At 37.3% G+C, this 57,671-nt stretch carries 58 protein-coding genes and 2 pseudogenes (2 of these 60 cut by a window edge); 19 read left to right on the forward strand and 41 right to left on the reverse strand.

Annotated elements, in window-relative coordinates:
- The 6 genes from ACSYTE_RS00490 to purB form a co-directional block, all read right to left on the reverse strand.
- Positions 1 to 331: the 5' portion of a glycoside hydrolase family 68 protein gene (locus ACSYTE_RS00490; RefSeq protein WP_491716777.1), read on the reverse strand. The gene continues 1,685 nt to the left of window position 1, outside the view; the window shows 331 of its 2,016 coding nt (coding positions 1–331); it begins with the start codon at positions 329 to 331; its stop codon lies beyond the left edge, outside the window.
- Positions 332 to 437: 106 nt separating this feature from the next.
- Entirely contained in the window at positions 438 to 797 is a 360-nt protein-coding gene (locus tag ACSYTE_RS00495) for a nuclear transport factor 2 family protein (RefSeq protein ID WP_491716778.1), read from the reverse strand.
- A 21-nt stretch (positions 798 to 818) separates the two neighbouring features.
- On the reverse strand, positions 819 to 1,601 hold the full coding sequence (locus ACSYTE_RS00500; RefSeq protein ID WP_491716779.1) for an ABC-2 family transporter protein: 783 nt from the start codon (positions 1,599 to 1,601) through the stop codon (positions 819 to 821).
- On the reverse strand, positions 1,598 to 2,368 hold the full coding sequence (locus ACSYTE_RS00505) for an ABC-2 family transporter protein (protein WP_491716780.1): 771 nt from the start codon (positions 2,366 to 2,368) through the stop codon (positions 1,598 to 1,600). The genes ACSYTE_RS00500 and ACSYTE_RS00505 overlap by 4 nt, the downstream gene beginning before the upstream one ends.
- Positions 2,352 to 3,332, reverse strand: coding sequence for an ABC transporter ATP-binding protein (locus ACSYTE_RS00510; RefSeq protein WP_491716781.1), 981 nt, complete (start codon positions 3,330 to 3,332; stop codon positions 2,352 to 2,354). The genes ACSYTE_RS00505 and ACSYTE_RS00510 overlap by 17 nt, the downstream gene beginning before the upstream one ends.
- A 114-nt stretch (positions 3,333 to 3,446) precedes the next feature.
- On the reverse strand, positions 3,447 to 4,745 hold the full coding sequence (gene purB / locus ACSYTE_RS00515) for an adenylosuccinate lyase (protein ID WP_491716782.1): 1,299 nt from the start codon (positions 4,743 to 4,745) through the stop codon (positions 3,447 to 3,449).
- Positions 4,746 to 4,977: 232 nt separating this feature from the next.
- Here purB and ACSYTE_RS00520 point away from each other — a divergent pair, with 232 nt between their 5' ends.
- Both ACSYTE_RS00520 and ACSYTE_RS00525 read left to right on the forward strand, forming a co-directional pair.
- The gene (locus tag ACSYTE_RS00520) at positions 4,978 to 6,273 is read left to right on the forward strand and encodes an adenylosuccinate synthase (protein ID WP_491716783.1); all 1,296 of its coding nucleotides are present in this window, start codon (positions 4,978 to 4,980) and stop codon (positions 6,271 to 6,273) included.
- Positions 6,274 to 6,317: 44 nt separating this feature from the next.
- Positions 6,318 to 7,277, forward strand: a complete 960-nt coding sequence (locus tag ACSYTE_RS00525; RefSeq protein ID WP_491716784.1) for a GMP reductase — start codon at positions 6,318 to 6,320, stop codon at positions 7,275 to 7,277.
- Positions 7,278 to 7,421: 144 nt separating this feature from the next.
- Here the strand turns inward: ACSYTE_RS00525 and ACSYTE_RS00530 are convergent.
- A pseudogene (locus ACSYTE_RS00530) lies at positions 7,422 to 7,571 on the reverse strand (ATP-binding cassette domain-containing protein); the annotation flags it as partial.
- Positions 7,572 to 7,672: 101 nt separating this feature from the next.
- Here ACSYTE_RS00530 and ACSYTE_RS00535 point away from each other — a divergent pair.
- Positions 7,673 to 7,948 (forward strand): annotated as a pseudogene (locus tag ACSYTE_RS00535) (transposase); the annotation flags it as partial.
- Between the two features lie 125 nt (positions 7,949 to 8,073).
- Here ACSYTE_RS00535 and ACSYTE_RS00540 read toward each other — a convergent pair.
- The 12 genes from ACSYTE_RS00540 to ACSYTE_RS00595 form a co-directional block, all read right to left on the reverse strand.
- Positions 8,074 to 9,297, reverse strand: coding sequence for an MFS transporter (locus tag ACSYTE_RS00540; RefSeq protein ID WP_491716785.1), 1,224 nt, complete (start codon positions 9,295 to 9,297; stop codon positions 8,074 to 8,076).
- 306 nt (positions 9,298 to 9,603) lie between these two features.
- Positions 9,604 to 9,825 carry a Txe/YoeB family addiction module toxin gene (locus ACSYTE_RS00545; protein ID WP_491716786.1) on the reverse strand — a complete coding sequence of 74 codons (222 nt, stop codon included), beginning with the start codon at positions 9,823 to 9,825 and terminating at the stop codon, positions 9,604 to 9,606.
- Positions 9,826 to 9,902: 77 nt separating this feature from the next.
- Positions 9,903 to 10,139: a type II toxin-antitoxin system Phd/YefM family antitoxin gene (locus tag ACSYTE_RS00550; protein WP_491716787.1), complete on the reverse strand. Its 237-nt coding sequence runs from the start codon at positions 10,137 to 10,139 to the stop codon at positions 9,903 to 9,905.
- Positions 10,140 to 10,376: 237 nt separating this feature from the next.
- Positions 10,377 to 11,015 carry an ABC transporter ATP-binding protein gene (locus tag ACSYTE_RS00555; protein WP_491716788.1) on the reverse strand — a complete coding sequence of 213 codons (639 nt, stop codon included), beginning with the start codon at positions 11,013 to 11,015 and terminating at the stop codon, positions 10,377 to 10,379.
- 10 nt (positions 11,016 to 11,025) lie between these two features.
- Positions 11,026 to 11,826, reverse strand: coding sequence for a hypothetical protein (locus ACSYTE_RS00560; protein WP_491716789.1), 801 nt, complete (start codon positions 11,824 to 11,826; stop codon positions 11,026 to 11,028).
- A complete protein-coding gene (locus ACSYTE_RS00565) occupies positions 11,819 to 12,565 on the reverse strand; it encodes a hypothetical protein (protein ID WP_491716790.1) in 747 nt (248 codons plus the stop codon). Before ACSYTE_RS00565 ends, ACSYTE_RS00560 begins: the two co-directional genes overlap by 8 nt.
- A gap of 184 nt (positions 12,566 to 12,749) precedes the next feature.
- Entirely contained in the window at positions 12,750 to 13,604 is an 855-nt protein-coding gene (locus ACSYTE_RS00570) for an SDR family oxidoreductase (RefSeq protein WP_491716791.1), read from the reverse strand.
- Between the two features lie 141 nt (positions 13,605 to 13,745).
- Entirely contained in the window at positions 13,746 to 14,414 is a 669-nt protein-coding gene (gene apf, locus ACSYTE_RS00575; RefSeq protein ID WP_491716792.1) for an aggregation-promoting factor, read from the reverse strand.
- 442 nt (positions 14,415 to 14,856) lie between these two features.
- Entirely contained in the window at positions 14,857 to 16,245 is a 1,389-nt protein-coding gene (gene nhaC / locus ACSYTE_RS00580) for a Na+/H+ antiporter NhaC (protein ID WP_491716793.1), read from the reverse strand.
- 324 nt (positions 16,246 to 16,569) lie between these two features.
- Entirely contained in the window at positions 16,570 to 16,893 is a 324-nt protein-coding gene (trxA, locus tag ACSYTE_RS00585) for a thioredoxin (RefSeq protein WP_491716794.1), read from the reverse strand.
- Positions 16,883 to 17,644: a TerC family protein gene (locus ACSYTE_RS00590; RefSeq protein WP_491717263.1), complete on the reverse strand. Its 762-nt coding sequence runs from the start codon at positions 17,642 to 17,644 to the stop codon at positions 16,883 to 16,885. Before ACSYTE_RS00590 ends, trxA begins: the two co-directional genes overlap by 11 nt.
- Positions 17,645 to 17,736: 92 nt before the next feature.
- Positions 17,737 to 18,453, reverse strand: a complete 717-nt coding sequence (locus tag ACSYTE_RS00595; RefSeq protein ID WP_491716795.1) for a glycoside hydrolase family 73 protein — start codon at positions 18,451 to 18,453, stop codon at positions 17,737 to 17,739.
- Between the two features lie 188 nt (positions 18,454 to 18,641).
- Here ACSYTE_RS00595 and ACSYTE_RS00600 point away from each other — a divergent pair, with 188 nt between their 5' ends.
- Together ACSYTE_RS00600 and ACSYTE_RS00605 are read left to right on the forward strand one after the other, a co-directional pair.
- Positions 18,642 to 19,535: a magnesium transporter CorA family protein gene (locus tag ACSYTE_RS00600; protein ID WP_491716796.1), complete on the forward strand. Its 894-nt coding sequence runs from the start codon at positions 18,642 to 18,644 to the stop codon at positions 19,533 to 19,535.
- A gap of 20 nt (positions 19,536 to 19,555) precedes the next feature.
- Positions 19,556 to 22,255, forward strand: coding sequence for an MMPL family transporter (locus tag ACSYTE_RS00605; RefSeq protein ID WP_491716797.1), 2,700 nt, complete (start codon positions 19,556 to 19,558; stop codon positions 22,253 to 22,255).
- A gap of 55 nt (positions 22,256 to 22,310) precedes the next feature.
- On the opposite strand, the gene ACSYTE_RS00610 is transcribed toward ACSYTE_RS00605, so the two are convergent.
- The gene (locus tag ACSYTE_RS00610; protein ID WP_491716798.1) at positions 22,311 to 22,754 is read right to left on the reverse strand and encodes a MerR family transcriptional regulator; all 444 of its coding nucleotides are present in this window, start codon (positions 22,752 to 22,754) and stop codon (positions 22,311 to 22,313) included.
- A 230-nt stretch (positions 22,755 to 22,984) separates the two neighbouring features.
- Here ACSYTE_RS00610 and ACSYTE_RS00615 point away from each other — a divergent pair, with 230 nt between their 5' ends.
- The gene (locus ACSYTE_RS00615) at positions 22,985 to 23,455 is read left to right on the forward strand and encodes a C40 family peptidase (RefSeq protein WP_491716799.1); all 471 of its coding nucleotides are present in this window, start codon (positions 22,985 to 22,987) and stop codon (positions 23,453 to 23,455) included.
- 50 nt (positions 23,456 to 23,505) lie between these two features.
- Here ACSYTE_RS00615 and ACSYTE_RS00620 read toward each other — a convergent pair whose 3' ends face one another.
- Both ACSYTE_RS00620 and ACSYTE_RS00625 read right to left on the reverse strand, forming a co-directional pair.
- The gene (locus ACSYTE_RS00620) at positions 23,506 to 24,162 is read right to left on the reverse strand and encodes a histidine phosphatase family protein (RefSeq protein ID WP_491716800.1); all 657 of its coding nucleotides are present in this window, start codon (positions 24,160 to 24,162) and stop codon (positions 23,506 to 23,508) included.
- A 30-nt stretch (positions 24,163 to 24,192) separates the two neighbouring features.
- Positions 24,193 to 24,477, reverse strand: a complete 285-nt coding sequence (locus tag ACSYTE_RS00625) for a hypothetical protein (protein WP_491716801.1) — start codon at positions 24,475 to 24,477, stop codon at positions 24,193 to 24,195.
- 184 nt (positions 24,478 to 24,661) lie between these two features.
- Between ACSYTE_RS00625 and ACSYTE_RS00630 the strand changes: the two genes are divergently transcribed.
- A complete protein-coding gene (locus ACSYTE_RS00630) occupies positions 24,662 to 26,797 on the forward strand; it encodes an LTA synthase family protein (RefSeq protein ID WP_491716802.1) in 2,136 nt (711 codons plus the stop codon).
- A 74-nt stretch (positions 26,798 to 26,871) separates the two neighbouring features.
- A complete protein-coding gene (locus ACSYTE_RS00635; protein WP_491717264.1) occupies positions 26,872 to 27,618 on the forward strand; it encodes a potassium channel family protein in 747 nt (248 codons plus the stop codon).
- Here the strand turns inward: ACSYTE_RS00635 and ACSYTE_RS00640 are convergent.
- Positions 27,615 to 28,604 carry an NAD(P)/FAD-dependent oxidoreductase gene (locus ACSYTE_RS00640; RefSeq protein ID WP_491716803.1) on the reverse strand — a complete coding sequence of 330 codons (990 nt, stop codon included), beginning with the start codon at positions 28,602 to 28,604 and terminating at the stop codon, positions 27,615 to 27,617. The genes ACSYTE_RS00635 and ACSYTE_RS00640 overlap by 4 nt on opposite strands.
- Positions 28,605 to 28,702: 98 nt before the next feature.
- Between ACSYTE_RS00640 and ACSYTE_RS00645 the strand changes: the two genes are divergently transcribed.
- Positions 28,703 to 29,497: an alpha/beta fold hydrolase gene (locus tag ACSYTE_RS00645; protein WP_491716804.1), complete on the forward strand. Its 795-nt coding sequence runs from the start codon at positions 28,703 to 28,705 to the stop codon at positions 29,495 to 29,497.
- Between the two features lie 50 nt (positions 29,498 to 29,547).
- Here the strand turns inward: ACSYTE_RS00645 and ACSYTE_RS00650 are convergent, their stop codons facing one another.
- Both ACSYTE_RS00650 and ACSYTE_RS00655 read right to left on the reverse strand, forming a co-directional pair.
- Positions 29,548 to 30,201, reverse strand: coding sequence for a helix-turn-helix domain-containing protein (locus tag ACSYTE_RS00650; protein ID WP_491716805.1), 654 nt, complete (start codon positions 30,199 to 30,201; stop codon positions 29,548 to 29,550).
- An 89-nt stretch (positions 30,202 to 30,290) separates the two neighbouring features.
- On the reverse strand, positions 30,291 to 31,325 hold the full coding sequence (locus tag ACSYTE_RS00655) for a PrsW family intramembrane metalloprotease (protein WP_491716806.1): 1,035 nt from the start codon (positions 31,323 to 31,325) through the stop codon (positions 30,291 to 30,293).
- 147 nt (positions 31,326 to 31,472) lie between these two features.
- Between ACSYTE_RS00655 and ACSYTE_RS00660 the strand changes: the two genes are divergently transcribed.
- Positions 31,473 to 32,435 carry a nucleoside hydrolase gene (locus tag ACSYTE_RS00660; protein ID WP_491716807.1) on the forward strand — a complete coding sequence of 321 codons (963 nt, stop codon included), beginning with the start codon at positions 31,473 to 31,475 and terminating at the stop codon, positions 32,433 to 32,435.
- A 27-nt stretch (positions 32,436 to 32,462) separates the two neighbouring features.
- Here ACSYTE_RS00660 and ACSYTE_RS00665 read toward each other — a convergent pair whose 3' ends face one another.
- Positions 32,463 to 33,266, reverse strand: a complete 804-nt coding sequence (locus ACSYTE_RS00665) for a Cof-type HAD-IIB family hydrolase (protein WP_491716808.1) — start codon at positions 33,264 to 33,266, stop codon at positions 32,463 to 32,465.
- 75 nt (positions 33,267 to 33,341) lie between these two features.
- Positions 33,342 to 33,740: a transcriptional regulator Spx gene (gene spx, locus ACSYTE_RS00670; protein ID WP_260116952.1), complete on the reverse strand. Its 399-nt coding sequence runs from the start codon at positions 33,738 to 33,740 to the stop codon at positions 33,342 to 33,344.
- Between the two features lie 246 nt (positions 33,741 to 33,986).
- Between spx and ACSYTE_RS00675 the strand changes: the two genes are divergently transcribed.
- A complete protein-coding gene (locus tag ACSYTE_RS00675; protein WP_491716809.1) occupies positions 33,987 to 35,540 on the forward strand; it encodes a bifunctional metallophosphatase/5'-nucleotidase in 1,554 nt (517 codons plus the stop codon).
- A gap of 40 nt (positions 35,541 to 35,580) precedes the next feature.
- On the opposite strand, the gene rny is transcribed toward ACSYTE_RS00675, so the two are convergent.
- The gene (gene rny, locus ACSYTE_RS00680; protein ID WP_491716810.1) at positions 35,581 to 37,182 is read right to left on the reverse strand and encodes a ribonuclease Y; all 1,602 of its coding nucleotides are present in this window, start codon (positions 37,180 to 37,182) and stop codon (positions 35,581 to 35,583) included.
- 51 nt (positions 37,183 to 37,233) lie between these two features.
- Positions 37,234 to 37,917, reverse strand: coding sequence for a type 1 glutamine amidotransferase (locus tag ACSYTE_RS00685; RefSeq protein ID WP_491716811.1), 684 nt, complete (start codon positions 37,915 to 37,917; stop codon positions 37,234 to 37,236).
- A gap of 133 nt (positions 37,918 to 38,050) precedes the next feature.
- Between ACSYTE_RS00685 and ACSYTE_RS00690 the strand changes: the two genes are divergently transcribed.
- Together ACSYTE_RS00690 and ACSYTE_RS00695 are read left to right on the forward strand one after the other, a co-directional pair.
- Positions 38,051 to 38,488, forward strand: a complete 438-nt coding sequence (locus ACSYTE_RS00690) for a helix-turn-helix domain-containing protein (protein ID WP_491716812.1) — start codon at positions 38,051 to 38,053, stop codon at positions 38,486 to 38,488.
- Entirely contained in the window at positions 38,466 to 39,344 is an 879-nt protein-coding gene (locus ACSYTE_RS00695; protein ID WP_491716813.1) for an SAM-dependent methyltransferase, read from the forward strand. Before ACSYTE_RS00690 ends, ACSYTE_RS00695 begins: the two co-directional genes overlap by 23 nt.
- 34 nt (positions 39,345 to 39,378) lie before the next feature.
- Here the strand turns inward: ACSYTE_RS00695 and ACSYTE_RS00700 are convergent, their stop codons facing one another.
- Positions 39,379 to 39,855, reverse strand: coding sequence for a hypothetical protein (locus ACSYTE_RS00700; RefSeq protein WP_491716814.1), 477 nt, complete (start codon positions 39,853 to 39,855; stop codon positions 39,379 to 39,381).
- Between the two features lie 24 nt (positions 39,856 to 39,879).
- Positions 39,880 to 40,275 carry a hypothetical protein gene (locus tag ACSYTE_RS00705; RefSeq protein WP_491716815.1) on the reverse strand — a complete coding sequence of 132 codons (396 nt, stop codon included), beginning with the start codon at positions 40,273 to 40,275 and terminating at the stop codon, positions 39,880 to 39,882.
- A gap of 101 nt (positions 40,276 to 40,376) precedes the next feature.
- Between ACSYTE_RS00705 and ACSYTE_RS00710 the strand changes: the two genes are divergently transcribed.
- Positions 40,377 to 41,243 carry an RluA family pseudouridine synthase gene (locus ACSYTE_RS00710; protein ID WP_491716816.1) on the forward strand — a complete coding sequence of 289 codons (867 nt, stop codon included), beginning with the start codon at positions 40,377 to 40,379 and terminating at the stop codon, positions 41,241 to 41,243.
- Between the two features lie 66 nt (positions 41,244 to 41,309).
- Here the strand turns inward: ACSYTE_RS00710 and ACSYTE_RS00715 are convergent, their stop codons facing one another.
- Both ACSYTE_RS00715 and ACSYTE_RS00720 read right to left on the reverse strand, forming a co-directional pair.
- Positions 41,310 to 43,709 (reverse strand): phosphoketolase family protein, encoded by a 2,400-nt coding sequence (locus tag ACSYTE_RS00715; protein WP_491716817.1) that lies wholly within the window; start codon positions 43,707 to 43,709, stop codon positions 41,310 to 41,312.
- 228 nt (positions 43,710 to 43,937) lie between these two features.
- Positions 43,938 to 44,660 carry a GntR family transcriptional regulator gene (locus tag ACSYTE_RS00720; protein ID WP_491716818.1) on the reverse strand — a complete coding sequence of 241 codons (723 nt, stop codon included), beginning with the start codon at positions 44,658 to 44,660 and terminating at the stop codon, positions 43,938 to 43,940.
- An 87-nt stretch (positions 44,661 to 44,747) separates the two neighbouring features.
- On the opposite strand from ACSYTE_RS00720, the gene ybaK reads away from it, so the two are divergent.
- Together ybaK and ACSYTE_RS00730 are read left to right on the forward strand one after the other, a co-directional pair.
- Positions 44,748 to 45,284 (forward strand): Cys-tRNA(Pro) deacylase, encoded by a 537-nt coding sequence (gene ybaK / locus ACSYTE_RS00725; protein WP_491716819.1) that lies wholly within the window; start codon positions 44,748 to 44,750, stop codon positions 45,282 to 45,284.
- Between the two features lies 1 nt (position 45,285).
- Positions 45,286 to 46,035: a hypothetical protein gene (locus ACSYTE_RS00730; RefSeq protein WP_491716820.1), complete on the forward strand. Its 750-nt coding sequence runs from the start codon at positions 45,286 to 45,288 to the stop codon at positions 46,033 to 46,035.
- On the opposite strand, the gene ACSYTE_RS00735 is transcribed toward ACSYTE_RS00730, so the two are convergent.
- Both ACSYTE_RS00735 and ACSYTE_RS00740 read right to left on the reverse strand, forming a co-directional pair.
- Positions 46,032 to 46,670 (reverse strand): HD domain-containing protein, encoded by a 639-nt coding sequence (locus ACSYTE_RS00735; protein WP_491716821.1) that lies wholly within the window; start codon positions 46,668 to 46,670, stop codon positions 46,032 to 46,034. The two genes, ACSYTE_RS00730 and ACSYTE_RS00735, sit on opposite strands and share 4 nt — an antisense overlap.
- 155 nt (positions 46,671 to 46,825) lie before the next feature.
- Positions 46,826 to 49,174 (reverse strand): HAD-IC family P-type ATPase, encoded by a 2,349-nt coding sequence (locus ACSYTE_RS00740; RefSeq protein WP_491716822.1) that lies wholly within the window; start codon positions 49,172 to 49,174, stop codon positions 46,826 to 46,828.
- A gap of 133 nt (positions 49,175 to 49,307) precedes the next feature.
- Here ACSYTE_RS00740 and ACSYTE_RS00745 point away from each other — a divergent pair, with 133 nt between their 5' ends.
- Positions 49,308 to 50,156 (forward strand): aldo/keto reductase, encoded by an 849-nt coding sequence (locus ACSYTE_RS00745; RefSeq protein WP_491716823.1) that lies wholly within the window; start codon positions 49,308 to 49,310, stop codon positions 50,154 to 50,156.
- Between the two features lie 47 nt (positions 50,157 to 50,203).
- Here the strand turns inward: ACSYTE_RS00745 and ACSYTE_RS00750 are convergent, their stop codons facing one another.
- The 4 genes from ACSYTE_RS00750 to ACSYTE_RS00765 form a co-directional block, all read right to left on the reverse strand.
- A complete protein-coding gene (locus ACSYTE_RS00750; RefSeq protein ID WP_491716824.1) occupies positions 50,204 to 51,004 on the reverse strand; it encodes a CPBP family intramembrane glutamic endopeptidase in 801 nt (266 codons plus the stop codon).
- 114 nt (positions 51,005 to 51,118) lie between these two features.
- Positions 51,119 to 51,433, reverse strand: a complete 315-nt coding sequence (locus tag ACSYTE_RS00755) for a hypothetical protein (protein WP_491716825.1) — start codon at positions 51,431 to 51,433, stop codon at positions 51,119 to 51,121.
- Positions 51,434 to 51,519: 86 nt separating this feature from the next.
- Positions 51,520 to 52,749 carry an ammonium transporter gene (locus tag ACSYTE_RS00760; protein ID WP_491716826.1) on the reverse strand — a complete coding sequence of 410 codons (1,230 nt, stop codon included), beginning with the start codon at positions 52,747 to 52,749 and terminating at the stop codon, positions 51,520 to 51,522.
- 172 nt (positions 52,750 to 52,921) lie between these two features.
- Positions 52,922 to 53,344, reverse strand: coding sequence for an Hsp20/alpha crystallin family protein (locus ACSYTE_RS00765; RefSeq protein WP_491716827.1), 423 nt, complete (start codon positions 53,342 to 53,344; stop codon positions 52,922 to 52,924).
- A 217-nt stretch (positions 53,345 to 53,561) separates the two neighbouring features.
- Between ACSYTE_RS00765 and ACSYTE_RS00770 the strand changes: the two genes are divergently transcribed.
- Both ACSYTE_RS00770 and nrdI read left to right on the forward strand, forming a co-directional pair.
- Positions 53,562 to 54,977 (forward strand): hemolysin family protein, encoded by a 1,416-nt coding sequence (locus tag ACSYTE_RS00770; RefSeq protein ID WP_491716828.1) that lies wholly within the window; start codon positions 53,562 to 53,564, stop codon positions 54,975 to 54,977.
- A 90-nt stretch (positions 54,978 to 55,067) separates the two neighbouring features.
- Positions 55,068 to 55,535, forward strand: a complete 468-nt coding sequence (gene nrdI / locus ACSYTE_RS00775; protein ID WP_491716829.1) for a class Ib ribonucleoside-diphosphate reductase assembly flavoprotein NrdI — start codon at positions 55,068 to 55,070, stop codon at positions 55,533 to 55,535.
- A gap of 45 nt (positions 55,536 to 55,580) precedes the next feature.
- Here nrdI and ACSYTE_RS00780 read toward each other — a convergent pair whose 3' ends face one another.
- A complete protein-coding gene (locus ACSYTE_RS00780; RefSeq protein ID WP_491716830.1) occupies positions 55,581 to 56,822 on the reverse strand; it encodes a zinc ribbon domain-containing protein in 1,242 nt (413 codons plus the stop codon).
- 49 nt (positions 56,823 to 56,871) lie between these two features.
- Positions 56,872 to 57,671 carry the 3' portion of an MDR family MFS transporter gene (locus ACSYTE_RS00785; RefSeq protein ID WP_491716831.1) on the reverse strand. The gene runs 376 nt beyond the window's last position, so the window shows 800 of its 1,176 coding nt (coding positions 377–1,176); its start codon lies beyond the right edge, outside the window; the stop codon is at positions 56,872 to 56,874.

Genomic DNA, 57,671 nt, shown 5'->3' on the forward strand with positions numbered 1-57,671 from the left:
TAAAACCAACCTTAGATAATTTAGTTCCTTGGATGTAACCGTGCTTCGTTCCATATGAATTTTTATAAGTTACTTTCATCCATTTAGAAAAGCCACGCCCCTTGCGCGTCACCTTAGAATTACGCCCTAAATATGACAAAGGAGTGCTGTTAGCATCAGCCTTAGTATATAAAATTGCAGAACTATTGACGTAATAAGTATTCGTAGAGTACTTTAATTCATGATAACCATAAAAACCACCAGCAACTAAGATTGCCACTAGTGCAACCGCGGCGCCACTAATCCAATATTTCCAATGGCCCCGACGGTCCTGTTGACTTCTTTTTTGCAACTTGTTCATCTCCGTTAATTAAACTTTTTAACTAACCTATATTAACATATAAAAAGTACTGCTTCCCAGTATATATCCAAAAGCTAATAATCTTAATAATTATGCACTAGTAGCTGCTCGTAACTGCTGATTTGATTAACCATTCACCATCTACTTGTTTAAATCGGATTCGCATTTGAAGACTGAAATCCCCCCGCATGCCATAAATTTTTGCACTAACCACGTTGCGACAAGTTAAAGTCCCCTGATCATCGATCCGCACGCTTTCTTCTTGATGGGAATAATAGGTCATTGAATGGTCTTCAATTGCTGCTATCCATTCCGGTTTCGTTTGTTTAATTCCGGTCATATGGGTCAATACAAAATCATCAGCTAAAATTTGCTTTAACAATAGGATGTTGCTAGTTACCATTGCTTGGTATAGTTCGCGGTACTTGGTAATAATGGCGGTGGTGATATCGTTCATAGTGATGCCTCCTTAAAAATATTAATTAGCTGAGAAATAACGTTTAACGCCCCTTTTCCATAAATAATATGAAAAATATAATAATATAATTGTAATTATAATCAACGGGGCAAATAGTGATGCTAAGTGAGCAAGCGTCATATTATTCTGATTTAAATAAATAATTCCGTTGGATAATGGTAATACTGGAATTAAGTTGGTTAAAATCATTCTGATGGGCTTGGGATAAATTGCTGCTGGTCGATTAGCAGCATCAATTAGATATTCTGGAACCCCGTTCAATGCGGTCATATTATCCTTCCAAAATGCAACTTCAACTACGATTTGGTTGATAGCAAAAACAAATAAAACACTAACTACGTAGAACAATAATATCAAAAGATAACTAGACTGGGGTTCAAACCTAATTAGTAGGTAAATCGTCAGGGGTAAATAAACCATTAAATTGATCAAACTGGGGAAATCTAGTTTCCTTAGGGTGTAATAAAAGTATGAATTCGTCGGGTAGAGCAACGGATAATCTAAATTGCCCTCAATAATATCTTCAGACAGCGATTCATGGGCGCCAATAAATAAAAATTGGTAAGTGTATGTAATCGCACTCAAGCTAATAATCAAAAGTTGATACTGAAGATAACTCAACCCGCCGATCGATTCAGTCAGTCCATAATAAATTTTGCCGGCTAACAACTCAATAATGGTAAACAAAAATCCGAATAACACAACTAGAACAGAGGTCGTTCGATAAACTATAAACTCCTTGAAGCTTTGTCGTGCTAATGAAAGGTAAAGCTTAACCGTCATAACCCCACCCCCTCAAACGTTGCGAGTCCGCTTTTAAACAGCCGCATGGAAAAGAATTTAAAGATGCCAAACCAAAATAGTGAAACAATGCCATATTCTATTAGCATTCCTACATTTGAATTTACCATGATCAACGCCTGAATATAGTCACTAGAAACTAACGCAATCGGGGAAAAACGAAAAAGCTGGTATAGGGTCTCTGGTAAAACCGTTAACGGAAAGAGTAGCCCGCCAAAAAACAAATAAAAAGCATTAATCATTGGTCGTAATGGCCACATTTGAATTACCCAAAATGACAGCGTCCCTACGATAAACATCATTTCATGCCAAAGCAGTAATGAGATGATTAGGTACCCAATTAGTAATCCGAACGTTAATAAGTTTAGTTCTGAAAAGATTAACATTATGAATAAAAAGGAACTAATGAAAATAACTTTGGAACCAACAAAGTCAGAAAGGCTTTCCAAATTAATGCTAATTGGCCTTAAAAGAAGGACGCTTAAGTTCCCAGATTTTACCTTAGCGGATAGTTTAAAAACTGGTTCAAAGGTAAAAATAAGTGATAGTATTCCCGTAAGGAGTAAGTATTTAAACATTTCTGATTTATTATAGCCGTTTATGGTCCCGTTACTTGTGCTATAAATGGCGTTCCACATAAAAAAAGATAGCGAAAGTTGAATAATCCTGGATAACAAAGAAATGATAAAGTTAGAACGATAAATGATTGAATTTAAGAAACTAGCCTTAGCACTAGTTAGATACTTCACTTTCACCACCCCTAAACATTTGATAAATTGAATCCTCTAGCGAAGGCTGTTTAATGTTAACGTTATCGATCTGATCCAGGTTAAGCGTAATGGAGCCCCCATTAGAATAGTTAGTTACAACATAATTACCATCAACATCGGTCTTAACTTGAGCATCTTCATAACTAGTAATTGGGTTGACACCCTTTGCCCTAACCACGATTTGTGGATCAATTTGTTTTTGGAGACTCTTCAAATTATCAATGGACCCGTTAAATTTAATCTGGCCATCCAATAAAACCATGATTCGATCTGTAATTGCTTTAATATCTTGCATTTGATGACTAATTATTAGCACCGTTGTACCATTAGATTCATTTAATTGGTTTATAAAGTCATAAAGTGCATACTGACTAACGATGTCCATTCCCAATGTCGGCTCATCCAATATTAAAATCTCTGGGCCGTGTAATAAAGAAGCAATTATCTCTAGCTTGGTTCGTTCACCTAAGGAAAGTTTTCTAACCGGTGTGGAGGCTACGCTTTGCAAATTAAACATCTTTAAGTATTGATTCAATCGCTGGTCGTATACATCATCAGCAATTTTATAAATCGATTTAATTACCCGAAATGTATCAAGCGCTGGCAAATTCCAATTTAATTGACCCTTTTGTCCCATCACGACCCCAATTTTTTGCAAAAAGGAATTATTATTAGTATCTGGAATGGTACCAGCCACCTTGATCATCCCATTTTGGGTTTGAATGATTCCAGTCATTAACTTAATTAGCGTTGATTTTCCCGCACCGTTCGGCCCCAATAAACCGACTTTTTCACCCTTTGCAATTTGAAATGAAATTCCCTTTAAAACTGATTTCAAAGTATACTTACGTGAAAAGAAGTCCCTTAGATTATTTTTTAGCCCCACCTTTTTATTAAAGATTTTATACTGGTAGCTAAGATCACTAATCTGTACATACGACATATCCGGCCCTCCCTTCTAATAATTAGCTTATAATATTATAACTTAATTTTAATTTTTTCAACACAAAAACGGCAAGCATAACCGAATATGCTTGCCGTTTTAAGTTAATCATGATTATTTTAATAAGCCCACGCGCTTAAGAACTTCATCTGCCCGGCGGATGTGGTAGTGGTAATCAAAAGCATCTTCAATATCTTCCTTTGAAAGGTGACTAGTGATTTCCTTGTTGTTTTCAACTAATTCCTTGAATGGTAAGCTTTCGTCCCATGACTTGGCAGTCAATGGTTGTACCAAGTCGTAGGCAGCTTCTCGTGCCATCCCACTATCGATCAACTTAAGCATTACCCGTTGGCTGTAAATCAAGCCGTGGGTAATTTGCATGTTAGCCTTCATCCGTTCTGGGAAGACGGTTAGGTCTCTCAAGATGCCAGTGAAACGGTGTAACATGTAATCCAATAGGATGGTGGTATCTGGCATGATGATTCGTTCAGCGGATGAATGGGAAATGTCCCGTTCGTGCCATAGTGGAACATCTTCGTAAGCAGTAACCATGTGGCCACGAACGACCCGTGCTAAACCACAGATGTTTTCTGAACCAACTGGGTTACGCTTATGTGGCATTGCGGAAGATCCCTTTTGCCCAGCATTGAAGTGTTCTTCAACTTCGTGGACTTCTGAACGTTGGAGCCCCCGAATTTCAGTCGCAAATTCTTCCAAACTAGTGGCGATCAAAGCGAGCGTGCCAACGTAATCAGCATGTAAGTCCCGAGGTAAGATTTGGCTCGAAATTTCTTGGGCGCGGATACCAAGCTTGTCACAAACGTATTCTTCCACAAATGGAGGAATGTTTGCAAAAGTTCCAACGGCACCAGAAATCTTACCAGCTTCAACTTCACGGGAAGTTTCTTCGAAACGCTTTTGGTTCCGCTTCATTTCTGAGTACCAACGCGCAATCTTAAGCCCAAAGGTGGTTGGTTCAGCTTGCACCCCATGGGTCCGCCCAATCATAACCGTGTCCTTGTACTTAACTGCTTGTTTAGCAATCACGTCAATTAATTCTTGAATATCTTTTCTTAAAATTTCGTTTGCTTGTTTGAAACGAAGTCCATATGAGGTATCAACAACGTCAGTACTGGTAACCCCAAAGTGAACCCACTTCTTTTCAGGTCCTAATGATTCTGATACATTTCTAGTAAATGCAACGACATCATGATGGGTCACGGCTTCAATTTCTGAAATCCGCTTTTCATCAAATTTGGCGTTCTTTCTAATCTTTTCTACATCTTCAGCAGGAATGTGGCCTAATTTTGACCAAGCTTCATCAATCGCAACTTCAACTTCTAACCAAGCTTTGAACTGGTTGTGCTTAGACCAGATTTGGCCCATTTCACTTCGTGTATATCGATCTATCATTAGTTTAATCACCTTTTATTTAAATTTCGATTTCCGCCATTATTATACCACATTAATCGCTAATTTTCGGAAAAAAGTGAATATTATTCTTGAAAATGTTTAATATTAAATTAAATCCGAACTTTATTTTTTAAAAAAGGGGCATTGTTCTTGATTTTTATTTTTTTAATGGTAAAATCTTATAGGTTGCTTAAATTTAATAGCAACCCAAAAAATTCTACGAGGTGTTTATATGTCATCAATTGTTATCGTTGGAAGCCAATGGGGAGACGAAGGAAAGGGAAAGATTACTGACTTTTTAAGTCAGCGCGCTGACATGATCGTTCGCTACTCCGGTGGTGACAATGCCGGTCACACTATCGTTATCGACGGGAAAGAACTCCACCTTTCCTTAATTCCTTCTGGAATCTTCTTCAATGATAAGTTGAGCGTAATTGGGAACGGGGTCGTTGTGAACCCGAAATCCTTGCTCAGCGAATTGAAATATCTTAATGATAATGGAATTGATACTGATAACCTTCGCATCTCCAGTAGAAGTCATGTAATTATGCCTTATCACATTTTATTCGACGGCTTGCAAGAAAAGCTCAAAGACGAAAAAATTGGCACTACTAATAAAGGAATCGGTCCGGCCTACATGGATAAGGTCGAACGAATCGGAATTAGAGTGGCGGACTTAATTGATAAGGATACTTTTGCTGAAAAATTACACCAAGCCCTCAAGATTAAAAACCAATTCTTGACCAAGTTATTCGACGAAGAACCATTGAAGTTCGATGATATCTTCGATGAATACTACGAATATGGTCAAAAAATTAAGAAATACGTTGTTGATACTTCATTATTAATCAACGATGCCTTAGACGCAGGCAAACACGTTTTATTCGAAGGTGCGCAAGGGGTAATGTTAGATGTCGATCATGGGACCTACCCATTTGTTACATCATCCAATCCAATTGCTGGTGGTGCTGCAGTCGGTGCTGGTGTGGGGCCTAGTCGGATCAACGAAGTCATCGGGGTTTGTAAAGCCTACACTTCCCGAGTTGGTGATGGTCCATTCCCAACCGAACTTCATGATGAAGTTGCCGATCGGATTCGTGAAATTGCTCATGAATACGGTGTCGTTACTAAACGGCCCCGTCGGATCGGTTGGTTAGACGCCGTTGTTTTACGTCATGCTAAACGGGTTTCTGGATTGACTTATCTTTCCTTGAACTGTTTAGACGTGCTTTCTGGTTTAAAGACCGTCAAAATTGCTACCAAGTACAAGGTTGACGGCGAAGTGATTGAAAACTACCCTGCTAATAATTCCGTTCTTGAACGCTGTGAACCAGTGTATGAAGAACTTCCCGGATGGGACGAAGACATCACCAAGTGTAAGACGGTCGATGAACTCCCAGTAAATGCTCAGAATTATTTAAAGCGGGTCAGTGAACTTGTCGGCATCAAACTTGATACTTTTGCCGTGGGTCCCGACCGTGATGCGACTAACATCATGATCAATGCATGGGATACTGCTGACAAGTAATCATTATTGTTGCAATTGTTTTTTAGAATTATGGAGGCGTTCAAATGAGAGTATTTGACTATGAAGACATCCAATTAATCCCTAGTAAATGTATTATTAAAAGTCGGCACGATGCCGATACGACCGTTAAATTCGGTCCTAAGACTTTTAAATTACCAGTCGTTCCTGCCAACATGCAAACTGTAATCAACGAAGAATTAGCAGAATGGTTAGCATCTAACGACTACTTCTACGTAATGCACAGATTCCAACCTGAAAAGCGGGCTCAATTCATCAAGGATATGCAAGCCAAGGGACTTTTCGCATCAATCAGTGTTGGAATTAAGGACAGCGAATACGACTTTATCGATGAATTAGTGAACGAAGGCCTAAAGCCTGAATACATCACCATCGACGTTGCGCATGGTCACTCTGATTATGTAATTAAGATGATCAAGTACATCAAGGAAAAGATTCCATCAACCTTCTTGATTGCCGGGAACTTAGGAACTCCCGATGCCGTTCGTGAAATCGAAAACGCCGGCGCTGACGCAACTAAGATCGGAATCGGACCTGGGAAAGCTTGTATCACTAAGCTAAAGACTGGTTTCGGAACTGGTGGTTGGCAATTATCCGCCCTCAAGTGGTGTTCCAAGGCCGCTAGAAAGCCAATCATTGCTGATGGTGGTTTAAGAACCAACGGTGACATTGCCAAGTCAATTCGCTTTGGTGCTACCATGACCATGATTGGTTCCCTCTTTGCGGGTCACGAACAATCACCTGGTAGTGTTATTACCATTGATGGTAAGCAATACAAGCAATACTGGGGTTCTGCTTCTGACACCCAAAAGGGTGAATACAAGAACGTTGAAGGCCGTCAAATGTTGATCCCTTACCGAGGCGACATTAAGGACACCCTTCGCGAAATGCAAGAAGATTTACAATCATCAATTTCATACGCTGGTGGCAAGGATATTTCTGCGATCAAGACTGTGAACTACGTGGTTTTAGACTCAGATGATTAAGATATGAAAAAGCTCACCAATGCCGAATGGCGTTGGTGAGCTTTTTTGTGGATAAAACGATAATTTATAATGTTTTAATATCGATGACAACGTCTGATAATTGAAAAACCAATGGATCATGGCTAGAGATAATCATTATATTATTCAAATCTCTAATTCGGTATAAAACATGTTCCAAATATCCCTTGAGTTATCAGTATCTAAGGCAGCTGTTGGTTCATCAATCAATAATACCTTTGGGTTTTTCATAATCATTCTAGCGATGGCAACCCTTTGCTGTTCACCACCGGATAATTCATATACTTTCCTTTAGCTATTGGAATTAAACCCAATGACAATAAAGAAGTGATTGGTTATGATATTGCTCCAACTGAATCAGCATTAATCTGGGATAATATGCTAAATTGATGAATAGTTTAAGGAATAATCAGCGCTTATTAACATGGCTTGAATTTCCACCTTCAATTAGAGCTAGTATTTACAGCACAAATCTAATCGAAAGCTTCAATAAGAAATTAAAACGCCATATTAAAAAGCGTGAGCAATTTCCAAATGAAGAATCCTTAGAAAGATCCTTAGTAATAGTAATCGTAGATTACAATGCCAAGTTTAGTTTAAGGATTCATAATGGATTTAGTTTGGTTCAAGATACACTGGAATCCATGTTTTAGAATTCGGGAAGGACATTTTCATTTACACAAGATATTTGACACTCTCAATACTATTTTTGAATATCTTTTTGAATAACTATAAAAATTAAAAACTCCTACACTATTTAGTATAAGAGCAACATATTTTACAAATTACTTTTAATGAATTTTTTCATAATTAATAATAATAATAGAGAAAATACAACTGTAATAATTCCAACAATTTTCCAAAGTTCCAAAGTGTTTATCTTAATCCATGCTGCAAACAGTCCAACTACAGAAAAAAGAGCAAACGTACTAGTAGTAAGAGCATGCATTGATGATACATCACCAACGTTATATGATCTATACATTAATTTTTCAAAAACATTTCCTGACATTCCCATAACAATCCCCGCTAATAATAATAATAATAACCGAATTATGTTAGGAATACTGAAAGATATTAAATAAATACAAAAGCCTGATAATAAGTAATCTAAGATAAAAAAACTAGATGCTTTAATTTTTATAAATGGTGCAAGGAAACCACCTATAAAGTCTCCTAATTTTTGAACTGATGTAACTATAGCAAATAAAGCTACGGGTGCTCCAACTTCTTTCATTGTTAATGGCATTAAATTCATTAATAAACCACTAAGTCCACCTAAAATTGCTTCAAATAAAATAATAATGAAAGCTGGCATTGTACTTATAAATTGGTGAATTTTTTTAATTATTTTGTTGAAGTATGAAAAATTTATTTTTTCATTACTATTTGATATAACATAATTTTCTTTGTGATTAATGCTTAAGTAGCATACAATTCCTAATGGAGCTGAAATAAAGCTAAATATCAACAAATTGAAGCTACCAATTTTTAATAAAGTTAACGAAGTAATTACACTTATAAGGACAGTTAACCCAGATCCTAAAAAATATTGTAAATCAACTGAATGCTCAATTTCATTTTCATCTTGATCAAATATCATAGGAATAAAACTAATTTCTATTGACGTGGAAACCGTTGTTGCAATGATAATGATAAAATAAAAAAATCCAATGAAATAAATATAGTAATGAAATAATAAAAACATTCCAGCGATTACAATGCTAACACTAGAAATAACTTGCAAAAAAATCAATTTAATTTTAATGTGTGTAAGGTTATCTAACATTGGTGCGCCAATTGCAATTAGAGATGGTGGTAATGCAGCAATAATACCAAATGATCCTAAAGTTATAGAATTAGCGTTATAGTTTTGTTCTAATAAATAAAACAAAACTATATTAAAAATGCTAAAGCTAGTTAATAAAAATGCTTGACCTAATAGTAATTTAAATAAGTTATTTCTTTGCTTTTTTTTAATGTTGCTTTTTTTTAATGTCATATTGGAGACCCCCAATCCATTTAAATTATCATTAATAATAAATGTATTTCAAATCAAAATAAAATATTTTTTTAATTTAATTTTAATTTTTAACGTTTTATTATCATAATAAATCAATTTTAAATAATCTTGTTTAAATAAAATCCATGTTATTAAAAAAAGAAATGTTTAATTAACCCCTAAGTTGAAGTGCCCTATAATTGTTAGACAAAATCTAACAATTATAGGGCACTTCAATGGCGTTAGTGAGCTTTTTTGGTTGGAATTATTTATTATTTCCTTCAAATCGAAATTTAGTAATGAATCCTAGTGATTGCCATAATGGTTTCTACAAGCAATAATAATAATTTCACGTTCTGTAACCGTGTAAATAATTCGATCTTGATTGTTAACGCGGCGGGACCAGTACCCAGTCATTTCACCATGAAGTGGTTCTGGCTTCTCAATCCCACCAAATGGAGTCCTGGCGATATTACTAATCAGTTTATTTAAACGTTTTAAATCGGGGTTACTATTTTTTGTATCCATAAATAATCTTCCCAACCACTATCTGTAAAACATTTAATCATCATCAGGTAAATCTCTCTTAATGAATTGGCCCTTCTCTATCTGTGACTTCCCCTTTTAAGCCACTTTAAATTAGCAGGATTCCCAAGAACGAATTGATTTTCTAACATGTTATTATATTCAGCTTCAGAAATTAATACAGAGTTTTTATTATCTTTACGTGTAATTGTGATTGGTTCAAAACTATCGGTTGCCTTATCCATATACATCTTTAATTGTTTCCTAAAGTTAGAATAGTTGTGGTTTCCATTACTAATCCCCCTATTCGTTTGCATTTTACCATATTTTGTACAAATAAAATTCAAAAATTACTAAATACCCAATTATAATATTCCAATCATCAATGAAAGCATAATAATAAAGTTAAGTTCAAGTTATTTCACTGTTAAAGCAATTTCAAAGAGTTAAATCATTAGCTAAGGATGATGATTTAATGCTAATATAGCCAGTCGTTGTTTGAAAAAGGCCCTTCAATGATGAATGTCATTGAAGGGTCTTTTTTGAATTAATATTTAATTGATTCGTTGAACATCATGATTTTCCACTTTATAAACAACATCACATAGATCATTAATATCCGATTGATTATGACTAGCAATTAAGATGGTTGCCCCCTGATTGTGAGCAAGATCTTTAATAATTGATTTAATCTTGAATACACTCTCGCTGTCCAGTGCGTTCATTGGTTCGTCTAAAATAATAACATGTGGATTTTCCATAATTGCTTGAGCAATGCCTAGTTTTTTCTTCATCCCCAGTGAATAAAATTTAGTTTTTTTATTTCGGCTATCCCATAGCCCCACTAATTTTAAAACTGCCTCAATTTCAGAATCGCCAATAACATTATTGATTGAAGCTAACATTTGTAAGTTATCATATCCAGACAACCGATCAATAAATCCAGGATCTTCAATCATTACACCCAGGGAATGAGGAAAAGAGTTATTATCTAATTTGATCCCATTAACAATGATTTCTCCCGACTGTGGGAATAACAATCCTGCAATTAGTTTAAAAAAGACGCTCTTGCCCACCCCATTGGGGCCAGTAATCCCCATAATTTCTCCCTGCTCAACAGATAAAGAAACCTGATTAAATATTAATTGATGCTTAAAGCTAAAGCTTAAATTATTAATTTCAATTCTTTTCATTTATTTTCCCCTAGCTAAACTGTTTGTGACGATATATTAATTTAAAAACATAAAAAACAATTCCGATTAAAATAACCCAATAAACTAGATCAACTATAAATTCCAAATAAAGAGATTGGCTCATTTGGAAATCAAGTGAATAAATCAACAAATGATTCCCTGGTGATACATTAATTAACCATTTGGGGAATCCAGGAATCGAAGTCATCTTCCCTTGTAACATAATAAAAAAAATAGTTATTAATGTGGGAATAACTCGATTTTTAAAAGTACTAACTAAAACCTGATTAATACTTCCCCAGAAAATTAGTGACATTAGTAATAAAATCATCGAAATAAAAATTTGAATCAATGGATTAACGGTGTAAGGTTCAATTCCATCAAACGATCTAGTAAATGATTTAATCATTTGATAATTCCAAGTAAGTTGGAAATTACCAATTAAGATCGAAATTATTAAAGTAACAATTAAAACACTAAACACAAAGAAGAATGCATTTAAAATCAATGTTTTTGCTTTTACATTAACAATCCGTTCCCTACTCCCAAGTCTGATTAAAATAAACCGATTTGAATCAAGGATTGATATTAAAAAATTATTTAAAACGATAAAGATAATTGGAATTATAAAAACACTAGTAAACTTTTGACTAAAAGAATAAAGTACCCAGTTCATTGCAAAAAAGTGATTATGATAACTCAAGTAGCCCAATAAATTAGCTATTATAAAAAGCGATAATACTATCAAGACAGTTAAGTATATAATTTTATGTTTTATAATATTATAGATGATTATGTTTTTTCTATTCATACAATATTTCCTTGAATTTAAAATACCCAACTAGTGTTTCAACAAGTAAGATTAATGCAAACGTAGAATAAATTGAAGCCGGTGTTGTTAAAGAGTTATCTGAATAATTAAAGAGATTTGTAAACCCTAACCAGTTTAAATTTATGATTCCAAAAAATGGTTCTGAGATTAAATAAATAACAAAGGTTATGATTGATGGAGCATAACTATTCTTCCAAAAAAGGGTCGTTACCAATCCCAAAATTGAAAAAACAAAGCTAAATACAAAACTGTTAAAAATGAATATAAGTGAGTATAAGACCTTATTATTAGGATATAATTCTTTGAAAGCACCCACAGTAAAATTATTCAAAATATGATCAGGAAGCGGACTATAAAATAAAGATACTAATAAAAAAAGCATTAAAATGATGCTTACCAATAATCCATTGATAATTCCAACTGATAATAGTTTGTAGATATAATACTTTTTAAAATTCATCCTGGTTAAAATAAATTGTAAAAAGCCATGATTCATATCTTCGTATAATGATAACGATGCAGGTAAAACAACAACGAAAATAATTGCAAAACTGGGGATTCCTACCCCAGTTACTCCATGGATAAATAATAGAACGTTGTTATTAGTAGTGTTAGAAGTTAATACGTTCAGAGCAATACTGGCAACTAAAATTAGTGCTGCAAATATTATATTAATAAAATTTGCTTTCTTGAAAGTTTCTAAAACAAAGTATTTCATTCTCCAGCTCCCTACTGTTGAGTGTATTTATTTTTGGCCCCTAGGCTTTTGAAGCTACTTTAAATAATTATAAATTACTAATCAGAACTATATCATATTTATTAAAAATAATACAAGAGTCTAATTATACCAAAAAAGCCCAAATCCACTTCGGATCGGGCTTTTTCAGATTTAAATTTAAAATCTATTTCAATAACTTTGCAATTCCTTCAGGTAGTGCTTCCAACTTACCATCTAAAACATCATTCAAGTCATTTGATGGTACGTCTAGTTCACCAGCCTTAATGAGGTCTTGAACCCCGATTACAAAGCCAGCAGTTTGTTCATCCAAACCGCTCTTCAGCAATTCTTGCTTGTAAACATCATCGGTCAATGGCACTGGTGAAATTTCTTGGCCAGTCCCATCGGTCAAGAAGTCAACTAATTGTGGGTATGAAATTGGCTTACCACCGAATTCATAAACCGCCTTTGGATCATCTAATGTTAATACCTTGGCAGCCCCAGCAGCGTAATTTTCTTCGCGGGTCCAACCAACCTTGCCGTCTTCAGCAGAATATGGGAAATTACCCGTTTTAAGGGCCATTTGGATGGTCCCTAAATCATTTTGTAGGTACCAGTTATTACGCAAGAAAGCATGCTTAATGCCCGATTCCTTGATCCATTGTTCAGTCTTCTTGTGGTCTGCAGCCAAAAATGATTCAGCATGGTCCGCATCTGGGAAACTAGTGTAGGCAATGAATTGAACCCCAGCTTGCTTAGCAGCGTTGACCACGTTATGATGTTGTTCGTCCCGAGGCATTCCAGGGCCTGGTTGGGAAGAAACGAATAGCAACTTGTCGATTCCCTTAAATGATTCATTCAATTGCTCTGGCTTAGTGTAATCGGCTGGCCGAATTTCGGTCCCCGCTGGAAAAATATCCTTAGCCTTATCAACGTTTCTGACCAACGCAACGATGTCTGATGCGTCAACTAATTCTGCTAATGATTTGAATGCGGCTTGGCCAAAATGACCAGTTGCTGCGGTAATTCCATATTTCATAGTTAGTGGCTCCTTATTAATATAATTGATGTCTTTATACTAACTTACTTTTTGTAAGCCTGCAAGCATTTTAGCCAAAAAAAAGCGTCGGATCAGATCCGACGCTCATAATGAATTTAAATTTTAGATTAGTCCTAAATCTTAGTACCAACCGTGGCTTTGCCAGAATGCCTTAGCAGCAGCCCATGAACCGTAACGAGAAGCTACGTATGAATCAGCAACCTTTTCTTGGTTAGCAGCTGAGTAGTCACCGTTAAGGTATGATGAAGATAATTGATACTTACCAACGTATTGACCGTTAGTAGCAGTGTATGAACCACCAGATTCACGGTTAGCGATCCATGCCTTAGCGGATGCATCGTCACTTGAAGTAGTGGTAGTAGCAGCAGTGTTGTTGCTAGTAGTAGCAGCTGCAGTATTAGCACTGTAGCTTGAACTAGTAGTAACAGTATTTGCTTGGGTGTTAGCGTAACTACTTTGAGTAGCACCACTAGTTTGTGGAGTAGTTGCACTTTGTGTTGCAGTAGCAGTTGTGTTTCCGTTATCTGGTAAGTTCAATCTTTGACCAACGTAAATGATTGAGTTGTCATTTAAATCGTTAGCTTGTTCTAGGGCTGTTAAGTCAACGTTATATTGACGAGCAATACCCCAAAGAGTATCTCCTGATTGAACAGTAACCTTAGTAGAAGCATCGGCATTAACAGCACCGACACCAGCGACAAATAATCCAGCAGCAACAGTAGTTGAAGCTAAAACCTTCTTTAAATTCTTATTCCGTAAGATAAAAATCTCTCCTTCTATATAAAACATAATCTGGATATCGTTTCCTTGATATCGTTTTCTGGATCGTTTACATGAAAACAGCTAATCTGATTTGATTAACTGTGAGTATTCTACCTACCAGGTGTTACACCAAAATATCGTGAATATTAAATAAACGGGGTGTTTTTGTAATATTGTAACAGTTTTGTAACAATTAGTTGTTTTTTCATTGTCATTGCTGACTATAAATCAGCCTAAAATATACATTTTATTTATGCATTTTTGCATATTTTGTAATATTTCTACTTTTTAAATTTATTAAAATCCTTATTTAATCAGTTTTTAATAAAAACACTTAATCAAAAACTGTATATTTTACGTAAATAGTATGTAAAATATCATTATCGAGAGAATGAAAAACGATAGCATGCTAAGTATTAACAACATGCTATCGCTCAAAAGGAATATTTAGTTAATAAATCATTTGAATTTATTTTTGAACGGGTTTTAAATGCTTGATTCCAATCCCAGTATAAGCTGAAATAATGGAAAAAACGGGTGATAATAAACTAACAAATACAAATGGTAGGTAGTGAATCGTAGGAACCCCTAATGCATTAGTAGCAAATGCTCCAGCGACCCCCCATGGAATTAAATAGTTAATAACCGTTCCCCCATCTTCAAGAGCCCGACTTAATGCCACTGGTGCTAAGTTATTTTCAGCAAACGTCTTTTTAAAAGCGTTCGCAGGTAAAATAATCGATAGGTATTGTTCACCAATAAAGATATTGACCCCGATACAAGTAGCGATCACAGTCGTGATTAAATTACCTTCTGTTTCAAGTTTGTCAGTTAATGGTTTGATTACGGCATCTACAATCCCAAGATGCATTAAAATCCCACCAAGGGCTAGGGCCACAAAAATCAATGACATTGTTCCCATCATTCCTGAAATGCCACCGCGGGTCAATAATACATCAACCTGTGGATTGCGTGTATGCGCAATGTAGCCGCTTTGAATTACGTTATTCAGTTTGACTAGGTTCAACCCAGGAGTTTGAACCATCCCAATAATAGAAGAAACAATAATGTTAATAAATAAAGTGGGGATGGTTGGAATCTTGGACCATGAACAAATAAAAAGCAGTAGGACCGGGATTGCTGCCCAAAATGAAATGGTAAAGTTTTGATGAAGTGTTAACACGGTATCTTGGATACGGCCCAAGTTAGCATCTCCATTTCCATGACTCATAAAAGCATAAATAAAGAATGCCACAATACTAGCTGGTAAGGTTGACCACATAATGTTTTTAATGTGGGTAATCAAGTCCGCATCAGAGACTGCGGCGGAAAGGTTATTCGTTGCAGATAGTGGTGACGATTTATCACCAAATACGGCACCAGAGAGGACCGCTCCAGCAACCATCGCTGGATTGATCCCCATCGTTAGGCCAATTCCCATGAACGCAATCCCTAAAGTAGAAATAATGGTAAATGCACTTCCAATGATCGAACCCACCAGTGCACACACCACGAATACTGATGGTAAGAACCACCGAATGCTAATTAATTTGAAACCAAAAACCATTAAACTTGGGATGATTCCAGTAGCAATCCAAACCCCAATCAATGAGCCAATTAATAGAAAGATAAATAATGGTACAATCCCATTTTTAATTCCAATCACGAAGCTTTCATGAATATCATCCCATGAAAAGCCTCGTAATTTAGCCCAAAAAATTAATAGCATAATCCCCATTAAAATCGGCACTTCAGGACTAATCTTTAATCCGATGATTCCGAAAGCCATAATTGATAATAGTACAAATAATACTAAGATGCCCTCTTTCAATCCAATGGTTGGTCGTTTCTTTTCCATAACAATAACAAATCCCTTCTATATTTAAACAAACAAAAAGTCCCAATTACAAATTAATGTAATTGGGACGACTTTTATACCGTGGTACCACCCGATTTAATAGCCACAACAAAGTAGCTATTCACTCATTAGATGGTAACGGATCTAATTCCGATTAATAACGACGCTTAATTCCGGTATTTCGAATTCATTATCCTGATCGGTTCGCAGCAACCACCGACTTCCTGACCCCCAGACAATGCTCTACTTAAATGGAATTTAAATTATTCTTAATTGATTTATTAAAAATATTAGCATTTCTTAATCTGGATGTCAATTTAATTTTTAGCTGATCTCTGCAATCTTTTTTTCAATGAATTTGGCTAACATGGGTTCAGGAAAAATACCAGAGACCTTTTCAACACCCTTACCATCCTTAAAGACAACTAGGGTCGGAATGCTAAAGACCTTATATTTTTCAGCGATATCTTGGTTATCATCGACGTTAAACTTGGCGAATTGAACGCGGTCACCATATTCGGCTGCTAAGTTTTTGATAATTCGATCCATGATCTTACAGGGCCCACACCATGGTGCCCAAAAATCAATGATCGTTAATGGTGCAGCGACGCCTTCTGAAAAATTATCACGGGTTAGTTTATTGATCATTATTAACAGGCCCCCGTTTCTTTCTAACAACATGAATAATCATCGTAATGATTACCGTTAATAATACAATTCCACTAAAAAGTAGTGGTGGAATTTCAATATCGATTGCAGGAATTGAAATAAATAGCTTAATTGCAATGATTCCAATCAAGACATAGGCCATTGACTTTAGTTCTGGAATCTTCTTCATTAATATCATAATTACTTCAGCTACCCCACGCATCGATAAGATTCCAATCATCCCACCAATCAATACAATCACTGGGTTCGGTGAAACTGCTAATGAAGCTAGTACTGAATCAACTGAAAAGACGATGTCCATCATTTCAATTTGAATTACTACCATCCAAAATAACTTTCGATGATTCTTTGGATCAGTCGAATGTGTCTTTTGCGTCCGTTGTTTCTTTTTGCCATGGCTTGAGAAATGTTTGTAAACCAGATAAACCAAGTACAAACTTCCAATTACCTTGATTTCCCAAAGATGAATCAAGAACGTTCCCAATCCAATCACTAAGAACCGAAAGATGTAAGAACCCCAAATTCCATAAAATAGTGACTCTTCTTGGAGTTTCTTAGTTGGTAACGACTGCGTCTGTGCAGCTAATACCACCGCATTATCAACAGATAATAAACACTCTATCAAAACCAACGAAAGTATAACGAGCCAATCGCTCCCCGATGTAATAACTGAAGTCCAGTTATGGGGGTCAAAGAATGGCCCATACATTTTAGACAATATATCCAGCATTGATCTTCCCTTCATTTTTAATTAATAACAAAATATACAAAATACTAAATAAATTATATTACAAGTAATCCCTAAATAGCTAGTCTAATAGTTTAATTATTATTCAAAGCTTGCAGATCATAACGACTCAAATCATATTGTTTAATGACACTAATTAACTTTTTAGCATACTGTGGATCAGTAGCATAAGTATTCTTTTGTAATAAATTAGCAGCCTTAACATAACTAGTAACGTTTTCTTCTTTTATGAAATGAGTCTTAATTGATTTATCATGATCCTTAATCGCAGCCTCTAAGGTTGGATATTTTCTAAATTGAGCAGCAACCGTAATTTTTTTACCATTCACGTACTCAGTCGTGTCATATGAAATCGATTGCCCATTGTATGTTCCCTTGATTCCAAATGGATTTTTAGCAACCTGGTACAGTTTGGAATTACCCCAGTCGGATTCCAAAATGGCCTGAGCAATTACAATACTAGGTAGCACATGAAAGTTATTTTGATAAACCTTTATTGCTGGTTCCGCAATTGTCTTTGCAAACGTTCTACGCTGCTTAATCTGTTGAATCTGCTCTGAGGTCAATACGTTGCTTGACTGTGATTGTAGTTGTTGTTTATTTTCTAACTTATTACTAATCTTTCTAACTGCAAATCCGAATACAAGGACAGCTAAAATTACGATAATGATCAAAATCGCAATCATCCCCCTGCCTCGCTTCTTACTATGCTTAGCATCACTGAGTTGACCCTTTTTTTGCTTTAACGGATTAGTTCTTGGTGTAAACTTTTTATCATTTCTATTATTCACTTATTTTCCCCTCTATCAATCGTGCTTTTAAACAGCAACCTTTATTATAGTAATAAATTAGCTAAACGGAAACAAAATTTTACTTTTTTTCAACTTTTTTATAAAAATCACACCAAAACCATACTTTGATAAACTATAATAATAGGTAATTATAAGATAAAGGAAAGATGATTTTGATAACAACCCAGATGGTCAATAATAAGTTCAACTGGATAAGAGTGGAAAATCCGGATGAAAAAGATCGTGCTAAGCTCCGTGATACCTATCAAATTAGACATGATATCTTAGATTATGCGATGGATATTCATGAGCGACCCCGTGTTGAGTTCGATGAGGAAAATAACTACCGTTTATTTATCTACGATTCGCCAATCCAACCTCGATTTAAGGGTGACATTAGCATTGAACCCGTTGGTTTATTAATTAGCGACCATATGTTGTTTACTTTCACCAGAAAAAGAACTGCGTACGTGGTCCCACTAATTACTTCAATTATTAATAACCCTAATATTAAGGATCCGAACTTCATTTTTGATCTTATTTTAGAAACCATGTTTCAAATTACGATTAAATTTTTTGATTATATTAATGCTGCCAATCGAGATCGTACTAACATTCAAACCCATTTAACGCACCAAGCTAATCGGGATTCAATCAATCAGTTGTTAGGACTGCAGACCAAAACGGTTTATTTTCTTACGGCGCTCACTTCAAATCAGGAAATGCTTTCAACGGTCCAAAGAACCCTAAAGGGTCAATTGACAGAATTTCAAAGTGATCGATTAGAAGATATTGTCATTGAAGCGAACCAGGGACTTTCAATGGCCCAGGTCTCAAGCAGTGTTACCCGTGAAGTTGCAGATGCATATTCTAACCTACTCGATAGTAACCTAAATGCTACGATGAAGTTCTTAACAATCTTTTCATTAATTTTATCGGTTCCCAATATCGTGTTTGCGTTTTATGGAATGAACGTTAAGCTTCCATTTGCAGAATCACCAATTGGGTGGATCATTTCAATTTTAATTTCCGTCATTATCTGTGTTCTCATTTGGATTATGTACCACAAACATTTTTCATAAAACAAAAAGGAGTCTTTTAAGTGCAATTACTAAAAAGAATTAATAAAAATTGGCTAATTGTAATTGTTTTGTGGCTAGTAGCTGTTTTTTTCGCCCTAGCTAAATTACCAAACGTTACAGATTTAATTACTAACTATGGTCAACCAAAATTTAACCAATCATCACGGGTTATGAAGGCTGAACGATTACAAAATTCATGGGGCCATGGATTAGCAAACTCAACAACCTTAGATGTTGTTTACAATAATCCTAACGGTAAGATCAATAGTAACCAACAGGATCGAATCGATACGGTCACTCACAAATTGCAAAATAATCGCAGCCTTGGCATTAAACAAATTAGCTCCATTAATAATAGTCCTAATGGTAAATTACAATTATTTTCTAACGATCAAACCACTCAGATCGTGAAGGTAACTGTTGATAAAGCTTATTTAACATCCAATGATTTGGTTAGTAAGTTACAAGAACAAATGAATGTTTCAGGATTAAATACATACGTTACTAATCCTGCCTTAATTGAAAATGCCAACGCTCAAAAATTAGCTAGTGCATCTAAAACATTCATGTTGATTGCGTTTGTAATTGCAATCGTATTAATGATGATTTTCTTCCGTTCAATCATCGCACCAGTCATTTCAGCAGTGACCCTGTTAATCACAGAGCTAACTGCACTTAGCTTGATTGGTAATTTAACCATTCATAAAAACTTCTTGTTTTCAGAATTAACCCCATTGCTAATTACTTTGATCACCATCATTTTAGGCAGTATTTTTAATTTTATGATCATTAAGGCAGTCAGTGAGGAAAACAGCAGCCATCGGGATTCATTCAACGCCACTTCAAGTGGATTGGGACGGGTCGCTCCTTCGATTATCACAGTAAGTTTAGTCTTAGCAATTGGGTTTGCTGGTCTTTACTTCGTTCCATTCTACCCATTAAAGGCTCTAGCATCCCTATCAATCGTATTCTTGATTCTACTGGTCGCTGTCTTTACGATCAACCCAATCTTCACTAGTTTGATGGGGCCTGAATTGATTTGGCCACGCCATAACCCAATCAATGTTGAAAATCACCGTTTCTGGCATCAATTAATGCGCCTATCGTTATGGCAACCATTCGTAGGAATCATTCTTGTTGCTTACATTGTAGGACCATTTGCATATTCTTATCGGAATAACGTTACCTATAGTGATTTAGATAATGCTAAAAGTAGTCAACAAGCTGCAGTCGGGGCACGCATCCTCCAAGCTCACTTTAGCCAAGGAAAGGCCACTCCGATCACTATCTATATCCATAATAATCAAGCGTTGAATCAACAGGATAATCTTGAAAAAATCGATTCACTAACGACTAAATTAAAGTCAGTTGATAACGTCAATGCTGTTTATTCCGTTACCCAACCTAGTGGGGTACCAATCAATAAATATTATGTACAAAGCCAACTCAATAGTATTACCAGAAAGATTGACCAAGCTCAGGTTAGCTTAAATCAAACCATCAAGCAGGCAAATGAGGGCCAAAAGGATATCGATCCGGATGGATTAACATCTGAAATTAGTACGGTTAGCCAATTAAAATCGGCTGCGAGTGAGTTAATTGCAGAAAACAGTCAGTTATCGAGTCAACTTTCGGGAACGGCATCGCGTTCCAGTATCGCTAATCGAAGAACTGCATCTCGCAACATCCGTGACTATCAAAATGAAGTTAATGATTTAAATAACACGATTTCAAGTGCCGCCTCAAGCTTGAGTTCCATTCAAGCAAAGGGCCAACAAATTGCTAACTCCACGGACAGTATTTCCACTAAGCTCAATCGATACGCATCCAAACTGCAAGAAGCTAAAGATATCTTTAACGAAATTAGTACTGCTACCAAGGCCGTTAACCAAAAGCTTGATTCAATTTATGATTATTTGGATGGACTGGCTAAGAGTAGTGTCGGGGCAGTCTATTACATTACCCCTAATCAACTAGCCGATACTGATTTCCAACAATCACTTTACAACTACAATAGTGCCAATAACAAGACCACTAAAATAACAGTGATTCTACAATCAGATCCGACTAACGCTAAGCAAACTGCTCAAACGATCGATAATATCCAAACGAATATCGATGTAATGTTACAAGGAACTCCGTTGCAAAACTCAGAAGTTGCAATTGCTGGACAACCAGCTCAACAAACCGAACTGAAATCAAACTTTGCAAAATACGGCATTATGAGTATCACTTTAATTACCCTCTTCGCATTAATTGTGTTATTCATCATTAGTCGTTCCATCTTACACCCGATTTATTGGGTAGGTGCATTTGCACTTAGTTTAATAACTGGTTTACAACTAACTAACCTAACGACTAGTTATGCAATGGGCATTGAGCGTACCAGTTGGGAAACCTTAATTATTAGTAGCACCATCTTAGGGACTGTGGCGCTATTAGAAATCGCATGGATTGCAATTCATTATCGCAATCGAGAATTGCCATTCTTCGAATCACTTGCCGATGTGATGGATGCATTAGGACAAATCATTCGCTACTTCGCTGGATTTACAATCTTAGTCGGACTAGCATTGATTAGCGTTGATATTCAAGCAATTAGGCAGGCTGGAATCTTCATCGTTTATGGAACGATTATTTTTAACATTATCTTCCCAATCCTAGCAATCGCATTAAGTAAGTTAGCTGAACAAATCCCCACTACCAAAAATAAAGACTAATTTAGAAACCAAAAGACCCCGTAGTAAATTACTACGGGGTCTTTTTATGTTAATCCTAATCCACCGGCACGACTTGATATACTGGATCGTTATTATCATCTAAATAGCCATAAAGATAGTTCTTTTTTTGTTTATCAAAATAGCCTAAATTAAGCATTGTATGTCCATCGATATTTTCAATCCCATGAACAGCTTGGTTTAAAAAGCGGTGTAATTTGCGCATTGTTTCTTGGCGCTGATCTGTCCGTTCTACAGCAGCCCTAAGGGTATATCCTTGATCTAAAAATTCCTTAATCAAACCAATCCTAAGGAGGTTTGGAAAATCGTATACCCGCGAGCTGCTTTCATCATGGCGATTTGATTGAATAAAACCCTTTTGATCCCAGTAACGTAATTGACGTGGCGACACATTACAAATCTTACTTACTTCACCAATTCGAAAAATTAATTTATGGATGTCAATGGGGCTAATAAACTTATGGTTGCAATTCATACGCATTATCTCCATTCGAATATATATAACAATACTTTATCATATTATGATGAAATTAAACTAGTATTTATGATAAACACAGTTAAATTACAGCCTTGTTATATGATTTAACTGACTTGCAAAGACCGTGTTATATTTCTGTAACATAAAATTGGTAATCTTATAACTGTTGATTTAAACATTATAAATAAATAAATAAATAATAAAACCAGAAATCGAAAGGAATTAACTTAGTCATGAATAATCATTTGAAAAAAGTCTTTGTAAGCATCGCAACCGCATTCACACTCTTTACTGCAGGTGCATCACTCACTTCAGTAAAACAAGCTCATGCAGCTACTGCTGATGATGCAAGCTCACTATTGAGTGAAGCAGATACTCACATGGGTGCTAGATACGTTTGGGGTGCTACTGGACCATCATCATTTGATTGTTCTGGCTTTACTAAGTACGTTTACAAAAAGGCATTGGGCATTAACTTACAAAGAACTGCCCAAGCTCAATATAACTCAAACAAAAAAGTATCAGTTGATAACCTTAAAAAAGGTGATTTAGTATTCTTTGGTTCAAGTGCTAGAAGTATCACTCACGTTGGTATGTATATCGGTAACGGTAAGATGATCGATGCACAAAATCGTGGTGTGATCAAGGAAAGCATTCACGCTTCATGGTGGAACCTTGTTGGTGCTAGCCGTGTTGGTGATTAATTATTAATTAATCAAAAAAGACGTAACGATTATAATCGTTACGTCTTTTTTTATGGTTTTAGATTGTAAGCTGTAATTTCAGCATCGTCATCACTAATTCTCAATTTAGTAATACTGCCGTTTGCAGGTCGTTCGGTCACATCGTATTTACCATGCCCGAAACGTTCTACAATGCTTAAAACGGTATTACCATGGCTTATCAAAAGAACGTTATCATCATTTTGCAACTGCGCATTGTTTTTAATTAGATCCAAGCCCTGATTCAATCGCTGCCAATATTCTTCGTTATTTTCAGCATCATGGAACGGATCTGCTTCTTTCAAATAATCCTTAGCTTGCCCAATTGATGAACTTTCCACAATGGATTTAAAAGTAGGCTTACCATGCGGAGCACCAGCTAGGTACCACGCTTGATTCATATCAGTGCCCTCAAAATAACCATAAAATTCTTCCCGAAAGAATGGCGAAACCGTCAACTTAGCATTAGATACCTGGTTGGCACGCAATATGATATCAGCCGTTTGTTGTGCTCTGGTAGTATCACTACAATAAGCAGCTTTAAAATTGACCTGCGATAGATTTTCAGCAGTTTTTTTGGCGCCATCGATTCCCTTTTGGGTCAATGGTGAATTACTCCATCCCTGTAATTTATTGTAAATATTATAATAAGTCTGTCCATGACGAACAATATATACATTAAAGGCCATTTTTTCATCTCCCCGTAATTATAATCTTAATTATAATTCACGAGCGAGTTTCTTTCGATAATATTGATTTGCAATTTTAGAGTATCTCAACTGGCGAAGGGTTCTATAAACAATGCATTTTAAGTCAAATTGTTTAATCTCGGAATAAGATAATAATTGCGCAAAGATTAACATTTCAGAACGTTTAATTACCTCAGGGCTATCAGTGAACTCGTTCAACGTATTTCGTAATTGATCTGGATGAAATTCAACTACAGCGCCATCGTTTTTGATAACCTTAAGCTTAGCATTTGTAATTGATTTAGCTAAATCCACAATAACCCTCCTTCATCTATTAACTCATTTCTATATATAGGACATTCTTCTATTATTATAACAATATATTGTGTTTTACGCACTGATTAGATTAATTTTTTTAATATTTCGTAATCAAATCATGCTATTTAACAGATATTTTGATAATATTAAATAAGTTATATGCAAAAAAGGAGACTTGATCTTGTCACTTCTTAAACAAACCATTAAAAAATTAAATACTAGAATGGGCTTATTTTGGCTACTGGTTATTTTATTTTGGATCAAAACAATCGTTGCATATTTTGTTGACTTCCAACTTGGAATTACAGGTGGCTTTGAAATGTTTATCGCTATCATTAACCCACTTGCTACTACCGTTTTAATATTTGGAATCGCGCTATATTTTAAACGATCACGGATTTTTTATCCATTATTATTTATTCTCGATATTTTAAATACGTTACTTCTGTACCTGAACGTAATTTATTTCCGTGAATTTACCGATTTTATGACCATTAATACGATCACTGGTTATTCAAAGGTTAATCAAGGGCTCAGTGGCAGCTCCCTTGCACTCACTAATTTCCATGATTTCATTTATTGGATCGATATCGTATTAGTATTATTACTACTAATTTTTAGGGTCATTAAAATTGATAACCGTCCACTACGACCCAAGGTTGGCTTTATGATGACTTCAATTGGTGTATTATTATTTGCTTTCAACCTTAGCCTTGGTGAAATGGATCGACCCCAATTGGTTACCAGAACCTTTGATCGGACCTACATTGTTAAATACTTAGGAATCGATGCATTTACCGGATATGATGCTGCTAAATCACAACATACCAAAGATTTAAGGGCAATGGCGACTAAGTCAGAATTAAAGACCGTATTAAACTTTACTCGTAAACACTACGCCCCAGCAAACCCTAAAATGAAGGGGATTGCAAAGGGCCGCAACGTAATCGTGATTCACTTAGAAAGTTTTCAACAATTTTTAATTGATAAAAAAATTAATGGTCAAGAAGTGACTCCATTTTTAAACAAGATCTATCACAGTAAATCAACCTATGCATTTGACAATTTCTTCCACCAAGTGGGTCAAGGAAAAACATCTGATGCTGAAAACATGCTAGAAACTAGTACCTATGGTCTCCCCCAAGGATCTTTATTTGCCCAAGTCGGCAGTGACAATACGTTCCAAGCTGCTCCTGCGATCCTAAAGCAAAATGGTAACTACACCAGTGCCGTTTTCCATGGTAACGTTGCTAGTTTCTGGAACCGTAATAATACCTACAAGAATATGGGGTATCAATATTTCTTTGACGCTAGTTACTATGATGTTTCAGGTGATAAATCAACCGGTTACGGACTAAAGGATAAATTATTGTTCAAAGACTCGGTCAAATATCTACAAAACCTACAAGAGCCATTCTATGTGAAGTATATTACAGTTACTAACCACTTCCCATTTACCTTGGATTCCGAAGATAATGACGATGATTTTAAAACTACCGATACGGGCGATACGATCGTTGATAACTACTTCAAGACCGCCCACTATCTAGATGAAGCCGTTAAGGAATTCTACGCCTACCTTAAAAAAGCGGGACTACTTAAGAATTCGGTCATCATGATTTATGGTGACCACTATGGAATTTCTGATTCTGAAAATGCAAATCTCGCTAAGGTGGTAAGTGATGATCCTGAAAAATGGAATGACTTCGATAATACCCAAATGCAGCGGGTCCCATTCATGTTGAACATCCCTGGAACTAAAAAGGGATTCATCAGCCACAAGTACGGTGGTGAAATTGACGTCTTACCGACCCTCCTTCACATTTTAGGTGTTAATTCTAAGCCATTCGTTCAATTTGGAACTGATTTATTCTCAAGTAAACATGATCAAGTCGTTGCATTTAGAAATCGTGATTGGGTCGATCCACAATACACTTCCATTAGTGGTACCATTTATGACAATAAAACAGGTGAACCAGCTAAGTTGAACAAAGCACAGATCAAAGCGGTACAAAAGATCAAGGATAAAGTTGGCCTTGAACTATCGCTTTCTGATACCCTAAACGAACAAAATCTATTAAGGTTCTATAAACCAAAGGGCTTTACTGCAGTTGATGCTAGTGATTATAACTATGCTAATGGACTCCAAAAAGCTGAAAAGATTGAAAAAGAACTGGGCAAAAAATCAACCAGCGTTCTTTCTAAACACGGTGGTAAATCAACTGTTGATTTATACAAGACCGATGCACCAGAAGTAAGCCATAAATCAACTGATTCTAACCGCCTAAAGGTTACCAACCCAGATGCAAATAAGTAGTATCCCGTTAATCATTAAGGAAGTGAATTATCATTACTAAAATCAAAAAGCAAAAGTGGCAATTATTTTATAATATTGCAATCGTCATTTTGGCCATTACTTCAATCGTGATGGTAATTTTAGATTATTCACGAATTATTTACTTGTACCGTGGCTGGATAATGGGGATTTATTATGGAATTTGGATTATCTTTATTCTCGATTACATTATTAACCTGGTTATTAGTCAAAATAAACAACGGTTTTTCATATCAACTTGTTTGGACCTAGTTTCACTCATCCCTGGCCACCCGATTTTCGTATTTTTTCGCATTTATCGGGTCATTAGAATCATTCGGGGGTACCATATTTTTTGGCACTTGGGTTGGGATGGTAAATTAACCAAAAAGATCCATCAATTTATATACGATACTGGTTTTATATATATCTTCTCAGTCAGTATCATTATCTTAATTATTGCGGCACTTATCTTCTCTCATTTTGAACATTATCCATTAAAAACCGCCATGTGGTGGGCGATCACAACTGCCACTACCGTTGGATATGGTGATATCGCTCCCCAAACTGCTGGCGGCAGAATTGACGCTGCCTTCTTAATGATTGGTGGAGTCGGCTTTATTGGTTTGTTAACCTCTTCTATCACCGATTTCTTCACTAAAAATAACGCTCAAAATGAAGGAACTTCAGATAAATTGGACCGCTTGATGAAACAAGTAGAGCTACTGAATAAAGAAGTCCGCTATATGCGTAAAGAACTGGACCAAAATCAAAAAAACGTTTCTCGGAATCAAAAGAAACCTAAGAAACGTAATCATCATTAACGTCTAATCGATGTGCTATGAATGGGTTCATGACGGTCAGGATATAGTGACTTTGCAATATGGTTAATCGCAAGTGGAACTTCACCAAACCCGGTCGCAATTAACGTATCCTTCCCCTCATAGGTTGCGCTATCACCGACGGCATAGATGCCATCAACGCTGGTCGCCATCTCTGTGTCCACATTGAACATGTGATGTGATTCATCTAAATCGATTGCCCAACCCTTAGTAACCTTATTACTAGAAATAAATCCATAATTCACTAAAATTTTATCCGCTAAAATGTCAATTGTTTCATCAGCTGTCCGCATTTTCTTGGCAGTTACTAACACTTGATCATCTTGAGCGGATATTTTTTTAATTAAATATGGGGTAATCAACTTAACTGAAGATGCATTTAGCGTCTCGACCATGTGTTCTAGGCCCCGAAAGTCGTTCCGTCTGTGAACTAAATAAACCTGTTTAGCAACGCCTTCAAGCAATAATGCATTATCAACAGCAGAATTCCCCCCACCTGCAACAATCACCGTCTTACCCTTAAAATCAGCTCGGTTTTGAATACTATAAATAATATTGCTTCCTTCAAAGCGATCAACATCGGCAACCGCTAACTTACGAGGTTCAAATGAGCCCCCACCCGTCGCAATTAGCACCGTCTTTGAATAACTAGTTGCACTCGTGGTTGTGATTTCAAATCCATCCGATTGCTTCTTTAAGTCCGTAACCGCCTGACCAGTTTTAACATCCACATCCATTGTTTCTAACTGCGCTTTGAGCCGTTCAACTAGTTGTTTACCAGTAACACCAGTAAAACCAGCAACATCTAAAATTGTCTTTTCCGGGTAAATTGCATTTAGCTGTCCACCCAGTTCTGGTAAGCTTTCAATTAATTGAACCCTTAAGTTTCTCAACCCCGCATAAAAACCGGCAAACATCCCGATTGGCCCACCGCCAATGATTGTAATATCGTAAAGATTATCTTGCATTTTATTATTACCACTTTTCTTTTAAAATGTTTTATAATATCATGTTAATATTATATTAACATAGGTCATAAACCTAAGATAAGTAAAGGAAGTTTATCATGCGTATTGGTAAAAAACACATTGGGATTGCAATTATCCTTTTTATTGAAGCAATTATTTTCTGTTTTACTATTAATTGGCAATTCCGTGGGAACGTTTTAAACGATGTTGCCGTTAATAAAAGTCGTACCGCGACGGTCTTCATTCCTGGTTTCGCTGGTAATGCAGTTTCTACTGACGACTTCATTCAACAATACAGTGAACACAACATTGCCAGTCGGACCCTTAAAATTAATATCTCTAAAGATGGTAAGGTTTCTACTGCCAAGCAATATAAAAAAGTGGAGGCGGATAACCCGCTAGTCCAATTAGTCTTTAAGGACAATACCCATCCGTACAAGGAAAGCAACCAAATGGTCAACGTGATGAAGTATCTAAAGAACAAGTACAATATCACCCACGTTAACCTAATCGGGCACTCATCCGGTGGAAGTATTGCTTATTACTACATGGTTAACCATCCCCACCTAAAGGACGTTCCAGTAGTTTCTAAGTTCGTATCGATTGCTAATGATTACCCAACTAACGATCCATATGCCAAGGGTGGCCCTAAGAACCTTCCTAAAAACTTGGAAGTCTTAAACATCGCTGGAGAAATTTGGAACTTAAAGAGTGATGCTGAAGAAGCAGTCGACATTGTGAAACCAATGGGTGATTTAGTTAAACCCCACGTTAAGTCATACCAATTCTGGCTTTACCGCAGTGATCCATTAAGTGCTGAACACTCAATGCTGCATGAAAACCCAGTGATCGATAAACACATTGCTGGATTCTTATTCGGATTCAAAAAATAATTTCAACCAAAAAAGATGCTAATCGTTAAATTTACGACTAGCATCTCTTTTTAATTACTATATTGATATGGTTTCGGCTTCCTGTAGCCAAATACAATGATCAAAAAGCTAAATAACGCCAAAAAGCTCATTGATATCACTGCCAATAATGATCCAAATATTTCACCAAGTTGATAAGCCCTCATTGAACTAGTGCGAATCAGTGAAAAAAGGCTTGGGTTTACAGCGATGCTTAACCCCAATTGGAAAATCAAGAACAAGCCCGCTGTAATCATCACTAATTGCTTATTACTAGCTAATGGATGAAAATCACTTTGGGTCACATTAAATACAATCACGTTAATCAGTAACAACAAAGTTACAAATGGCAATTGAATATGCCAATAATTAACGGAATTAAAATAAAACAAAAATAGTAGGCAAATATTTAACCCATAACTGATCTTACTTATAACGTTAGTCCTTTTCATCATATCACCCTGTTTTTGATAATTATTTACGATATCGCTACTTTTCCGTAATAGTGCGTTTAAGTCGATATCATAATCACTACTAATTTTTAGCAGCATTGGAATGTCAGGATATGAGCGTTGGTTTTCCCAACTCGAAATCGTTTTACGCGAAACATTGAGTTTTTGACCCAATTGTTCCTGCGTTAATGAATGCTGCTTTCTAAGTTGCTTAATATTTTCGCCAAACGGCATCATTACACCTCCCCTTTCGCTTGTTATAATTATTACTGCTTTTCTTCAGTTAGCCAAGCTAAGCTAGCGTTACATTAACGATTGCTAAGCTACTTAGCCCTATTAAATGACCGTTTCAAGCGTTGTCGAATGCGTTGCCCCTGCAGGGTACGAACCTCGCGCAAGCCAGCATCGATCAAAATGAAGATGACCAACCAGCCGATCACAATTAATACGATTTTTTGAACGTAGAATTCATCGACCCACCAAATGGGGATGTTCCAATCCCACATTGCATGTAAAAAGACCGCTAATAAATAAAAGCCAATGAAGTGCAGATTAGTAAATGCATCGTGGAAGGTAAATTGATGGTGCCGTTGTTTACCCAAAATGACGGCCGCGCCAATAATTGCTGCCCAAATGGTATGGGTGCCAATGGCCTGCCAACTGCGTAGAAAAATCGTTGCCAACCCAAATTCATTCGAATAACCAGCGGTTTCAAAAATCGCAAATCCCGCCCCAATCGCTGCACCAATCAAGATGCCATTCAAAATATAATTAAGTTTGAAGCGATTAATGAAGGTAATGATAATGATTGTTTTGGCAGTTTCTTCGATCAAGCCGACTAAAAATGCCGAGGCTAGTGACACCCCGTTCCCCGATGGAATCACGTCGTAAAACACCATCGTTAGGATCAAAGAGGCCACCCCACCGATTAGCAGGGTCGTATTAACCTGCATCAACGAAATGTTGCGGTAAACATTCATTTCATAAAACATGATCAACAAAGAAAACGGGACTACTAGTGATCCGACCACCATCATACCTGGGATTGCCTTGGTGCTGCCGAAAACGAGGTCTAAGATCACTAACAACAAGAAGCTAAAGCTCAAAAGCGCAAAAAAGCGTGAGAATAGCCAGGGTTTAACGGGCGCGGCTGATACCTTGACCAGTGATGGCGTCGTTAACTTGGTCCCAGCAATCAAGATACGGTCGGCTTCATCACGACTATGACGGTGAAACACCTGTTGGAACAATCGCAAGAGGTGAATTTCAACAAATTGGTTACTCCTGTGGGCCTCATCCTTAAGATCGTTTTTAATCCGTGAATAATTTCGTTGCACCCCCATCAGGGTCGTTGACATTATGATGCGCTGAAAATTAGAAATTAGTTTGCTTTTTACCACTTATTTACTACCTTCTTATTTTTTTGTTTGTGTTTAGGATGAATTTAAAGTATTATTACAGTTAATAGTTAATTTTTATGATCAAATCGATTGGGAGAATGATTTATGACAAATAAAAAAGTAATTTTAGATTTAGATACTGGTATTGACGATGCGATGGCCCTTGCTTATGCCGTTGCTGCTCCTGGATTAGACCTAATTGGGGTGGCTAGCTCATACGGAAATCTGGTCGTAGAGGGAGCCGCTGAAAATTCGTTGAAAATTTTAGAACTACTTGGCCATACTGACATTCCCGTGTTCGTTGGTGAAGCCCACCCCGTTAATTCCGATCACTTTGACCGCCTTCCAGTTAGCGCTCATATTCATGGTGAAAATGGAATCGGAGAAGTTGAATTGCCAACCCCAACCCGTAAACCAGAAAAGCAAAGCGCCGTGGACTTTATGATTGAATCAGCTCATAAATATGGCAAGGATTTAGTCATTGTCCCCACTGGGGCATTAACCAACGTTGCCAAAGCGATCGAAAAAGACCCTAGCATTGTCGATTTAATTGGCGATGTTACCCTAATGGGTGGGGCATTAACGGTCCAGGGAAACGTTTCGCCATTTGCTGAGGCGAACATCAACCAAGATGCAGAAGCAGCTAACACCGTTTTCACCAGCAAGCTACATGACACGATGGTCGGATTGGATGTCACCCTTCGGACACTGCTGACCAAAAAAGAAACTCAACAATGGCGTGATTTAGGTACCAATGCTGGTGCTAAGTTCGCTGATATTGTTGATTATTACATTGATATTTACGCTGAATTATACCCGCATTTAGATGGTTGTTCACTTCATGATCCACTTGCTGTCGGGGTAGCTGAAGACCCATCGTTCGTCCGCACCTTAGACATTGACATGATCGTGAATACCGATAAGGAAAAGTACGGCCGCACCATTGGCGACAACACTAGATTGGATGATCCCAATCCATCAGTCAGTGCTGCTATCGAAGTCGATGCAGACCGCTACCTAGAAACATTCATGAACTACTTAACAACCCTATTCAAGAATAACAAGTAATTAAAATACCGCTAGCAATAGCGGTATTTATTTATTAAAGACTTGGTTTAAGAATCTACCGACCCCATCATGATCATTATCAAATTCAGTGACTTGGTTCGCAATTTGCTTTATATTAGGCTGAGCGTTTTGCATTGCTACTCCGATGCCAGCGGCTAAAAGCATTTCTAAATCATTTTCAGCATCCCCGAAAGCCATCAGGTCTGCAAAGGTCCACCCAAAATGGTTAAGTAAAGCCTCTAGGCCAACGGCTTTATTTATGGACGGAGCTAAAAACTCTAAAATATTGGGTTGGGAACGGACGATATGATAATGCCCCTGATTATCAAAATTAGCGCGGGCCGCATCTAATACACTTGGATCATCAGACATAATCGCCTTACTATACTGTTGATCATCTGGTAACATTGCAAACGTTTGGGGGATGAATTTTACATCTGCATTCATGATCTTATAATATTGGGATGGTGCCAACTCGGTCAATTCATAAATGGAATCAAAATCTAAAATATTCAACGGTAAATGATTTTGTTTAACAAATTTATAGATGGGTTCAAAATCATCCTTCTGCATCCCTAATTTAAAAATCGGCTCCTTAGTCCGATTATTAATTACTAGTGAACCATTAAAAGTAATCGTATAGTCATCAGCTTGATTTAACCCCAATTGATCAAGATAACCCTTAATCACATTAATTGGTCGTCCTGTACAAACTACGATTTTCATTCCCGCTGCATGTAACCTATGTATCACCTGAGTGTTAAAGGGACTAATTGTTTTATCACTTGTTAACAAAGTTGCATCTAAATCCAGTGCAATCATTTTTATCATGTTTATTCTCTCCTATTACAAAAAAAGCATTAATTTCATCACAGAAATTAATGCTTGGTTTTTCAAATCACGAAACTAGGCACCCAATTGAGCTTCTAATTGACGCAATTCTGCTTCTCTAACCTTACGAGGTAGGAAACGACGAATTTCTTCTTCGTTATAGCCAACTTCTAGGCGTTTATCATCAAAGATGATTGGACGTCTAATTAAATCAGGATATTTCACAACCAATTTAATTAATTGTGAAACTGATAAGTCATCCAAGTTTAAGTTTAGCTTCTTAAAGATATTAGATCTAGTAGAAATAATATCTTCACTACCATTTTCAGTTAGACGAAGAATTTGCTTTACTTCATCAGCGTTCAATGGATTGGAATTGATATTACGTTCCTTAAAAGGAATATCGTGTTCCTTAAGCCAAGCGCGAGCTTTCCGACTTGATGCACTACTAGGTGCTACATAAAGATTTAACATGAACATCCACTCCTTTAAGTGTATTGGATATATCGACGGTTATAAGCGAAATATGTAAATCAATCACAAAATTCACTTATAACAATTTTATATTATCATAGTTCAATAGATAGTCAAGATAATCGACAGCTTAATTAATAAAACATTATAAATTGTTTTGCAACCAGATACTAAATAAATTTACATTAAAGTTAAATCCGATTATAATTTTAATTAACTAAATATTAATGTAATGGAGGTATATGTATGAAATTGACGATTCTATCAACTAGCGATACCCATGGCTTTATCGAACCTACTAATTATGTCAGTGCCCAAAACGATAAACCATTCGGGTTAGAAAGAGCTGCTTCATGCATTAGCAAATTACAAACGGAAAACGATCATACCATTACAATCGACAATGGTGATTACCTTGAAGGTTCCCCATTGGCTTACTACATTGCTAAGATCAAAAAACAAAATGGCCCAGATCAAATTGACCACGCCTTTAATATGATTGATTACGACTATGGGGTGTTAGGTAACCATGAATTTAATTATGGATTAAAGTATATGCAAACATCGATTCAAAACACTGATCGCAAAATACTATGCGCTAACATCGTTGACAGTGAAGGAAATCACATATTGGGCGACCCGTATTCGATCCAAAACATCGGGGGCGTCAATGTCGGAATCATTGGAATGACTACCCGTGGTGCAACCAAGTGGGAATCATCCGAAAATATAATTGGGCTCAAGTTTCTTTCTGTCGCAGAAACCGCCAAAAAATACGTGCCGATCGTCCGTCAAAAAGCTGATATTGTTATCATTGCTTATCATGGTGGATTTGAACGAAATAGTAAGGGCGTGGCGACCGAGCCACTAGAAGATTCAGAAAACGAAAGCTATGCGATGCTAAAGGACGTCCCTGGGATTGATGCATTAGTGACGGGCCATCAGCATCGAAAAATTGCTGAAAAATTATTTAACGTGCCGGTCACCCAGCCTGGGCATCGTGGTGAATTCGTTGGTAAAATCGAATTAGACATTCAAAAGGTCAATGATCGCTATCAAGTAATTAATAGCGATGCTCAACTAATTAAAACTGCCGACTATGAACCCGATGCTGAAATTAAGAACTACATTAAGCCGTTGAGTAACCGAGTGAACGACTGGTTAGATGAACCCCTTTCTAAAATTAATGGTTCGCTTTATTTCGATGATGCGTTCGATGCAAGGATTCATAAAACTAGTTTTATTGAATTTATTCAAAAGGTCCAGATGGAAACGATGGGGGTCGATATCTCAGCAACCGCACTATTCAATAACGAAGCCCATGGATTTGAAAACCCCATTACCATGCGTAATATTATGACTAACTATGTTTATCCAAATAAATTAGCCGTCTTAGAAATCAGCGGAGCGGACCTAAAAGCTGCCATGGAAATTAGTGCGAAGTATTTTGCCGTTAAAAACCATCAAATCGTAGTCAACGAGGCATTCGTTTATCCAAAGGCACGCCATTATAATTACGATATGTATGAGGGCGTCGACTACACGATTAAGGTCGGCAATCCCGTCGGTAATCGCATTATTAATTTAACTTACCATGGCCAACCGGTGCGCCCTGATCAAAAGTTAAAGATTGTATTGAATCAATACCGTGCTTCTGGTGGTGGTCACTTTCCAATGTATCAAAATGATAAGATCATTGCTAAGGATTCAGTAATGATGAGTCAACTAATTGCTAATTATCTTCGTAACCATCCCACCATTCAAGCCACTAATAATCATAACTTTAAAGTGATTGAGTAATTAAAAAGACATCATAATCAAAACTGATTATGATGTCTTTTTAATTAGAAGCATTTGCGTAACGTTTGCGTTTTGAACGGTTCGGAATATCACCAACGTATTGGACTACGTTTAGCTTCCGAATCGAAGTTACTTTAATTTTACCTGGGTAACTTAAGTCATTTTCAATTTTAGATTGAACTTTTCTAGTCATATTAGCCATATCAGAATCACTTAACTTCTTAGGATCAACGATAATTCTAATTTCTCGTCCAGCTTGAATAGCATAACTTTCTTTAACACCAGATTGCGTATTTGCAATTTTTTCAAGGTTCTTAAGCCTAGTAACATATTCTTCAACTGATTCACTTCGTGCCCCAGGACGAGCTCCTGAGATAGCATCAGCGGTTGAAATGATGGTTGCAATTAAACTAATTGGCTCAACATCACCATGGTGAGCAGCAATTGCGTTTACAATAATTGGATCCTCGTGATAGGTCTCAGCAAGTTTGACCCCTAATTCAACGTGGGTTCCCTCAACTTCATGGTCAATTGATTTTCCAATATCATGTAACATCCCAGCACGACGAGCTAACTGTGAATTCAACCCCAACTCACTAGCAATGACCCCCGCAATTTGGGCAACTTCAATTGAATGGTAAAGAACATTTTGGCCATAACTGGTCCGAAATTTCAATCGCCCAATAATCTTCATTAAATCAGGATTCATAGTCCCTAAATGCAGCGAAAGCACCACATCTTCACCAGTTTCACGTAGTTCATCATTTACATCATGAGTCGCGTTGCTAACCTGAGTTTCAATATTATTATTGTTAATTTGACGTGAAACGATCAGTGAATTCAGTGTCCGCCGAACTACCTCGCGTCGAATTGGATCATGGGTAACAATATGAAGCATCAAATAATCATCTGGATCAAACATTAGATGCGTCCCAGTCAATGATTCAATTAAACGAAGGTGTTGTTCATCATGACTTAACAGGCGATTTTTAATTTCTGCAGTTGGAACGTTAACACTTCGTTCAATGTGACTTCGTGGTACATCTTCAGGACCCCTTTGAATCGCCTCAATAATAATATTATCTGCTATTCGATTTGCGTAGGTTTCAGTGGATTCACGTAGGTATTTGACCTCAATATCACTTTCCCGTTTCAATTCATGAGCAGTGTTATCAAGAACGATTCGTTTAACGGTCTCATCATCAAGCTGACTGCTTTGATTTAAAATTAAGTGCCGCTTATTAACCAACTGATCAGCAGCAGCTTGGGTTTTTTTAACATTTTGCTTGCTTTGTGAGTTCAGCGTTTTCATCTCATTAAACCGTTTTTCATCATCATCAATCCGATTACTAAGCTGCTTCAGATATTCATCATGTTGCCGAATCCGAACTTCCCTAGTCTGATTATCAGCCCTTTGAGTGTTCAGGTCCTCTAAAATGGTCTGTTCATAATCAGCAGTTTGGGCTTGATTTTTCTTAATGATCCGTTGCTTTTTGTTTTCAATATGGGTTCGCTTCGCTTGTAAATAATCACTTGCCTGTTTTTTTGCTTCAGCTAACTTTTTGTCTGTTTGCTTATTACTGGCAATGATACCGCACATTCCCCCCACAACTAGCATTAATAATCCTACTAATGGGTACAACAAATATCCCCTCCCTTCTACTTTAAAATCCTATATAATATGATAACATATTTATTTTGTGATGGAATCCAATAATTGGTAAAGGACAGCCTTGTTTTGCGGCGCCACTTCAAAGCTACCAATTTGTTCAGGCGTTTGTTGAACTTGGTTGGGAGCGTCAGTATCGGCAATAAAATCATGGTCAAAATCAATTAATGAACTAACGCTATCTGGTTTCATTTCAAAATGGAACTGAAGCCCGATGATGTTATCTCCCAACATGAAACCTTGATTTTGATCGATTTGATTAGCAAATAATCTTTTGGCATCGGGAGGCAATGTAAATTGTTGGCCATGCCAATGCAAAACGGTCAACTCTTCTGGTAACTCCAGTGGGCTTTGGCTATCTGAATGAACGGGGAACCAACCAATTTCAGGTACGATCGTGTTATCAATCATCCCACCAAAAGCAAGCGCGATTTGTTGAGCTCCCAAACAAACCCCAAAGATCGGCTTATGGGCATCATGAGCACGATGAATTAAATCTCGTTCATCAGCAAGCCATGAATCACTATCTTCAGCACTGTTGCCACCACCCATAATGACTAGTAGATCAAATTGGTCGACCCGAAAACGATTCACAAGTGCTCCCATATCGGGGCGGATCGTAAACACATCGTAGTTATTGTCTTCGGCCCAATCCTGAATTAATCCAGGTCCTTCTACCTCATTATGTTGTAAAACTAACATTTTCATTTTAATAACCCTCTTTAAATTTAAGTTCATACATTATAATTATAACTAAAATTTGCTATTAGGTCGATTACTTGGCCCGTTCTAGTATTCAGAAATCACTTTTGGCTGTATAATACAGCTAAGGAGTGATCTTATGTTATCTATTTTCGGACAAAGACTACGGGCCTTAAGACGGGGACATAATTTGACCCAGAGCCAATTAGCCGCCGCTTTAAACAAACAGTTTGAGTCTAAGCCCCATCCCAATACGGAAGCACAATTGGGCAAATGGGAACTAGGCCTTCGTTCACCTTCGATTCCAGAACTAATCAAATTAGCGACCTTTTTTAACGTTAGCATTGATTTTTTAGTTGGAAGAAACGACGATAATATCAAAGATATCGCCCGTTCATTAATTAGTGCAGACGACTTACAATTCGATGAAAACCCACTTTCCAGAAACGATAAGCGCGAGATTTTTGAATTAATTCGTGCATACATGATTGGTCAACAAAATCATAACGATAAAAAGCAAGCTAATAACCACCAAGAAGAATTAAACCTTGACTTTGGTCCTGAAACAGAAGAATAAGGAGGGTTCACCCATTAACCGTAAAAAATTAATCAAAAAGCTGAAAAAAAACAACCAAGTTACCCATCGGCCTAGTTATATTGAACAATTAAAACAATATGCTGACCTATTCAGCGATTTTGGTGAAATTAAATTTTTAATCAATAATGTGTTAATTAGTGATCAGCTATTGAGCGCTGGCAATCTACCGCAGGATATGCCTAATTTATTACTGCCAGATAATATCCAAGATACCATTTTTCAAACCGTTAATAAACAATTTCCAGCCGACAGTGATGAGGGCGATCAATTATGGAATCAATATTCAGATGCGCTTCCTAAACTAGATAAACAATTACGTTCTTATCGTGATTACCTCGAAGAACAGTACGGGATGTGGGCTTATATTTCAGCTCCATTCACAAAGGCAATTTCTGAATACGTTGGCAATGAAACGGTGTTGGAAGTAATGGCTGGCAACGGTTATATTTCAAAGGGGCTCAGGAATAATAATACAAACGTAATTGCAACCGATAGTTTAGAATGGGTCAATGAGAACGAAACTGGTAAGCATCCAGTGACTAATGTCGAAAAACTAGATGCACTAACGGCTTTTCATAAGTATGAATCAACCGTTGATACCATTATCATGTGTTGGTCACCAGACGGGGTTCCAGTTGACTGGGAGCTGTTACAAGCAATTCGTAAAGCTGAACGTAAAATTAAGTTAATCGTAATTGGTGAAAAAAACGGTGCTACCAACTCAAAGCAATTCTGGCAAAATGCTGAATTTACTGATCAGAAGGCAGCCAAAGAACTTAATTTACACCACCAACCATTTGATTTGATTCATGATCAGTTATACATTGTAAAATAAAAGACCCTGTCTAAGACGGGGTCTTTTTAGTAAATTAATTTGTCTGTTCGGCATCTGTATCGATTGCCTCATCATTAGAATTAATTTTGTCAATTTGAAGTTGGGCCCATTGGGTCACCTTATTTAACATTTCAGATTGATCAGCGATAAATTCATTAGCAGAAGCTAGTTCATCAATTCTAAGCTTAGAGCGATTAACTTCTGGTGATTCAACAATCATGTAAACGTTAATGGGTTGCACCCCATCTCCTGACATGATCTTACTGATTGCTTTTACATAGTTGAAAGGCAAATTGATAATTCCCGTTTCCAACTTAAAAACAATATCAGAATCATCTACAATTAAACGTGCTTGAGCAATTTGATTGCTTTGAATTTGTTCAGTAATAAATTTAAGCATTGGTGCAAAAACAGAAGCTAAATCATTTTCCAATGCAGATTTTTTAATTGTAAAATTAGTAGCAGCAAATTGTTCATTAGTCACCTGATCGATAAATTTTTGAACATCCATTTCCATTTTTATTTTCACCGTTTCCTATTTATTTTTTCGTTTTAACCTAGCAGCAACTCGTTTTTGAGAATTTTTAAACACCATTTGAAACCACACAACACTAATCAAGATGCCTAAAATTCCAAACAAGAGGTTAATAATTCTAATCCAGATGTTAATAGAACCATCAGTAATTAAAGTAACCGATGTAATAAAACTAAGCGTGTAAAAAATCATTATTAATCCTAAAATATGATAAGCAAATTGAATTTTCAAGTAAGCTAGTCCAATTGGCAATAAGTATAACACACACGCAATCAGGACCGTTTTAATTAGTGCGTCTCCGCTAAGTAACGAAGACCCCACCCACATCACTACATTAATTAAAATATACACAAATAGTGAGCATATGGCTCCGATATTCAACTCTTTATTTTGCATTTTCCCCATCCATTCTGAATCATTATCTAGTATAACAATGCCACAATCCATTAACATAAACAACTATTATTACTAATTTTTATTAGTCGGGAGGACTTCGAATGAGTTGGCAATACCATTTAACCGCAAGGAGAACTTGCACAGTTCGTGAATTATTAAGTCAACAACTGTTAATTCCCAAACACCTTATTTTTAAACTAAGACGGGCCCAGCGGGTTTTGGTTAACGACCATTACCTGCCAATGAATTTTACAGTTGAAGATGGCGACCAAGTGGACTTAACCTTTGAGCCCACTGACTTTCAACCCGTTCAAATTCCGATTGCCGATTCATCGACCGGCGTAGAACCAATTTATGAAACCGACGATCTAATCGTTATCAACAAACAGCGTGGTGATAAAACGCATCCGAATCAACCTGGCGAAACAGGGGCCACCATTAATCATGTGGCAGCATACTTAGCTGATAAACAACAACGACCATATATCATTCACCGACTCGATCAACAAACATCTGGGGCAATCATCTTTGGTAAAAATCCGGTCGTTGTCCCAATTTTGACCCGTTTAATTAGTGAGAAACAAATCAAACGCACATACCTAGCTTGGGTTACAGGAACAATGAACACCATGGCTGGAACCATTGAAATGCCGATCGGATTGGATCCAAATGATCAAAGAAAGCGCATGGTCAACGGTCAAAACGCCGTTTCAGCTATCACCCACTATCAAGTAATTCAGCAGCGAGCGAACCAAACATTGCTGGAAGTCCGCCTAGCAACTGGCCGCACCCACCAAATTCGGGTCCATTTAGCAGCAATTGGACACCCATTGATTGGTGATCCATTATATAATCCCACAAGCAATGGCCCGCTTCAACTCCATTCATATCGGTTAGATTTAATTCAACCATTTGAAATGCAACATCATTTAATTGAAGCCCCGATACCAGATGATTTCATTATGTAAAAAAAGTTCCGAACCCATTCAGGTTCGGAACTTTTTTGCTTGTCAGCAATTAATGTTTAAGATTAATTACTTCTTTAAAGGCTTCCATTTCCAGTCGTTAACTTCTGGTAAATCAGTACCTTCATCACGGATGTAAGCATTGTGCTTAGCAACCATGTCTTCCATCCGACGAACGAATGATTGACCCTTAACGGCGTATTCTGGAACGTCGTTAACAACTTCCTTAGCAAGGTCGTAACGGTCAAGTTGGTTAAGAACACGCATGTCAAATGGAGTAGTAATATCACCATTTTCACGGTAACCGTGAACGTGAACGTTGTGGTTGTGACGATCGAAGAAGATACCCTTGATCATGTCTTCGAAGCCGTGGAATGCGAATACCACTGGCTTGTCAGTAGTGAACAATTGATCGAACTTAGCATCGCTCAAACCACGAGGGTCGTTTTCAGGAGTACGAAGTCTTAATAAATCAACAACGTTGATGAAACGAATCTTCATTTCTGGGAATTCATCGTTTAATAATGAAATTGCAGCTAAAGCTTCCCAAGTAGGTTCAGTACCAGCAGCAGCGATAACTACGTCAGGTTCTTCACCTTGGTCAGTAGATGCCCAGTCGATGTAACCTAAACCATCCTTAACAAGGTTGGTAGCTTCTTCGATTGAGAACCATTGTGGACGTGGGTGCTTTGAAGTAACGATTAAGTTAATCTTTTCGTAACTTCTGAATGCAACGTCACCAACAGCTAATAAAGTATTAGCATCGGCTGGCAAGTATTCACGAATGAATTCAGGCTTCTTTTCAGCCAAGTGAGTAAGCATACCTGGATCTTGGTGAGTGTAACCATTGTGATCTTGTTGGAATACAGTGGAAGTATCAACAAAGTTCAATGATGGGTAGTGCTTACGCCAAGTTTGTTCAGCAGCCTTACGTAACCACTTGAAGTGTTGAGTTAACATTGAGTCAACAACACGACCGAATGATTCGTAAGTAGCAAAGAATCCATGACGACCAGTTAGAACGTAACCTTCTAACCAACCTTCAGCTTGGTGTTCTGATAATTGTGAGTCAATTAATTGACCATGGTTAGCCATGTAAGCATCGTTTGGTTCTTCAATTTCTTCCATCCATTGACGGTTAGTGTTTTCAAACACACCGTAAAGACGGTTTGACATTGATTCATCAGGACCAAATGCACGGAAATTAGTTGGGTTAAGTTTAACAACTTCACCTAACCAGTTTGACCATACAACCATGTCTTGAGCAACTGGTTGACCGTGGCCTTCAGCGTTAACGTCAACGGCAAAGTCGCGGTAGTCAGGTAACTTCAATGGTTCTGGCTTGATCCCACCATTAGTGATAGGGTTCATAGCCATTCTTTGGTCACCCTTAGGTGCCATATCGATAACTTCTTGCTTGATAGTACCATCATCGTTTAAGAAGTCTTCTGGCTTGTATGACTTCAACCAGTCAACAAGCATGTCAGCATGTTCCATCTTTTCAGCAGAGATGTCAAGTGGAACTTGGTGAGCACGGAATGAGTTTTCGATTGGTTCGCCTTCAAGGTTCTTCTTTGGACCAGTCCAACCCTTAGGAGTACGAACAACGATAACTGGCCATACAGGTTCCTTAACGTGGTCAGGAGTTTCGTTTTCACGAGCATGCTTTTGGATTGCTTGGATGTCTTCAATAGCAGCATCCAATACCTTAGCCATCTTTTCGTGGTAAGCCATATGATCGTCGAAGTCAGTACCATTTTCAACAAAGGTAGCCTTCCAGCCAAGACCCTTGAAGTAATCAGAAATTTCTTCGTCAGTCATACGGTTTAATAAAGTAGGGTTTGAAATCTTGAACCCATTTAAGTTAATGATTGGTAAAACGGCACCATCAGTGATTGGGTTGATGAACTTGCTTGAGAACCAACCAGCAGCTAATGGACCAGTTTCGAATTCACCATCACCGATTTCAGTAGCAGCGATAACGTCTGGGTTATCAAGGATTGCACCAACACCGTGTGAAAGTGAGTAACCAAGTTCCCCACCTTCGTGGATTGAACCTGGAGTTTCAGGAGCAGCATGTGAAGCAACCCCACCTGGGAATGAGAATTGCTTGAACAATTTAGCCATACCCTTTTCATCTTGTGAGATGTTAGGGTAGATTTCTGAGTAACTACCATCAAGGTATGAGTTGGAAACCATAACTTGGCCACCATGACCTGAACCTTCGATGTAGAACATGTTAAGGTTGTACTTCTTAATTGCACGGTTTAAATGTGCGTAAATGAAAGTTTGGGAAGTAATAGTACCCCAATGTCCGATTGGTTTAACTTTAACATCATCAGAAGTCAAAGGCTTCTTTAATAATGGATTGGCACGCAAGTAAAGTTGACCTACTGATAAGTAGTTAGCAGCACGCCAGTACTTGTCAACTTCTTCCAAATATTCTTTGGAATCGAAATTTTCTGCCATTTAATAACACTCCTTTAGTAAATTAAATACATAGATTAACGTCAACATAAAATTAACCAAATACGATTAATTTTATTTACAATCACTATGATAATAGATTTAAATTAAAAGTCAACCTTTTTGCAAATTGATACGCACCAATTTGAAAGTCGACTTTTAATCATTACGTATATTATGAATGAAAACGGTTAAATAGTCCAATCTTTTATGATAATTATTAACCTTTTCTTAACTGATTTGAACAAACGTATTATACTTCAGATATTGATAGTGTAATCGCATATTAGAAAATTCAAACGGGGTTCCATCATCAAGGAAAAAAATCCCTTCCATAACTCCAACGGGTTCATTTGGCTTTAATCCCAATAGCTTTTGATCATCTTCAGTTGATGGCTCAGCCATAATTGACATAAACGACCTGGTCACAGTTTTACCGACCTCCGATTCCAAGTAGTTAAAAATCGATCCAGAGACAATCTGTTTTGTTAACTTCGGGGTAATACTAATCGGAATGTACCCCGTTTCGATCATAAACGGTTGGTTACCAAAAGAACGTAGGCGCTTAATTTCATAAACAAAATCATCTTCATCTAAAAATAAGTCTTGCTGTAAATCCTCACTAGCAGGCACCACCTTAAAATCCAGTAACTTGATCTGTGGGGATTCTCCCTGACTTTCCATACTATCTGTGATTCCAATATTAGAACCATCATAATGAAAAATTGTTTTTGCTTTCATAAAAAGGGGATTAACAAATGTTCCTGCGCCCCGCTTTTTGAAAATAATTCCCTGATCAGCCAGAAATGATAACGCACGTTTGATTGAGCTTCTACTAACTCCGTAAGATTCACTCAAAGAACGTTCATCTGGTAATCGATTGTTGGGAAATTCATTGCGGCTAATTCGCGTTTTTAAATCTTGCATCACTTTGTGATAAACTAAATCTGCCATTTCACTACTCCTCGAAAACGTCCAATTAATCATAATTGTATTCAGTATAACAGAATATTAAACGCTTTTTAAAAATGAAAATTCAATATGCTAGAATATATAAATAAAAAGGTGGTAATTAATGTGTCTAAAAAATCAAAATTAAAAAAAACGCTGGTTGAAAAAATTCTAGATAAGGCTAAGGTTAGCTATAAACAATTTGAATTTGCGACCCACATGCAAGGCGATGTTGCTCAACTTGACGTAAATCATGGTGATATTGATGAACATCGGGTTTACAAGACCCTTGTGTTGACTGGTAAGACGACCGGCCCTGTTGTCGGAGTCGTTCCGTTGGACAAGCATCTCAACGAAAAAGAACTCGCCCGTGTCTCTGGAAATAAAAAGGTCAACATGGTGCCATTAAAAGAACTTGAGAAAACCACTGGTTATGAACACGGTGCTAATACCCCAATCGGGATCTGGGAAAAATTCGAATACCCGATTTACATCGATCGTTCGGCGGAAAAACAGGGTAAAATCCTTGTTTCTTCAGGTAAAATTGGTAGATCTGTAGAATTAGATGCAGTGGATTTAAAAAATCTCGTTCATGCAGAATTTGCTGATATCGCAACGGAAAATTAACATGACAGATATTATTAAGTTATTAATTAGCACGAACGCAACTGTGATGGTAGAAATATTAATATTTCCGATCATCATTATTTGTGCATTAAGAAAAGTCAGTCATGGCTGCAAACAGCTAATTGCTAATCGCTATGGGGTGCGAGGACAAGTGCTTTTTGGTAGCTTAGGGATTTTTATCCACGAACTCAGTCACATGATAGTTGCAATTTTGTTTGGTCATAAAATCACAGGGGTTCGCTTAATCCACGTTCCCAGAGGAGCAGAAGATAATAAATTAGGATATGTCAACCACTCCTTCAACCCGAAAAGTGGTTACCAACGATTTGGTAACCTCATGATCGGCATTGCGCCCATTTTCGGCTGTACAGCAATCCTATTCATTGCAACTTGGTTATTAGAACCAGCGCTACTCAACAGCTTATCCACCCTGCCAAACTGGTCATTTCCAATCAGCATTCTTTCAATTTCATCTATCTGGAAGCTATTAGCTTTAATATTAGTTGCTAGTTCTATTGCAATTGGTGGATTCGACCTAAGTGCAGATGATTTAAGCAATATTAAATTTGGGTTATTCATCCTTTTGATCTTAATCATCGTGGTATCTAGTTTTGCCACCCTACTGGGCGTTGCCCCAATTTATCTAAATTGGATGCACACAACTAGCATGATTATCAACGGGGTCCTTTGCCTATCACTGATCGTTACGGTATTAAGCAACGGGTTGATTCGCCTTATTACGAACCATTAGTCCCCCCATTCGACCTTAAATTCAGTCAAAAATTCCTGCATTACTTTTTGACGAACTCGTGCCATTTCACGTGCTGTATCGGTATTTAAACTATTTTTGATATTCAATAGTTTTTCATAAAAATGATTTACGATCGTTGTAGGGTTCCGATATTCTTCAATCGTCATTTGAGAACGCGGTTTTAAGGATGGATCATACATCTTTTCACCCAAGTGACCCCCGTAGTAAAAGGCTCTAGCAATTCCGACCGCACCAATGGCATCCAATCGATCGGCATCTTGGACGATCTGCCCCTCAACGGTTAATTCATAATGATGTTCTAGGTTTTTACTAAATGACATGTGTTCAATGATATCTAAAATGGCATCAATTTTAGACCCAGAATAATGCCATTCTTGCAGCTTAGACTTAACGATCGCAATCTGTTTACCAGGATCATCAACTAGTTTATCGTCAATTAAATCATGCATATAAGCAGCTGTTAGGGCAACGAGCGCATCTGCACGTGATTCGTTCACCAAGATCGATTGAACGTTGTTCACTACCCGTTCAACGTGGTCAAAGCTATGGCCAGTCCGATCGTTTCGCATCTGATTTTTAACATATGGCGCAACTTGATTAAAAGCAGTTTCCATTGTTTATTCATTCCTTCTCAATAATAAATATCAATAGTTTATCATAGTTTATTTTCTAAATTATACCAATTAGAAATTAAAAGCAATCCAGTTGGCAATTTGCCGCAAAATGGATTGCTTTTTTAATTATCATGATTTAAATTCACCGTTCGATGCTAATTGGTCCTAAATTTATCAAAGAGCATCCCCAACTGTGTTCGAACCCATTGCATTAGTAAAATCAGTGGATAAGCACTCACAACGATAATCAAAGCAAATCCCCATAGTGGACTATTGAACACCGAAACTAGTGAGAAAAAGTTACCAACTACCATAAAAGTAAATAGGAAGATCAGACCAGTTGCAGCTGCCACCAGTGCCTTAAATTTATTAAGCGGTTGTGAGACCATCAGTAATGCGATCCAACAACAAACCCCAGTTGCTAATACACTTAGGGTTGAAGTTTGCGAATATGCCATCGGCCATTCTCGCGACGCAAATAAAATTGCTAACACGTAAAAGACAATGCTAATTGCCACTGGGCCTGCAATATCAATAATCTTCTTGGTAAATTGGTCGGTCACTCGTTGGTAATTAGGCTCCAACGCTAAGATGAACGAAGGTAACCCAATCATGAACGTAGAGATTGGGGTCAATTGAATCGGTAAGAATGGATAGTCATGAGTTGCAAAAATAAATAGCACCGTCAGAATCGTTGAATAAATCGTCTTGATCAAATAAAGCGAGGCCACACTTCCGATATTATTGATTACTCGACGGCCTTCTTTTAAGACATCGATCATTGAATCGAAATTCGAGTCGATTAAAACGAAGTTCGCAATACTCTTTGCGCTTTCACTTCCTGAAGCCATTACAATTCCACAGTCAGACTGTTTCAAGGCCGGCATGTCATTAACTCCATCTCCAGTCATGGCCACCGTATGCCCATCATTTTGATACCCCTTAATTAACTCGCGCTTTTGATTGGGCGTCACCCGTCCAAAAACGGTGTAAGTTTTAGTTAATTGTTGATAGTCAGGATCGGACCCCACCGTTGACATATCGATGTATTGATTGGCATTCTTAATTTTTACCCGTCTAGCAATGCTCGATACGGTAACGGGGTCATCACCAGAAATCACTTTAATATCAACATCTTGCGATGCAAAAAATTTTAATGTTCGTTCAGCATTTGGTCTGATCACATCTGATATCAAGATCAAGCCAATTATTAACGGATTAACGGGGCGTTCATCTGCAAAGCGATCAGCTTTAGCAATCGCTAGCACCCGATTTCCCTGGGCCGCATATTTTTTCACCAGCGCTGCTTGGTCATCGGATAGGTGATCCACCACAAATTGAGGTGCTCCAACCATAAAACTACCATTATTAAAAGATGCACCGCTCCACTTTCGAGCCGATGAGAACGGATGGACCTCAGTCGCCTGCCAACCAGGATTAGGCATCGCAGCTTTCAAGGCGGTCGCAGTTTCATTATCATCACCGATACTGTGGACAGCAGCACCAACCATTTCCTTTAAAGCGTTGGTTGAATAACCAGTAAACGGGACTAATTTTTCAAACGCTAATTGACCACTTGTGATGGTTCCAGTCTTATCGAGGCAAATCGTATCGACCCGTGCTAACGTTTCGATTACGGGGAGGTTACGAACCAATACCCGTTTGTGGGCTAATTTCATTGCAGAAACCGCAAGCGTCATTGATGATAACAAAACCAGTCCTTCCGGAATCATTCCAGTTGCGGCCGCCACCGTTCCTAAAATTGCGTTATTAACATCGCTGCCCCGTAAAATTTTGGAAGTAAAAAGGATAATCCCTAATGGGATGATGATAAACGTCAAGATCTTAATGATGCGATTAATCGCGTTCAACATCTTACCGTTAGAATCACCGTCATCTTTTGCTACCGCTGAAATTTGATTAACGAACGAAGCCTGCCCTACCTTAACAGCAACCATTTTAGCATTGCCACTAACGACCGAGCTGGCCGAGGTGATTTCATCCCCTGGTTGTTTGGAAATTGAATCCGACTCACCAGTAATCTGGGATTCATCAACCTCTAAAGCGCTAGTGGTGAGGACGATTCCATCAACTGGCACCTGACTACCACGCGTTAATTCGATCACATCCCCGACCACAATTTGATTCGGGTCAATCGTCACGGTTTGTCCGTCCCGAATCACCGTCGTTTTATCACGCGATAACAAAGTCATCTTATCAATTTGGCGTTTCGAACGAATTTCTTGAAACGAACCAATTACCGTATTAATAACTGCAACCACCAGGAATAATAAGTTTTTATAACTCCCTGTGTAAATAACAAAAGCTGCTAAAACAACATTAATTAAATTAAATAACGTAAATGTGTTAATTTTAATTATCTGCCAGACGCTCTTCGTTAACGTCTTGGGCGAATGATTAATTTCATCAGCTTCAACCTTAGCCTTGACTTGATCTGCGGTTAATCCGCGATCAAAATCGACTTGATGCCAATCGATAGCCATAGATGACCACCCTTCCTAATAATAGTTCTAATACCTATTGTATAATACTTTAGTGCAGAGGTGAAAATGTTTGCTATCATAAAACCATTCGTCTTATTATATTCTTATTAAATAAGAGGAGGCTTTTTTCTTCATGGATAATTCAATTATGGATACTTTTAAGTTACGTGATGGAAACGAAATTCCAATGGAGGGATTCGGAACATATAAAATCAACGAACAAGCTGAAATGGATGCCGCTATTAAAATGGCCTATGAAGTCGGTTATCGGCTTTTCGATACTGCTCAATTTTATGGCAATGAAGCCGTTTTAGGTCAGGCCATTAAAAACGTTGGTTTAAGTCGGAGTGACGTTTTTATTACGACTAAGATTCCAGAACCAAAGCAGGGGTATGATTCAACCCTTAAAGCCGTTGACGAATCACTACAAAGACTGCAAACTAACTACCTTGACTTAGTATTGATTCACTGGCCAATCCACTCTGAATTTTTCAATACCTGGCGGGCGTTAGAAGATGCTAAGGCCGCTGGTAAAATTAAATCAATTGGGGTTAGTAATTACCATCGTACCCATTTGGAATTCCTGAAGACGCAAGCCCGTGAAATGCCCGTGGTGAACCAAATCGAACTCCATCCCTACCTCAGCCAACCCACGATGGTTGATTTCAACCACCAAGCTGGGATTTTAACCCAAGCATGGAGTCCGCTTGGCCGTGGGGCAGTCTTAAACGACCCCGTCATTGCTAAGATTGGTGCAGCTCATGATAAGTCAGTTGCCCAGGTAATCTTAAGATGGCATCTCCAACGGGGGGTGGCGGTTATCCCAAAGTCCAACAAACCCGAACGAGTAAAACAAAATGCTGATGTTTATGATTTCACCCTTTCAGATACCGAAATGAAATTAATTAACGAATTAAATAAGAACCAAAGAACCGGTGACGATCCAGAATTAGTATATGAATTAGAACACCAATACCATTAAAAAAACAGCTTAGTTAGCAAATCATTGCTAATTAAGCTGTTTTTAAATTAGTGACCAGTAATTTGTTTTAACCACTTTTGGTGGGGTTTTAACATGCTAGGGCGTAGAATCGTAAAAGCAATTGAGGAAAAAATAGCCAGTATTAACAGGGATTGCAGTCCCGCTTGAATAAATGACTTCACTGCTTCTTCACTAATGCTACTTGTAACAAATGCAGAGTTAAAATCCCACAATCCATGGATCAGCATCGGCACCAGCAATGATTCCGAACGAATGTACATTGCACATAAAAAACATCCTATGCCAATTGCGAAAATAATTTGGACCAACGTTGTCGGGATACTTTGGTGTAAAAGATTAAAGCCATGAAGGCCGCCGAACATTAAGCTTGAAACAACGACTGCGATGTAAACAGATCGATTCGTCAAGTTTTTAAGCGTACCTAATACCTGTGGGAAGATAATCCCCCGAAAAAGTGTTTCTTCTAAAAGCCCTACGGAACCCACCAATATGGCTATCAACAAATCCACTAAGATTGAATGATGCACCTGATTACTGAGCACCTCTGAAAACAGGGCTAATAAAATCAACAAGACTATAAAAATAAATGGGACTTTAAAGTCAAACCGACTAAACTTAAATGATAATCTTTGTTTAATTACCCAATGGTTAAAAGCCAAAATGATAATAATCCAAAGCCATTCATGGGCTAAAAGCATCATGATGTTAAAAGTATTCAATTCATAGCCAAAACGAACTGGCAACACTAGGTCGAATAAATATGACGATATTGGTAACAAGGCAATTGAAATTACCAGTAAAAGCCAGGTGACTGATTTGGAACGCATTTAAGAATCACCACTCCTAAAATAAAATTGATAAATACAAGAATATGCTTATTTAAAATCGTTTGCAATCATCAAAAAAATCCAGTAACCAATTTAGTTACTGAATCATTTTAATTAATGAATATAAATTGTGATAAAGGTGACTAAACCAAAGATAACTCCTGGAATATTCGAAATAATCAATGGCCAATCACGATAAGTTTTAGCCCATCCATAGTATACCCATAGCGAAGCATTAATTGTCGCAATTGCGTATTGAATTGGTGAGCCGGGTTGCCCGTTTAAGTTCGCAATGATTTGTGGAAAGTAAAAGATGTACATAAGTGAACAGGTAACGATTGCTACCTTACTTAAGTTCTTTAACCGCCGCACTTTTTGTTCGGAAACCTGTTTGCGCTTATCTTTTGGGACGTAGTTGTCTACTTTCAAGTAATAAATCCTCCCTCCGAGAAACAATTTGAAATATCTACATATAGTAAGTATACCATAATTGTTTAGCGGTCTGAAATTACTTCTTATTCGGTATGAACAGAGTCATCTGCCATTTCGCCATGGTCAATGAGATCCATTCCCTTGGTTTCTTCTTCCTTGGTTGCTCTCATTGGAGTTACAAAACTAAGAAGTTTAGCAATTACATAAGCAGCAATCGCTACAAAAACAATCGTGAACAACGTTGCGCCGATTTGAACTAATACTTGGTGCGCACCACCACCGTAAAATAGTCCATTATCAGCAATCGATGGGTTCGCTAACTTAGATGCAAATAATCCAGTTGCGATACTGCCGACCATCCCACTAATTCCATGACAACCAAAAGCATCGAGGGTATCATCCAATTGAATCTTAGGTTTAACGTAGGTAATGAATGTAAAACTGGCAATCGTTGCGATAATTCCGATCCAAAATGCTCCAGCAACGGTTACGTACCCAGTAGCGGGGGTAATTCCAACTAATCCACAGAGCGTTCCTGTACATACCCCCATCAAACTAGCTTTTTTGTTTACCCATACATCTAATAAGAACCAAGTCATCATCGATGCTGCAGTCGCAACGGTCGTTGTCACTGCGGCTTGCATTGCAACATCATTCATTGCTAATGCTGAACCAGCATTGAATCCATACCAACCGATCCAAAGCAATGTTGTTCCAATTAGAACTAGTGGAACACTGTAAGCTTGGAATGGTTTGCCATAGTTAAGACGCTTACCAATTAGCTTGGCTAATACAAAGGCAGTCACCCCAGCATTAATATGAATAACCGTTCCACCAGCAAAGTCTAAAGTCCCCATCTTAGCTAAGAATCCAGTTGAACTCCAAACCATATGTACCATTGGGTAGTAAACTACGATTGACCAAAAGAAGATAAATAGTAAGATAAATTTCAACTTGGTTCTGCCAACGATCGCACCAATAAATAATCCAGGAGTGATAATCGCAAACATCATTTGGAATAACATGTAAACTCCCGTTGGAATTTTACTTGGCTGCAGAGAATTTAAATCAATCCCACTCAAGAAGAAATGCTTAAAATCACCAATAAAAGCCCCGTTACCAACAAATGAAAATCCATAACCAAAAATCACCCACATTAGAGCAATCATACCAGTCATGATGAAAACTAAGAACATAGTATTAACAACGTTCTTCTTGGAAACTAAGCCACCATAGAAGAAAGCTAACCCAGGGGTCATTAATAACACTAGTATTGCAGAAATCAAAACAAAGACTGTACTTCCTAAACTCATCACAATCCACATCCTTTTAACTTTATGTTAGATATTATAACACTGATTTTTTTATTTACCAGTCCTTTTTTAATCAAATGTTTAAAAACTAGCATTCAATGTTATTTCTTATGACATAAAAATAAGCAGCTAGCCAATAATGACTAACTGCTTATCTAGATTGAACCATTAATTATTTAATTTCAATATGCGTATTCTTTTTATTATTAGCACGCTTTGGTAACGTAATCTTCAAAATTCCACCATCATAACTCGCGGTAATCTTTTCGTCATCGATACCTGGTAGGTAGAAGGAACGCGCAACATTGCTAGAAGAACGTTCGCGCCGTAAGACGTTGCCATCCTTGTCATTATCTTCCTTCGTCAAATCGTGAACCGCACGAACACTGAGTGTGTCATCATTATAATCTAACTTAATGTCATTTTTCTTAAAACCTGGTAATTCTGAATCTACTTCATAGTTATCATCATTTTCAACGACATCAGTCTTCATTTGATTACCTGACACAGAAGATAAGAAACTCTTGCCAAAATTACCAAAGAAATCATCCATTGGATCAATTGCAGAATCAATACTTCTTAAATCATTTGTCATAATCATAAGACTCCCTTTGTCATTAAATTGTTTGTAACCTTGATTACATTATCTATGATAGTCGCTTTAACTCAGAATTCAAATATTTAGCACTCATTAATTGAGACTGCTAAAAAGCAGGCTGCAATATTTATTTTAATATCGCTAGTTTAGCTGTATAATTAACATATTATATAAATAAAATATATATTATAGATTCAGAAATGAGGGAACCTTATTGTCTAGTGGGATACAATTAGTAATTATTCTATTTACGTTTTTCTTTGCCGCATTTTCCGTTGCGAGTGAGTTTGCATTAGTGCAAACAAGACTTAGTTCATTGGAAGATGATAAAGCTAGTGGCAACGGTAATCAAAAAAAGTTGGATCGCCAAATTTACATGGTTACACATCTTAATGATTACCTATCAACCACTCAAGTGGGTGTTTCACTTGCTGGAATCATCTTAGGGTGGATTGGTGAACCATTTATTGATCACATGCTTTCTGATGTTTTAGATTTAGTTCACATCAGCGAAGCATCAGCAAAGGGAATCAGTGTTATTATCGGGGTCGGATTGCTAACTTACTTAGAAGTGGTCTTTACTGAAGTTGTACCAAAGAACTTGAGTACTGATAAACCACGGCAGATGCTAGATGTCGTATCCGGACCACTTCATTATCTGCACACCATGTTCTACCCATTTGTTTGGCTACTTAACATCTCTGCTGGTGCGGTAGTTAAAATGATGGGGATCAAGATGGCAGATGAAAACGATGATACTTATTCACAAAACGAAATTCTAATGTTATCCAGAAATGCCGTTCAATCTGGGGAACTAGAAAAGAATGACTACCTATATATGCGGCGGGCTTTTGATCTTAATGATAAGGTTGCTCGTGATATCATGGTCGACCGAACTCAATTAGTGGTGTTAGATATCACTGCAACGGTCAAGGAAGCATTGCGCCTGTACCTACAAATGAAATTCAGTCGAATTCCTGTGGTCGCTAATGGTGATAAGGATCGCATCTTAGGGTACGTTTATAATTACGATTTAGTTCGGCAATCCCGTGTTGATCCAAACATTGGAATTGATAAACTGCTTCGTGATATTACGACGACCTCTGAGAACACGCCGATCACAGAGGTTCTTCAACAAATGATCAAGAACCGCGCTCCAATCGTGGTTGTGGTGGATGAATACGGTGGGACTTCTGGAATTATTACCGATAAGGATATCTACGAAGAATTATTCGGAACTGTCCGTGATGAAATCGATCCAGCTACCAACGAATTTATTTTTAAGCAACCTAAGGGGACCTACCAAGTAAACGGTCGATTAACGACCTATGACTTTGAAAGATACTTTAATACTGATATTAAAGCTTTTGATCGGTCAGACATCGTTACAATTGCCGGGTTCATCATTGATAATTATGATGACCTTAAGGTTGGCAAAGTAATTAAAATCATGAACTTTGAATTTAAGATTTTGGATTATGAAAACTCATTCATTAACTGGTTCGAAGTTACGAACTTGAACGAAGCCAAACCTAAGATTCAAAAGTCGACTTTAGACCAAGTTAAAAAGCATGAATCTGAAGCAGCCGCTGCAAAAGCCAAAGCTGCAGATCAAAGTAACGCTAAATAAAATATCAAAAACGAGCGGTCAATCCCGTTCGTTTTTTTAATTTGATACAATATTAACAGTCAACAAAATTAAGTTAGGAACGTGATATTAGTGGAACCAATTCAAGCCCTCTTCATTTCAATTAGTGGTAATACCAGAAATTTCATGGAATCATTAACTGAATACGCAAGTACCCAACACGCCAACAATAAATCAATGCCATTATTTGAGGCACGAGAAATTAGTGATGCGAGTGATTTTGCAATTGAAGCAAAGCCTTATTTTGCATTCGTCCCCACATATTTGGATGGTGGCAACGGAATTGATAATGGCGTCAAGGAGCTAATGACTAACGTCCTCGGCGAATACATTGCATATGAAGATAATCGCACCCGTTGTCTAGGCGTCATCGGCAGTGGTAATAAAAACTTTAATGAACAATACTGCCTCACTGCCAAGCGTTACGCTCGTGACTTTGGCTTTCCATTTATTGATGATTATGAGCTACGGGGCACCAATGTCGATGTTAAAAGAGTGTATCAAACAATGGTAAATCGACTTAATGAGAGCAACTTTTAAATATCAATATTTTAAGTCAGCTAAAAAAGATTAGCCCAAATCGGGCTAATCTTTTTTATAATACTTATCCTTAATCGGCGTTCCATCAGAAATAATTGAAATCACTTGGTAGCCACGCTGTGCTTTTTGCATTACTGCGGTGGTTTTAAATACCTGCATATGAATCTGATCACCAATATCAAAATGATAGGTTAATTTATAAACAACTACGTATCGATTCCGTCCGATGCGTTTAAAACTACTTACGCTTGGCCGATATGTAGCCTTAAATTGACGTTGATAAAATGAATAAGCGAGTTGATAGATTGATTGATAGAAACGATTATCTTTGCCATCAACAAAGTAATGCCTTAATTTACCAGCATCAGAACCCTTGTTATTTAAGCGCCCTACCTTCGCATACATTGCAGCCAATGTGGTTTGTGCTTGTTGTGAGCCATCAGAACGCTTTTGCAAATGCTTTTTGAACAACATGATGGTACTATTATCATCCTTTTGGGTCACTTTAATTTGCTTTGTGGTCACACCCCGATTAGCGTAATGATACTTGGCGCTTATTTTGAGCGATGCACTCGTTAGGTGCTTTAAATGATAATTTCCATCGGCATCTGCATAGCTCATCACCTTCCCATTTAATAAGATCAAAGCATATGGCATCGTTTTAATTTTCACCGCATAGGTTTTTTGAGCGATCAATTCATTGTCAATCACCACTTGATATTTAGGAAAAATACCAAAATGAGTCCCCGTTTTCTGATATGTAAAAAAACCATCACTAGTATGGTTCCCCGAACCTAAATCACTTTTTAAATGTTCCACTAATTTGGGATTGGCTTTAAAATAGCCAGCGATCATTTTCGTATCATCATGGTGAGTGCGTTTAGAAACAAAATCATGATCAGGGACACCATTGGAAACGCTTGCTACCAATCGATTTAGAGTAACCGACTTAGAGTAGTAAAAATGACCATAACTATACCCACCAACCACGAAGATAATAATGGCAGCTGCAAACGCCCACCGTTTTTTATGCTTAAACGTTTTGAACGTTAGACGTACCCTTTTCGTATCTAAATGAGAGTGGTCTAAATGAGTTTTATTACTGTACTCTTGTAGCCGCGATGGCATTTGTGGAAAAGCGTATAAATCTTCAGGAGTCGGATTTTCCGCTTCTTCATCCTTACTAAAAAAGGCAGTTAAGTTAAATCCACAGTAATCACAGAATTGATTTTCAGCATCATTGGAATGTTGACAACGTGGACATTGAACTTGTTTTTCGGCTGCCATTTAATCACCTCCCCCCTAAAAAATGATAGATAATCTAATTATACTATATTTATTTTAATTTCTCATTTTGTTTTAGCATTCGATTGCGAATCAAGACCATTATGATTGCAAATATAATCAAACCAAATGAAAAGATAAATAGTGAATTATAATTTAAATATTCAACAAAGACGCCAGCATAAAGCGGACCGATTGCGCGCCCTAACGACATTGAAATACTAAAGAATGATTGGTAAAGCCCCTTTTGCGAGTCATTTGCTAACGTATCGATCCAAGCTGGTAAATCTGGAAAGCCAATCATTTCTCCAATCGTAAGGAATGCAATTGTAAATGCAAATGATAGGTAAGAACGATCAAATACCAAGAATAAAAAGGCTAATCCAAAAATAAAGATTCCAAATGAAATCTGTTTACTAATTTCAAATTTGCGTCCAATTTTGCTAACGATCGTTTGGCCGAATATGATCATTAACCCATTAATCGTCCAAATAGAACTATACTCCTCAAAAGACATCCCTAATTGCGTCATATGAATCGGCATGACACTGCCCCAAATCGCATAAATTAAGTAAATACTGAATATCAGAAAACAAATTGCCAACAGTAAATGCATCGTATTTGCCTTGGGGCCGTCAACGTTCTTTACCTGATGGTTATGGTCATATCCTGTAAAGTCAATGTTAAATAGCTTGATCGCCATTAGCAATAAGATCAAATAAAAACCAGCAGTCACCGTGAACACAGTTGTTACTCCATATTTCAACAGGTAGCCAACCATCGCAGTCCCTAGCACCACTCCAATATTCATCCCAATATAGAGAGTATTAAAAACGTACCTAGGACTTTTCG

It is taken from the genome of Nicoliella sp. ESL1120, assembly GCF_058508515.1.

Bases quoted from the DNA above. Each gene is read 5' to 3' on its own strand.
- ACSYTE_RS00640 (WP_491716803.1), bottom strand. From the start codon at position 28,604: ATGCAAGATAATCTTTACGATATTACAATCATTGGCGGTGGGCCAATC.
- ACSYTE_RS00760 (WP_491716826.1), bottom strand. From the start codon at position 52,749: ATGAGTTTAGGAAGTACAGTCTTTGTTTTGATTTCTGCAATACTAGTG.
- ACSYTE_RS00565 (WP_491716790.1), bottom strand. From the start codon at position 12,565: ATGAAATACTTTGTTTTAGAAACTTTCAAGAAAGCAAATTTTATTAAT.
- ACSYTE_RS00720 (WP_491716818.1), bottom strand. From the start codon at position 44,660: ATGGCAGATTTAGTTTATCACAAAGTGATGCAAGATTTAAAAACGCGA.
- ACSYTE_RS00740 (WP_491716822.1), bottom strand. From the start codon at position 49,174: ATGGCTATCGATTGGCATCAAGTCGATTTTGATCGCGGATTAACCGCA.
- ACSYTE_RS00540 (WP_491716785.1), bottom strand. From the start codon at position 9,297: ATGACATTAAAAAAAAGCAACATTAAAAAAAAGCAAAGAAATAACTTA.
- ACSYTE_RS00645 (WP_491716804.1), top strand. From the start codon at position 28,703: ATGCGTATTGGTAAAAAACACATTGGGATTGCAATTATCCTTTTTATT.
- ACSYTE_RS00500 (WP_491716779.1), bottom strand. From the start codon at position 1,601: ATGACGGTTAAGCTTTACCTTTCATTAGCACGACAAAGCTTCAAGGAG.
- purB (WP_491716782.1), bottom strand. From the start codon at position 4,745: ATGATAGATCGATATACACGAAGTGAAATGGGCCAAATCTGGTCTAAG.
- ACSYTE_RS00745 (WP_491716823.1), top strand. From the start codon at position 49,308: ATGGATAATTCAATTATGGATACTTTTAAGTTACGTGATGGAAACGAA.
- ACSYTE_RS00685 (WP_491716811.1), bottom strand. From the start codon at position 37,917: ATGAAAATGTTAGTTTTACAACATAATGAGGTAGAAGGACCTGGATTA.
- ACSYTE_RS00710 (WP_491716816.1), top strand. From the start codon at position 40,377: ATGAGTTGGCAATACCATTTAACCGCAAGGAGAACTTGCACAGTTCGT.
- apf (WP_491716792.1), bottom strand. From the start codon at position 14,414: ATGTTTTATATAGAAGGAGAGATTTTTATCTTACGGAATAAGAATTTA.
- ACSYTE_RS00660 (WP_491716807.1), top strand. From the start codon at position 31,473: ATGACAAATAAAAAAGTAATTTTAGATTTAGATACTGGTATTGACGAT.
- ACSYTE_RS00555 (WP_491716788.1), bottom strand. From the start codon at position 11,015: ATGAAAAGAATTGAAATTAATAATTTAAGCTTTAGCTTTAAGCATCAA.
- ACSYTE_RS00610 (WP_491716798.1), bottom strand. From the start codon at position 22,754: ATGCGTATGAATTGCAACCATAAGTTTATTAGCCCCATTGACATCCAT.
- ACSYTE_RS00615 (WP_491716799.1), top strand. From the start codon at position 22,985: ATGAATAATCATTTGAAAAAAGTCTTTGTAAGCATCGCAACCGCATTC.
- ACSYTE_RS00650 (WP_491716805.1), bottom strand. From the start codon at position 30,201: ATGCCGTTTGGCGAAAATATTAAGCAACTTAGAAAGCAGCATTCATTA.
- ACSYTE_RS00655 (WP_491716806.1), bottom strand. From the start codon at position 31,325: ATGTCAACGACCCTGATGGGGGTGCAACGAAATTATTCACGGATTAAA.
- ACSYTE_RS00730 (WP_491716820.1), top strand. From the start codon at position 45,286: ATGACAGATATTATTAAGTTATTAATTAGCACGAACGCAACTGTGATG.
- ACSYTE_RS00545 (WP_491716786.1), bottom strand. From the start codon at position 9,825: ATGGATACAAAAAATAGTAACCCCGATTTAAAACGTTTAAATAAACTG.
- spx (WP_260116952.1), bottom strand. From the start codon at position 33,740: ATGTTAAATCTTTATGTAGCACCTAGTAGTGCATCAAGTCGGAAAGCT.
- ACSYTE_RS00735 (WP_491716821.1), bottom strand. From the start codon at position 46,670: ATGGAAACTGCTTTTAATCAAGTTGCGCCATATGTTAAAAATCAGATG.
- ACSYTE_RS00700 (WP_491716814.1), bottom strand. From the start codon at position 39,855: ATGGATGTTCAAAAATTTATCGATCAGGTGACTAATGAACAATTTGCT.
- trxA (WP_491716794.1), bottom strand. From the start codon at position 16,893: ATGATCAATAAACTAACCCGTGATAATTTTTCAGAAGGCGTCGCTGCA.
- ACSYTE_RS00590 (WP_491717263.1), bottom strand. From the start codon at position 17,644: ATGCTGGATATATTGTCTAAAATGTATGGGCCATTCTTTGACCCCCAT.
- ACSYTE_RS00570 (WP_491716791.1), bottom strand. From the start codon at position 13,604: ATGAAATATGGAATTACCGCAGCAACTGGTCATTTTGGCCAAGCCGCA.
- ACSYTE_RS00750 (WP_491716824.1), bottom strand. From the start codon at position 51,004: ATGCGTTCCAAATCAGTCACCTGGCTTTTACTGGTAATTTCAATTGCC.
- ACSYTE_RS00675 (WP_491716809.1), top strand. From the start codon at position 33,987: ATGAAATTGACGATTCTATCAACTAGCGATACCCATGGCTTTATCGAA.
- ACSYTE_RS00665 (WP_491716808.1), bottom strand. From the start codon at position 33,266: ATGATAAAAATGATTGCACTGGATTTAGATGCAACTTTGTTAACAAGT.
- ACSYTE_RS00600 (WP_491716796.1), top strand. From the start codon at position 18,642: ATGGTCAATAATAAGTTCAACTGGATAAGAGTGGAAAATCCGGATGAA.
- ACSYTE_RS00520 (WP_491716783.1), top strand. From the start codon at position 4,978: ATGTCATCAATTGTTATCGTTGGAAGCCAATGGGGAGACGAAGGAAAG.
- ACSYTE_RS00705 (WP_491716815.1), bottom strand. From the start codon at position 40,275: ATGCAAAATAAAGAGTTGAATATCGGAGCCATATGCTCACTATTTGTG.
- ybaK (WP_491716819.1), top strand. From the start codon at position 44,748: ATGCTAGAATATATAAATAAAAAGGTGGTAATTAATGTGTCTAAAAAA.
- ACSYTE_RS00765 (WP_491716827.1), bottom strand. From the start codon at position 53,344: ATGACAAATGATTTAAGAAGTATTGATTCTGCAATTGATCCAATGGAT.
- nhaC (WP_491716793.1), bottom strand. From the start codon at position 16,245: ATGGAAAAGAAACGACCAACCATTGGATTGAAAGAGGGCATCTTAGTA.
- ACSYTE_RS00780 (WP_491716830.1), bottom strand. From the start codon at position 56,822: ATGGCAGCCGAAAAACAAGTTCAATGTCCACGTTGTCAACATTCCAAT.
- ACSYTE_RS00560 (WP_491716789.1), bottom strand. From the start codon at position 11,826: ATGAATAGAAAAAACATAATCATCTATAATATTATAAAACATAAAATT.
- ACSYTE_RS00550 (WP_491716787.1), bottom strand. From the start codon at position 10,139: ATGCAAACGAATAGGGGGATTAGTAATGGAAACCACAACTATTCTAAC.
- ACSYTE_RS00510 (WP_491716781.1), bottom strand. From the start codon at position 3,332: ATGTCGTATGTACAGATTAGTGATCTTAGCTACCAGTATAAAATCTTT.
- ACSYTE_RS00620 (WP_491716800.1), bottom strand. From the start codon at position 24,162: ATGGCCTTTAATGTATATATTGTTCGTCATGGACAGACTTATTATAAT.
- ACSYTE_RS00690 (WP_491716812.1), top strand. From the start codon at position 38,051: ATGTTATCTATTTTCGGACAAAGACTACGGGCCTTAAGACGGGGACAT.
- ACSYTE_RS00715 (WP_491716817.1), bottom strand. From the start codon at position 43,709: ATGGCAGAAAATTTCGATTCCAAAGAATATTTGGAAGAAGTTGACAAG.
- ACSYTE_RS00525 (WP_491716784.1), top strand. From the start codon at position 6,318: ATGAGAGTATTTGACTATGAAGACATCCAATTAATCCCTAGTAAATGT.
- ACSYTE_RS00495 (WP_491716778.1), bottom strand. From the start codon at position 797: ATGAACGATATCACCACCGCCATTATTACCAAGTACCGCGAACTATAC.